The following is a 53,223-nucleotide window of genomic DNA, read 5'->3' as shown; positions in this document are numbered from 1 at the left end:
CACTTTACAAACTTTTTCCACTTTGCACACTATCTCAGGGAGGAATTCAAGATGAACACACAAGCAGGATGCGAACAGGGCAATGGGCTGACATTATTAAAGATTGTAAGAAAAGATGAGAAATGCTTGATTTATAAATATATTTTCAAAAGAAAAGAGGGAATCTATGGAAAACAAGGATAAGTATTCTGCGCAAATTAAATGGCAGAAAAAAGTAGGTCTTAAATCGTATGCATTTAAAACATACGACACAATAATAGCAGCTTTTCGAGAAGCCTGCGAAATTAATGGCGTATCGCAAGCAAGCGTTCTTTCTGCTTATATGGTGGAATATGCAAAACAAGCAGGTATAGAACCAAAGAAAAAGGAGTGATTTTTTAAGCCAACATTGCATTGTTATAGGAAAGACTATGTTTGGACATCTAGTCAGTTTTAACGGACTCCTTCCTGCGTAAAATACATTTTAGAGTAAGCAAAGCATAAATACCCATTGCTGAAATAGAAAGGATGGTATTTACCATGGAAGAAATGTATTTTACAACTACGGGATGCAATCATTATTTTGGTACGGAGTTTTTGAAGGAGGGCATGAAGCTAAAGCTGGAGAAGGAACCGGAGAATAAATTCGATTCCGAGGCTATTTTGGTGAAGATAAAAGGCCTTGGAAAGATTGGCTATGTGGCGAACAGTCCTTATACGGTGAAGGGAGAGTCCATGAGTGCCGGAAGATTGTATGACAAGATTGGAGATAAGGCGAAAGCCAGAGTTGTCTTTCTGCTTCGGGATGGAGCCCTTTGCAAAGTTACAGATTGTGGACTGGAGGAAAAGTTAGCATTATAGGAGGTTTCCTATGTCAAAATTTGCTTCTAAATTTCAGAAGGTACTGATGTCATTTTCCTATCGGGGAAAGGAAATTTTCAAGCCCTTAAACACCGGGCGTATTGATGAAAGAGTAAGTGCGGTCCGAGAATGGGTGGCAAATGTCTTTTTCTATACGAAAAATGGCAAGACCATCATGATTGATGCGGGCTATAACTATGAGCGGCTGGCGGAGAAGATGAGTTGGCTGGACATAGAGGCTGCTTCCATTCAGCATATTCTGCTGACCCATTTGGATACGGATCATGTGGGAGCGGTGGAAAGGGATAGTGCAGGGCTTTTTCGGAATGCCAAGCTCTACCTTGGAGAGACGGAAAATAAATATTTGACCGGAGAGGCTCGTCGAAGAGTCTTATTTGGGCATTATAAGCTTCCTATGGTGAAGACGGACAATGAGAAAAGACTCCTGAAAGACGGGGAAGTTTTCTATATTGATGATATCAAAGTGGAGGCTATTCTGGTGCCGGGACATACCTTCGGCCATCTGGTGTATCTCATTGATGATGCCTATCTTTTCACGGGAGATACCATTTGGTTTGGGCCGGATGGAGGCTATAGCTTTTTAAATTCATTGGCCGAGGACAATGAACTGGCGAAAAAGTCCCTTGTAAAGCTGGAAAAGCTCTTGAAGGAGAGAGGGCTTTCTCCGAAAATCATTAGCGGACATACCGGCTGGACAGATGATTTGGACTTTGCTTTTCGGCATAAGGATCAGATTTGTAACTCCTTAAAGAAGCAAAAGCCTCATGACCCTATGGCACCCTATGATGCCTATGATGAACGGGAGGATATCGAGGAAAAAGCAAGGGGAGATTTGCTTCCAAAGGCCAGAGAAATAATGGAATAGAAATATAAGCATAAGGAGCGACAGCATGGTAGTTGTTTTTGAATTTCTTAGCCGGGAGCCTATTGAAAATGTCATTACCGCAATGAATTTTCAGGTGGATAAGCTGGTGTTTTTCGGAAATCATGAGGACATTATTTCTCAGAAGGAAAAGACGGAGAATTTTCTGAGAAAATACTGTGCTGTGGAAAGTATTGTCTTCCTGCCCTTATCTAGAAGCAATTTGCAGTCGGTTTTGGAAACTATGCGAAAGGAAATCGAGCTGGAGCTTAGCAAAAAAGCCAAGCTCTTTTTCGACATTACCGGGGGAGAAAGCCTGATGCTTGTGGCCTTTGGGATGCTGTCCCGGGAATATGAAACACCTATGCACATGTACGACATTTTCAAAGGAAAGCTTTATGAATTGAATGCGGAATCATTGCATTGCAACGAGGCGAAGGAAGAGCATTTCAACAGAGATAAACAGAATGATGAGGGAAATGCTTATGAGCCCAATCTTGAGTTCCTAAATGATAAACAACATAAAGGCATCAGTGGCATAGCGACCAAACGACCTGTTCCTATGACTCTGGACAAGCTGATTGAGATGCATGGCGGTGTCATTAACTATAAATTACAAAAGGATATTAAAGATGTTCCGGACGAGGAGAGTAGGGAAGACATTTTAAAAATCCGAAAGGTAATGAAGCTTCATTCGGAGCATTGGAATCCCTTTTCCGAGTTTTTAAGAGAAAACATGAGTCCTGATGAAGAAGGGCGAGTGTATCGAAAGGAAAGTACGGTACTGAAGGCATTGGCGGATTCTTCCAATAAGCTAAAGTCTGCCCATAAGTTTTATCAAATCATGGAGGATTTGGCTCGGGCAGGAGCGATTCTTGATTTAAAACATTCCGAGGGAAAATACCAATTTCGCTTTAAGAACAAGGCGATTAAGGGATATCTTTGGGATGGAGGCAGCATTTTAGAGCTCTATACCTATTTGCAGGAAAAGGGGCATAGCGATGAGTGTCGGGTAGGAGTGCATTTGGATTGGGATGGGGTGCTGGAAGGCCCTGCCGGAATTGATGTGTTAAATGAAATCGATGTCCTGTCTCTTCAGGGCTATATCCCCAGCTTTATTTCCTGTAAGAGCGGAAAGCTTTCTCCCCAGCAGTGCCTGCATGCCCTTTATGAACTGGACACGGTGGCACATCGTTTTGGCGGAAAATATGCCAAGAAGCGACTGGTGGTAACGTCAGAAATAAACGAAGTTTATCAGGAGCGTGCCTTGGAAATGGGAATAGAGCTGAAATTGGAATAAGGTATTTGCTTATGGAATGGGATGATTTTTATGAAAGGGCTGAAAACTGGAGTAAATCCACTTTGAGCCAAAGAATTTCCTCTTTGAAGACGATTGGAGAGGCTTGGGAGATTTCTGATATTGCCGAACTTATAAAGGATCAGGAATTAAATGCAAAGCTGATTAAAAAAGCGATGTCTTTAGGAGCGAAATTTCCCTTTGAGGATATTGTGAGCTTTGAAGGCCTGGTATCCAAGGAAACAATTTGTCAAATGATAGACTATGCCCTAAATCATGGAGAAAGCATAAGTACAGATGAAATCTTGGGGTTTGAAGGAATCGTGGATCAGGACACCTTGGATATGCTCCTTCATTCCATGGTGAATCGAAAGATTTCTCTTAACGCGGATGATTTACTTGACTTGGATGGCGTGGTATCCAAGTCGGTGATAGATCGGGCTGCTTTGGCTTCGACACTGCAATTTTCCGGAGATGACATGGCGTATTTAGAGGATGTGCTGAGCCCGCGAGTGCACCGAGCTCTTTGTGAGAAAAACGGTCTCTATGAAATGGATGGAGAATATAGAAAGCTTGCGAAGTCTCCTGCAAAGAAAAACAATAAAGCTTCGGAAGCTAAGAGCAAAGGCCTTTATGAAGCTGCCCAAACAGACAGCAGTATAGATAGCAGTACAGATAGCAATACAGAGGGAGAAGTCCCGGGAATTTCTTTGTGGACATTACTTGTTGCTCTGATTAGCTTTCCTTTTACCCTGCTTTTTAAGATTATTCGGATTTTTGCTTTTCTCAGTTTGTTTAGCGGAAAGAAGACGGAAGAATTTCGTGTCGGCGATCCGGTTCTGGTACGATATAGCCAGACGGAAGGTCGCATTATCGATATAAACGGAAGCCTTATTATGGTATCCATGTATGACGGAGGCAAGGTGGATTCCTATCAGGCTTATGAACTTGAGAGAATATAATAAAGAAAAAATAGCTTCGTTTTGGGGGAAAAATATCCCAAAGCGGAGCTATTTTCTATATTTTTTAGAGAAAAGAATTTGAAAAAAGCTTTAAAAAAATTAAAAAACAAGCTTCGAATCAAAATTTTGCAAAACAAATTTTAAGTCAAAAGTTATTTATACTTATAAAATCCTTCCCCTGCATTTACACCGATTTTACCCTCTGCCACATACTTTTCTAAAATAGCCTTAATCTTTCCGGGAATGCTGTCCGGATCCTGAGACTGGGGATTGTTGGATACGATATTTAAGGCAGTATTTAAGCCAACGATATCCAAAATCTGGAAAGGCCCGAGGGGAGAACCCGTACCCAGCCTCCAGGTCAGGTCAATGGTGGCAGGGTCTGCCACTTCCTTGGCCAATAGCATTTCTCCGGCACTTAAGAAGGGAATCAGCATGGAATTAAGGATGTAACCGGGCTGTTCCTTATGTAAACGGAGGGGAATCATTTTAATTTCAGAGGCAAAGTTCGCCACTGCTTCATAGGCTTCTTTGGAAGTGCCATCATGACCCATGATTTCAGCGGTATTGCTCTTCCAGATGTTATTGGCAAAATGGATAGCCAGATAGTTTTCGGGTCTGGAGAGACAGTCTCTAAACTGGCTGGGCACCATGCTGGAAGAGTTTGTGGCAACAATGGTATTTTCCGAAAGGAAGGGATCGATAGCCTTATAGAATTCCCTCTTTGCCTCAGGATTCTCCGCCATACTTTCAATAATTAAATCTGCATCCTTGCAGGCTTCGGAAAGGTCGGTAGTAAGCAGAATATCCTTATGGGCTCTTTCTACATTTTCCAAAAGCTTGTCGATATCCGCCTCTGTAACAGAGGAAGAGTCAGGAATCAATCCTCTGGAGAAGCTCAGTCCCTTTCCCAGGTTCTTTTTTGCTTCTGTCAGCTCATTCTTATAAATCGTATAAAGTCTTTCCAGCTTCGGCCTGGTTCTCTGGATAGAGTCCTCACTTCTTAGCCAAATCTTTACGGAAAATCCGGAAAATGCAGTCTGAAAAGCAATTTGAGAACCCAAAACTCCACCGCCTGCTACTGTAATATTTTTAAAACTCATAACGACCTCCATTTCTATCTTAAAAGATATTTTGAAATTAAATTGTGTAAAATATATTATAGCAGGAAGATAATGAAAGGAAAGAGACTTTATAATTATTTCATTTTCTACGAGTCAATATATATTTGTTTTAACAAAGACGCTAAGGTGTTACGTAACTCTAACAATAATGTGGAGCCTAAAAAAATCAAACGAATTCTTGGAACTTTGCGGCAAGAGCTTTTTGTTTCCTTGATTCCGGGATAGAAACTTAGATTCTTTATAAATCCTATGCCGAAGCCGATAAAGTAGGTAAGCAAAATTGGTAAATAAAACAAGTAGGTATATCTAAGAAGAGATGCAACGGAGAGGCATAAAAGATTACCTGCTAAAGTATGGAGTGGTTTTTATGAAAATGAATTTAAAATGGAGTTTTTTCTTTCTATGGTCTTGCCTGTTTACCCTAAGGTTTTTTATGAAAAGCTTGCTTATTAATAATGGAGAGGCATTTATCCTAAGATTTCTGGGCCTTTTAGCTCTGGCATTATTGTACGGACTTTTTGTCCGTTTTACAGTGCCTTTCAAAAAAGAACAAATCAAAATTTTCAGAGGAATTTTTGTCCTGCTTTCAGTTTCTACGTACTTGGAATATTATATTTTTTATTTACCCAACGGCTTTATGACAGAAGGAATTCTTAACATTGTCATCGATGCACTGCCTATGGTATTACTCTGCGGCATGGCATGGGAAATTGAATACATGCTTTCTATAGTCCTGCAAAATATTTATAGAAAACAGAAGAGTATCTATACGCTATGGAATAAACAGCTTATTCACTTAACAGAAGATAGTGAGAGGAAAAAGGAGACAGTCTTTCCTGCTTTTTCTATTCTTAGTATTGTATTTTCTCTTGTACTCTTATACTTCTTAATGGAGAATAATTTTGCTTTATGGCTTGCATCCTTTTCCGCTGTCCTATCTGTTTATTTTCCCCAATGTATGAGAGATAAAAAAATCAATTGGAAACAGGGACTGGCTTTTGCCTGTCTTGCTCCTAGCTGTTTAAGTGTATTTTTTTATCTCTACCAAATGCAGGAAGATCAAATTTCTCTATCCTTTTTTCTGAAGTTTCTGATTGAACAAGTTATAGGAATCATTGAAGCTATAGTAGTTCTTGTTCTATTACAAAAAAACGAAACACTCTCTACAAAAGAGGAAGATAGTTTTATCAATGAACAGATTGCTACCAAAAGCCTTTAGGATAAAGTATTCAAAATAAAGAGCTCGGTATAAAGTAAATAGTATCTAGTGAAGAAGAGGTCTAATCACTAGCTTCAAGCATAAAAGAGTTGGTAACAGTTAGATATAGGAGATAGAATTTACGCAGATAGGTCTGAAAGAGGGGGAATCTGAGCTCGTCGGTACTTATCGAAAGCAAAATAGTCAAGATAAGTGAAGGACTATAATAATCCATAAGTTTAAGCGACTGATGCAGCATATCCCTGCAAAAGGAGCAATCTGAGCCCGTCGGTACTTATCGAAAGCGAAAGAGTCAAGATAAGTGAAGGACTATAATAATCCATAAGTTTCAGCGACTGATGCAGCATATCCCTGTAAAAGGGGCAATCTGAGCCCGTCGGTACTTGCGAAAAACACAGAAACTGTGTTTTTCGCTTAGTATCCGCTACGAGGCGAGGTTAGCGAGAGCGTGCCCCACTTACAGGGATATGCTGCATCGGAGCGTACATTCTTAATTATTTACAGTTCGTCGTTACGAGGCGAAGTTAGCGTGCCCTGTTTTCAGACCTATCCTGGTAAATGCTTTTTTTATATTCTTTTTACAACCCCTTTTATGCAATACTCCTTGCAAGTTCTTGTAAAAATTGCGATAATAACCCTTAAAAAAAGCTAACAAATTTTATTTTATAAGGATGGAACTATGCAGGAAAATAGAACTTACTATAAAAAGAAAATCGTACTGGCGTTGTTTGTTATTACCGTGATTTTCGGACTTCAAACCCTTTATACCTATTACAGTGCCAAGATTTCGGATCCTTTGCAGCTTCTTTCTGCGGTTTTATACGGCACAATCAAGCTGTTCTTATTCGTTTCTCCCATTTCTGCGGAGGAAAAATCCAGCATTTTTTATGAGTTTGCCAAGTGGATGGCGCCAATTTTAACTTCCGCCTTCATCTTTACCCAGATTTCCAACATTTTACTCCATGTGAAAAATATGCTTCTGAACAGAACCAGTATGCATCATGTACTGATTTTTGAAAACACGGAGATGGGGGAGACTTTGATTGGCAATCTGATGAAGGAAAGTACGCCCTATAAGATTTCTTTAATTACCAAGAATTTTTTGGATGACCGTTTGAAAAACAAATATGAGAAGAAGGGGATTGCCACCTATCAGATTGATTTTGAGCATTGCGATGAAAATGAAGTCAGGGAGCTTTTTTCAGCTTTGCATATTCATCATGCCAAGTATATCTTTTTCTGCTCTGACAATGATTTGGAAAATTATGCCCTCTATGCCAATGTGATTAAACGCATTAAACCGAGACGACCCATTACTTGCTATGCGAACTGTAGTTCCAATACGGTGGTGGGCTATATGGAAGAGTTGCTTTCCGAGGAAAGAAAGGGGGAAGAGCTTCTCAAGAAGATAGACACGGTGCACTTTAACCAAAAGGACCTGACCGTACGGATGCTTTTGGCTGAGCCCGCTGTGAAGCATAGCATCTTAAAAAGTCTTGAGGGAATTTCAGAGGATAGCCATATAGCGGATTCCACAGAGAACAGTCATCATTCGACGGATTCTACAGAGAACTGTCATCATACAGTGGACTCCATAGAGAACAGCATCAAGCCTCTCCATGTATTGCTTTTTTCCGTAAATGATTTGACCCTGCCGTTACTGAAGCAGCTGGCCAACGATGCCACCACTTCCTTAACAAGAAATCCGAAAATCAGCATTTTAGAGGAAAATGCTTCCCAAAGAATGCAGGAGCTTTTGGATTTAAACGCTCCGGAAAGGGAAGGCTTGCTAAGAGCTCTGGAGATAGAATGCATAGATTTAGGCCATGAACAAAGGAATTTACAAAATTATCTTAAGGGACTGGGAAAGGAAGAAAGTCCAAGTCTTATTTTCCTGATGCAGGAGGATGTGGTGAAGAGCCTAAAGGCGCTTAAGCTGATGAATCGGTACTTCGGGCAGGTTCCAAAGGTTCTTCGGAATATTTCCAATGTAGATTTGACCCATGTGCTTCCCAAAAGCAAGGAGCAGATCAAGGTTTTCGGAGATCTTTCGGAGATTATGACCGGGGAGATATTGATTCGGGAAGCTCTGGACAATCGGGCTAAGCAGTTTAATGAGGCTTACAATAAGGCCTCGGGGGCAGCAGGAATGGGAGAAGGGACAGCTTGGAATGAGTTGTCTTATGTAAAGAAGAACTCTTCCAGACAGTCTGCCACTCACGCCGGTATCAAAGAAGAGATTATTCGAAGAGTACTTTCCGGGAAATCGGAACAGGAGATTTCTGCCTATTTATCGGAAAAGCTGGAAGAGTTTAAAAAGCTTCAGGAAGCCCAAAAGCTTGGGGGAGAAAATAGAAAAGAAGAGTTTCAACATAACTTTAGACGATACCTTTCCGAAAACCCATTATTGGATTTTCTTTCCAGACTGGAGCATAAGAGATGGTGTAACAGCTACTATGCCATGAACTTCCGCTACGGAGAAAAGAAGGATGAAAATCTAAAAACCCACCCCTGCTTAATTGAAGAGTGGGGAGAGGTTATCGGGGAGAAGTTCGACATTTGTCACCCGGAATATGACTTGCTCTCTGTCTTTACCCTCTTTCGAGAAGAGGAATAAGAGGACGAGACCTCTGGGGTACTATCAGAATTAAATAAACCATACAGAAAAGAGGGGTAAGAATGGAAAAAGAATTGGAACAAAATGCTCCAATCGTTGAGGAAGAAAAGCTGCAAAACTACAGAAAAGATGATGATGCAGAGGAAATGGAGAAGGCGGCGAAGGAGTTTAAGGAAAAGGAATATAAGTTTGATGCCTTTATCAGTTACCGTCATGTGGAGCCGGATCAGAGTATTGCGAAGCAGCTGCACCAGATGATTGAAAGTTTTAAGCCTCCCAAGGAATTCAATAAGGAGGGGAAGAAAACCACCTTCCGAGTCTTCCGTGACAGAGAGGAGCTTGCGGCAAGAGACCTAAGCAGCTCCATTGAAGAGGCCTTGGCGGAAAGTCGCTATCTGATTGTGCTTTGTTCCAAGAGAACGCCCCTGTCCGAGTGGTGTGAGAAGGAAATTCGTACCTTCAGACAGCTTCACGGAGATGAGCGCATTATTCCGGTGCTGATTGAAGGAGAGCCGGATGAAGCTTTTCCTGCACCCTTGAAACAATTAAAAAGAGGGGCGGATCAGAGTCTTGCAGATGTATTGGCGGCAGACATCCGTCCGGATGAAGTTTTACATAAGAATTTTCCCGGCTATGAGGAAGTTCAGAAGAAGGACAGCGCTAAGCTGCAAAACCTGACAAAGCAGGCCCTTCATTTGCTGAAAACCGAAAAGTACCGTATTATGGCAACCATCTTAGGTTGTACCTTTGGAGACCTTAAGCAGAGGGATAAGGAAAGAAAGAATCGGCTTATTCTGACCATATCCTCTCTTTCCGGCGCAATTTTCCTGCTCTTTGGTATCTTTATGTTTAATGCCTACCAAAAGGCAGAGCAGGCCAGACAGGAGGCGGTGCAGTCCAATGCCGGTATTTTAATGAAAAGCTCCCAGGATATGGCCAAGGAAGGGGATTACTTAAAGGCCGCTTTAGTGGCGAAGGAAGCGATGAAGCCTATTGGAAAAGGCATGAAAGCGTATCCGCAGCTCCAATCTGAGAAGATGAGCATTTTCAATGATGTGATTTATCACAGCGGTGCTTCTACCTTGACTTCCATTTCTACAAAAAACAAGTTGACCTTTATGGCTCTAAGCAATGATGAAAAGCTGGTGGCCTTCGGTTTGGGAAATGATGAAACCGCTATTGCCAAGGTGGAAAATGGAGAAATTATCAAGAGATTACCGGGACATAGCCAACAGGTAAAGCTTTTAACATTTTCCAAGGATGATAAGCTTTTGGTTTCCGCTGCTTTTGATAACAGCTTTATTGTCTATGATATGGAGACCGGAGAGGAAAAGGCCAAGCTGGAGATTCCGGGAGTCCCTATGCTGGGGCGTTTTTCCGGGGATAATTCACAGTTTTTCTATGTAAGCTTTACCAATACTTCTGCGAACTTTTACGTTTTTGATGCCAATACCTGGCAACAGCTTAGTACATTTTCCATCCAGGAAACGGTAAAGTATGCGGATATTAAGAGCGATGGTTCAGAGGTGCTTATCACTTTAGGCAACAATGATGAAAATCAGCTGACAAGGAGAAGCCTTAAGGATGGCAGTGTTATTTCTACTATTGATCGGATAGGAAGAACTTCTTTAGATGGATCCAATTTTATGATTCCTTACAAATCCGCCTTTTATTCCAATGACGGGAAGTCTATCATTTTGTTAACGGATGACGAGCTTCAAAAAATTTCTTTGGAGGATAATCAAGTTCTCTTCAGTGAGAAGATCATCACTGCAAATACCTTGAATAAGCCCTTAGTGGAAAGTGAGAATGGGGAAAAAATTGCTATAAACAGCTATGGCAAGATCCTGATTCTCAATGGAGAAACCGGAGAAAGCATAGATGAAGTATCTTTTGGTGACTTGGATTTAAAATATTTTGCGTATAATACAGAACAAAACATGGTTGCAGGCTTTGGAGAAGCAGGGATTTACTCCATTTGGAAGGATAAGGTGATTACGGATGACAGGCTGTATCTGGGGGGGATAGCACCTTCTGAAATCTACTTCTTAAAGGATGGCAGCAAGATTTTGACCAATTCCCATGAAGGCCAAAGCATTAAGATTATTGATACCAAGTCCAGAATTTCTTCGGAGCCGGTGCAGGGCAGAATTATTGCATCCTCCAATGATTCCTCCAAGCTTCTTCTCTTTAACGGGACGGATTTCCTGCTCTCCACGAATAATGGGAAGACCGGGAAAACCATCACCAATGAGAACACGGTGATTTACGGCTTGATGACCAGTACAAAAAAAAACGTCCTGTCCAACGACGGAAAATACTATGCTTATGTTGGGCAAATGGATAGCGGAAATCCCGGACTGGTGCTTTACAATGTGGAAAGTCGGGAATCCAAAACCGTGGAAATCCCTTCTGCTTATCCGGCTCTACGCTTTTCCGATGATGGAAAGAAAATCTATTTGCAGGATAAGAAGGAAGGCTTAAAGATCTATGGCGTTGAGGATTTAAGCTTGCTGGATACTATCCCGGAAATTACGGATTCTTCCTTGAATATCTTGGTTTCCGAAGACGATAAGATACTTCTTGTCAATCGATTTTCAGGAACGGCCTCTCTGTATGATTTGGAAACGAAGCAGCATTTAGAGGATATTCCGGGGGAGGTGCTAAACCTTAAGCATCAAGAGGAGGAAATCATCCTAAAGGGCATACAGAACAATACGGCCTTTACTTGGAGCAGTAAGACCGGTCTTAAGAGTCTGGACATGGATGAAGCGCTCACCCAGACGCCGGTAAGCTTCGATGATGTAAATCTGTATAATGAAAAGGAAAATCTGCTTCTTCTGATTCGGAATAACGATACGGAACGAAAGGCTTATGTGGTGGATTTTGCCACGGGACACCTGATGATGAGCTTCACTCCTTCTGTAAAGCGCTATCTTGTCAATGGGCATATCTCGCCGGAGGGAAATGTGATTATGGTGGATCAGAGCTTTAATACCATTACCGCAACGGACAACTCCGGAGTTCAGGATTATATGACCGCGGCAGTGTACAACATCCTTAGTGATGAGGAGGTTTCTGCAGAGGTGGATAAGATTCTTGCAGGAAGAACATTGACACAGGATGAGAAGGTACAGATCGGTATCAGTACGGAATAAGTCGATTTTGATTTTATATTGAGAGCTAAATAATCAGTTCTGGATCATCATTTAATATCAGGGGAGACCAACAAATATGAAAATCAATATGAATACTACTTATTGTATAATTGTAGATCAAGAGAATCCAGACCAAAAGAAACATAAAATAATAAGTGAAAATGAAAAATTTTGTTTTACAGGGGCAGAATTGACGAATGCCATTATAACTGCTGGAATGCCAGATGTATATCTGAGAAAAGAAAATAGTGTAAGCCGAAAAAATCAAATAAAATTCAAAACATATTTGATTGAAACATTTCTAAAAGAAGTTGAAATTGATTCAGAACACTATCTTGCTTTCAATCATTCGCAAAAAATATTTTTAGATAGTACTGAAGTAGGGGCAATAAATTATTGGATCGGTATGGTATTTATAACTTTAAGAGCGAAAAAAAAGTATAAATACGATTACTTAGTACATTTATCTATGATTAAGGAATTTTCTCATACAATAAAACTTAATTCAAAAGTGTATATAACACCAAAAGGTAGAGAGTCATCTCTGTCTCCGGATTTAGTAGCAGTTAAGGCGATTGATAAAAATGATTTTAAGTATGGTATTTTTGAATCGAAAGGATATTATGAATACAGTAGTGTTGCAATGGAGCATGGTTGGGAGCAAGCCAAGTCAGTAAAATATATTAATAGCAAAGAGCCATCGCATACTTTTGTGGCAATGACTGAAACGGGTGGAAATTGTATCAGAATGATTGAAAAAGATCCCGTAAGTGAAGATGGAGAAATAGATATTAATATAAAGCTTATCTTCTTGTACCATTTTATACCAATTGTGGAGCTTGTTAGAGAATTGCAGGCAGATGAAGTAGCCTTATTAAAAACACATCAAAACATAGGCGTACAAACTATAAGTAGAGACGTAGATGGAAAGGAATCTATAGAGGTACAATTTAATCAGAATATTGACAGAACTAATATATTGGACCAAAAACAACCAAGTAATGTAAAAATTAATTTGACGTCAGGGATATTTCGTAATGGTCAAGATAGCTATGAAATAAGTATTCCTTCTGATATTTATAATTACATAATCGCGTTACTGAATAAAATAGATACAATAGATAGAAACGAGGAATTTGAAAAATTCATAGAAAAGCAAATATCATCGGAAGAAATATCAAATTTAGTAAGTTATAACTATATGAAGCAGGGGATGAAAGTCAATCATGTTGATTTAAAGCTCGATAATCATTTTATGTAAACAATAAAATAATGGAAATTAAATATATGTTTCTGATTTAATATTAGGAGTTATTTCATCTTATAAATACATTATACTGTAATTGCATACAAAGCAAAGTGACAAGCATCTTAGTACTTGTCTCTTTGCTTTATTATCGGCTAAAATAGAACAAGAATAAAAAGTAGCCGAATATATCGAGGCAAGAAATCAAGATAATATTTTTATTGAGCAAAACTATACCTGTTATGGAATAGGAGGAGAGTATGCCTTATATCACAAGAAGCCTGGAAAAAGTCGTTCTGCAAGTCAGCAAGGAGTATCCGGTTGTTTTAATATCCGGTCCTAGACAGGTTGGGAAAACTACCATGTTAAAAAAACTAATGGAAGGTACAGATAGAAACTATGTGTCTTTAGATGACTTACAGGAAAGAGCACTGGCTAAGAATGATCCGGAGATGTTTTTACAGTTGCATAAGCCGCCTGTCCTTATTGATGAAGTGCAATATGCTCCTGAATTATTCAGTATGATTAAGCTGATTGTGGATAAAGAGCATAGAAAGGGGGATTTTTGGCTTACAGGCTCCCAAATTTTTGACTTAATGAAGGGAGTGCAAGAATCTTTAGCAGGAAGAGTTGCAGTGCTATCTCTTTCTTCTTTATCTCAGACGGAGATCTATGGGGGCGAAGATAGTCCTTTTCAGCTGGATCTAAAGCATTTAACGGAGCGAAAGGAAGGAAGAACAAGCGCAGATTTGCAAGAGATTTTTCGCAGAATATTTCAGGGTTCAATGCCTGCTATTGTGAGTAATGAAGTAAGTAACAACAGTATTTTTTATGGTAGCTATCTAAGTACCTATATCGAAAGAGATGTACGAAATCTTTCCGATTCTATTGATTCTCTAAAGTTTTTACGCTTTCTAACCGCTGTGGCTGCCAGATGCAGTCAAATGTTGAATGTCAACGAAATAGCCAGAGATGCGGATATTAATTTAAAGCAGGCGAAGGACTGGATGGGGATTTTGGAAACCTTGGGGATCATATTTTATCTTCATCCCTTCTCCAACAATATGCTAAAGCGACTTGTGAAAACTCCTAAATACTATTTTTATGATACTGGCTTAGTTGCCTATCTGACAAAATGGAGCAGTCCGGAAACTTTGGAAAATGGTGCCATGAACGGGGCAATTTTAGAAAACTATGTGGTATCTGAAATTAGGAAAAGTTATCTAAATAGTGGAAAAGCACCCTTTATGTATTATTACAGAGATAAGGATGCCAGAGAAATAGATATTATATTGGAACAAAACGGAGAACTGAATCCCATTGAAATCAAAAAGTCTGCAAATCCTGCTCCGGAAATTCTGAGAAGTTTTTCTGTTCTGGAAAAGACCGGCTTGAATAGAGGAAAAGGCGCCGTTATCTGTATGAAAATGGAGTTATCAGCCTTTAATCAGGAAAACTTTATTGTTCCGGTATGGTTATTATAAGTACTGGAATAATGTTTATATGCAAAAGGGACTGTAAAATAATAAATAGATTTTCGGCAATATAGGTCTAAATAAGGGGTAGTCTGAGCCCGTCGGTACTTGCGAAAAACAAGAGAATCGCAGTTTTTCGCTTAGTATCCGATACGTGGCGAAGCTAGCGAGAGCGTGCCCCAAATTTAGACCTATATTGCTTAGAAAATTATATTGATTTTTGAAGTCCCTTTCTGGAAACATTTATTCCTAGGATGTTTAATATCCAAACAAGACTACCCAGTAATCGTTTCCTTTTTCGTCCAGATAATAGCCTGCTCCGAAGTGCTGAAATTCTCCCTTACTCATAATGCGATTGTGGCCTGCACTGGAAATCCAAGCATTTACGGTTCTGTCGGGAGTTTCGTTGTTGTGGGCAAGAATTTCTCCGTACACATCCGCTTCATCCAAAACGGAGCCCCCCTGGGGTCTTGTATGGGAAAAGCTTGCAGCACATTCCTTGGCTCTGATATCTGCAATAGAGCTTAAGCGTTCACTTTCTTCTAAGGCGTGTAAGTTTTGCCCTGCTCTGAATTGGTTGATTCTATCCAATGTTTCTTGCTTGTAGGAGGAACTGTCTTGAACGGAAGTAGTATCGTCCTCTTCCGTATATTCTTTCTGCACATCCCTTGTTTGCACAACGGAATCTACAGTCCAAGCGCCATTCTCATCTACGGTATAGCCGTCGGGAGTGGTGGTATTGGTATACATCCAACCATTGGCATCAAAGTAATAGCACTCAGCAACGCCGTCATTGTCGGTATCAATCCATTGCCATGTAGAGCGTAAATAATTTTCATTTCCTAAATCGTACCACCAGGCATCCCTGGAAGTTCCTTTGGTAAAGCCTACGGAAAATGTTGGAATAGCGGAAAGCAGGAAGGCAACAGAAATGGCCATGAGAAACTTGGCCATGAATTTATGCCTGGAACTTACCGGAGTTTGAAATGGGTTTTCTGAAACGGCTTCTGTTTTTGAAATGTCTTCTGTTTCTGAAATCCGATTTGTAAGTTCTATAGTTTGATCTATTTCGACGGAGGAATTCTCCGAAATTGTATTTTTAAACTGGAAAAATTTTTTGTTTTGACATCCTATCATTGGTATATGGACTCCTTTCCGTGTATGCATATTAATGCATAAATAAAGGCAAATCAATAGGCTTTCGCAGATGTCAAGAAACCGTAAAATAAAAGTGTAAATCTATGAAGACAAACCTAATATTTTGGTAAGGATAAGGCATTTTTGATTACAATATTTAGTCGCATTTCTTAATTTTTTGAACTAAAATAAATCTTAAGAATGGTGATAATAATGAATACTTTAAGTGCTTGTTTTTTATAGAATTTGGAGTAAACTGCGAAAAAAAGAATACTCTTGTCAGAAAATTCATCCTTCAGTAGAATAAAGCGAAAAGCATAAGGAATAAGACATGCAGTGCTAAAAGGATGAAAGGGAAAATGATGGAAGAGCGAATCGGTATTTTGGTTTTTGGCGCGGTTTTTGTGGACATAAAGGGTTATCCTTTTTCTTTGTATCGGCCGGATGGAAGAAACGCCGGAAAGGTGGTCAAGGTTCATGGAGGTGTGAGCCGAAATATTGTGGAGGATATTGCCAATGTGGAGCTTCGACCTACCTTTATTTCTGTAGTGGATAAGGATGCTATTGGAGAAGAGGTAGTACAGAAATTAAAGCGGCATAAGGTAAATACCAATTATATCCGGCGAATTGAAGGGGGCTTAGGAACCTGGCTGGCTATCTTTGATACGGAAGGGGAGCTTAGGGGCTCTATTTCCCAAAGGCCGGACCTTTCTAAGCTGGAGGAGGTACTTTCGGAGCAGGGAGACTCTTTGTTCTCTCGCTGTGATAGTGTTATTGTGGAAATTGATATGGATTCCAAGCTTTTAAAGCAGATTTTTCAATTGGCTGAGAAATACAATAAAAAGATATATGCAGCTGTTTCCAATATGTCCATTGCCTTAGAAAGAAGAGACCTTTTAAAGACCACTGCCTGTATTGTTTGTAATCAGCAGGAGGCAGGGATGCTCTTTTCCGAGGACTTTGAGGAAATGAATTTGGAGGAGATGGCAAGCTCTCTTTCCTCCTATGTGGTAAAGGCGCAGTTCCCACAGATGATTATGACTTTAGGCAGTCAGGGAGCCATTTATGCGGAGCAAAATGGGCATTTCGGACATTGTAAGGCAAAGAAAGTCCATGTAATCGATACCGCAGGAGCAGGAGACGCCTTTTTTGCGGGAGTGGCTATGGGACTGACGTATGGTAAGAATCTGATGGAGGCCTGTGAAATCGGTACCAAACTGGCGGCTTCCGTCCTTGGCACCTCGGAAAATGTAAATCCTCGTTTCCTTCCGGAAGAATTGGGGCTTAAGAGCCTGGAAGCCTAAGAGGAGTGTTTCAAAATGATTTCTATCATTGTTGCTGTGGCTAAAGGCGGTGCCATCGGAAAAGAGGGAAAGATGCCCTGGAAGATCCCCGGAGAGCAAAGGCAGTTTAAGGATCTAACCACAGGCCATGTGGTAATTATGGGGAGAACATCCTATGAGGAAATTGGCCATCCTCTTCCCGAGAGAACAAATATCGTTGTATCCAAAACAAAGGTCTTCTCCGGAGAAAATTTATATACTGTAAAATCTTTACAGGAAGCAATAGAAAGAGCGGGGCAAGAAGAAATCTTTATTGCAGGAGGGGCAGAAATATTTCAGAAAGCACTTCCCCTTGCAGATAAAATCTATATGACTTATGTGGATATGGAAGTCCCGGATGCTGACCGGTTTTTTCCTGATTTCCCGAAGGAAGAGTACAAAAGGGAAGAAATAGAAAAGGTAGGAGGGGAGACCTCCTACCTAAGAGTATTGTATACGAAAAAAGGGGATTAGGAAAGAAGTATCACAAAGAGGAGTATTTTTCGTAGAGGGATTTTTTGGGGAGATTTTCATGAATATTCAGATTTTTGGAACAAAGAAGAGCCAGGATACAAAGAAGGCGGAACGCTATTTTAAGGAAAGAGGGATTAAATTTCAGGCTGTGGATTTGAAAGAAAAGGGAATCAGCAAGGGAGAATTTCAATCCGTTCTTTCTGTTGTGGGGGATTTGGAAGAGATGCTGGATGAAAAAACAAAGGAGCGGGAAGCATATCAACTGATTCGATATCTTGCGAAGGAAGACAAAATTGCGAAAGTCTTAGAGTATCCTATGGTATTAAAGCAACCCATCGTGAGAAATGGGAAGCAGGCTACGGTAGGGTATTGTCCGGATATTTGGAAGACTTGGGAATAGAGATTCTTTCTTGCCATATTTCACGGATTCAGATATACTAAATTAATAAAATTGCAAACAATATAATTGAATGAAATTAATAATGCGAAATAAAGAGTATGAAAGATAAATAAAGAGTAGTAAAAGGAGTTTCTATGAATATGGTAGTTTTTTGGGGTATATTGATTCCCTTTATTGGAACAAGCTTGGGAGCGGCCTGTGTTTTCATTATGAAACGGGATTTTCATCCCAATGTGCAGAAGGGGCTAACAGGATTTGCTGCAGGAGTTATGGTAGCAGCTTCTATTTGGAGCTTGCTGATACCTGCTATGGAAGAGAGTGCTCATTTGGGAAAGCTGGCCTTTCTTCCCGCCTTTGTGGGATTTTGGCTGGGAACCTTGTTTTTATTGGCATTGGATAAGATTATCCCCCATTTGCATCAGAATACAGATCAGGCTGAAGGAATGCCCAGTTCTTTTCAAAGGACTACGATGATGCTTCTTGCGGTAACCCTTCATAATATTCCGGAAGGTATGGCTGTGGGGGTAGTGTTTGCTGGACTTTTGACAGGAGAAGTTAATATTACTGCCGGAGCTGCCCTGGCTTTAGCCTTGGGAATTGCCTTACAAAACTTCCCGGAGGGAGCTATTATTTCCCTGCCACTTCATAGCAAAGGGCAAAGCAAGGGGAAAGCCTTTTTGAATGGTGTATTATCCGGCGCAGTAGAACCCCTTGGAGCCCTACTGATGATTTTCTTTGCACCGATATTTGCTCCTTATATGCCAATCTTCCTATCTTTTGCGGCGGGAGCTATGCTCTATGTAGTAGTGGAAGAGTTGATTCCGGAAATGTCGGAGGGGGAGCACAGTAATGTGGGTGTTTTACTTTTTGCCCTGGGCTTTACCGTCATGATGGCATTGGATGTGGCTTTGTCCTAGTTCTTGTGGGAATGATAATTTTGAATGTGACTTTGTCCTAGTTCTTAAATGATAGAACTTAAGCCGGCATTGTCATGGGATTTTGTACGGAGAAATTGACAGAGGAGTTTTCGGGAAAATAAGAGGAAGTATGCAGTATCAAAATATTGTTGAGGGAAAGTTTTTGGAACGTCCAAATCGTTTTATTGCCCATGTGGAGATAGAGGGTAAGGTGGAAACGGTACATGTGAAAAATACCGGGCGCTGTAAGGAACTCTTGCTACCGGGCGTGAAGGTCTATTTGGAGAAAAGCGGAAATCCCAATCGTAAAACCGCCTATGATTTGGTGGCGGTGGAGAAGGCGGGGTTGGGGCTGGTAAACATCGACAGTCAGGCTCCGAATCAGGTGGTAGCGGAATGGCTTAGAGGTTTTGCCTTCGAAAAGCTAAAGCCGGAGTATGTTTTTCGTGATTCCAGAGTGGATTTTTATATGGAACGGGATATGGCGCTTCCGGAAGCCTTTTGGGAATATGGGGAAAGGGAAGAAATAAATGGAAAGGAGCAGCGGGCCGAGAATATAAGAATGCAGAGTCAGGAGCTTCTCAATGTATCAGGGAATATCCGTAAATATCTCTTAGAAGTAAAGGGATGTACCTTGGAAAGGGACGGCATCGGTTATTTCCCGGATGCCCCGACGGAACGTGGAGTAAAGCATTTAAGGGAACTTACGAAGGCTATACAGGAGGGCTATATCGCTATTTTGGCTTTTGTGATTGCCATGCCGAAGGTTTCTATGGTATATCCGAATGTGGAGACCCATAAGGCCTTTGGAGACGCATTGGAAGAAGCCCGGCAGACCGGGGTGAAGATTCTGTATTTACCCTGTACCGTGACAATGGAAGGTATGTGGATTTCTTCTTAGCTTTTGGCTTGTTTTAAAAGGATGATTTTTTAATTCGAGAATAGTTAGCTTGGTTTTTAGAGGAAAGGTATTTTATGAAAATTATAATTTCTCCTGCGAAAAAAATGAAAACATCTGAATTGGATATCCCTCACCAAGGCTATCCTCTTTTTGTAGAATCAGGAGCAGAGGAAAATAGTACATTTTTGAAAGGCGGATTGAATCTGTCGGGAAAGACGGAACGCCTTTTACAATATTTAAAATCTCTTTCTTTTTTAGAGTTAAAAGAGCTTTGGGCCTGTAATGAGGATTTGGCCAGGGAAAATAGTGATAGAGTAGCTAAGATGGATTTGAGAAGAAATTGTAGTCCTGCCATTTTATCCTACGAAGGGATTCAGTATCAGTATATGGCTCCCTCTGTTATGGAGGCCTCTCAACTTGCGTATTTACAGAGTCATCTTAGGATTCTTTCCGGCTTTTATGGCGTGGTAAAGCCCCTAGATGGGGTGGTTCCCTATCGTTTGGAAATGCAGGCAAAGGCGAAGATTGGTACTTCTAAAAATCTGTATGACTTTTGGGGTGAGGATATCTGGACTGCATTGCTTTTGGAAGAGATAGAAGAGCGTTTGCAAAAAGAGGGAGAAAAGTCGTTGGAAAATGAAAATCCTATGCTAATCCTCAATCTCGCCTCCAAAGAATATGCCAAATGTATAGAGAAATATCTTCCCAAGGATAGAATCCTGAGGAAAAAAATCATGTGGAAAGATGAGCCGAAAGAATTATCATTTCCCATTCACTACATTAGCTGCGGTTTTTATGAGAAGTCAGGAGAAAAGCTTGTGCAAAAGGGCGTCTATGCCAAGATGGCAAGAGGAGAAATGGTGCGTTTTTTGGCAGAAAATAAGATAGAAAACGCAGAAGAAATCAAGGGCTTTAAGGGGCTGGATTTTAACTTTGAGGATAAACTTTCCACGGAAAATCAATATATTTTCCTTCGAAAATAAAGAAATAGAAATTGACAGAAATAGAAAAGCAAAAGAGTTTTCGTCGTATTAAGCTCTTTTCCTTCCGAAAGGAATGGGAAGGGCTTTTTTTAGAATAATTATATGTACTGAAAATTATAAATGTTTGGAAATCGTTTGGGATTGATTGGAGAGAATAATGGAATTAATAGAATACATAAGACTAAGAAATAAAATGACACAGAGTGAATGGGCAGAATCTGATGAAGAAGCTGCTTTAATTACAGAAGAAAGCTTTGCAAAGAGAATTAGCTTAAGCTTAATATGGGTGACATCGGGAGGTTCATTTACAGCTTATCTTGATGATGATGACCTTTTCTTTGGACACAGCATAGCAGTTAATGGAAGCCCTAAGAAGGGGCTATTGTCGGCTGATATTGAGGGATAAAACATATACTGATATTTTTGGTAGTGAAAGGAGAAAAATGGAAAAACAAGCACTTATAAATCAATGGTTACTTGAGCAGGAAATAGCGCATATTAAGGGTTGGGATTTCTCACATATTAGAGGAAGATATAAAGAAGAGGATGATCTCCCTTGGGATTTTGAAAACATTATAAAATCCTATTTGAATGATACAGATTATTTATTGGACATGGAAACAGGAGGTGGCGAATTTCTTTTGTCTTTTATGGCAAATGCTAAATATACTGCTGCGATTGAAGGGTATGAACCAAACATCAAAATATGTGAGGACAGACTTCTTCCTTTAGGAATAGATTTTAAAGCATGTGACGGAGGAGATATTCTTCCTTTTGAAGATAACTACTTTGACATTATTACTAACAGGCATGGTCAATATAACATAAACGAAATTAAAAGAACTCTTAAAAGCGGAGGAATATTTCTTACGCAACAAGTCGGTGCAGAAAATGACAGAGAACTTGTAGAACTTTTGATAGGTGATGTTGAAATACCTTTTCCGGAAGCATATTTAAGTATTGCAAGACAGAAATTTACTGATAACGGATTTGACATTGTGGAAGCAGATGAAGTCTACAGACCGATAGAGTTTTATGATGTAGGTGCACTGGTTTGGTTTGCCAGAATTATTGATTGGGAATTTCTGGATTTTGAAGTGGAGAAATATCAGGATAACCTTTTTAAAGCACAGGAAATTCTTGATAAAGAAGGTGTAATTAAGGGGAAAATTCATAGATATTATTTTGTGGCTAAAAAGAAATAATAAATTTTAGTTTGTTTTTTGAGTAAAATAGTAAGCCGTAGGAGGACGCAATGGAAGAATTTATAGTAGCTGAGGAGGGCATTCCTTACAATATAAGCTGTGAAGGGGCAACGATAGCATATTATGGAAGTGAGATAGAATTTCACTTTGAAACAGTGCCGCCGCATGGAGATGAAATTTTCTCTGCAAAATTGCCACTGCTCAATGTTAATCTTCCATTTTGGATGTATGGGAGAAATCTTATATTTTTAGACGCCTATTATATGCTCGCAGAAACTGTAGAGAAGGGTACTTGGGATCCTATAACGAGCAGGCTCATCAATATACATACGGGAGAATACGCAAGCCTTGGCGGTTGGTATAATAATGTAAAAGTTAAAGAAAATGAAGTTGAATTAAAAAATGATTATGACGGAAAATCTATGGTTTTAAGGGATGTTAAGGGACTTGATTGGATTTATATAACCAAGGAGAAGAATAATGGCTAAGAAAAGAGTTACCCTGCCAAAAGACTTTGATGAATTGCTTAAAGTGGGAGATATTGAAGCACTTAAAGCTGTCTATGATAAATGTGAGCTTACTGCCTATGATGGAAAATTCGGTCTTCATACTGCACTTCATTACAAGGGTGTACCTGACGAGCTTGTTATCTGGCTCGTTAAGCAGGGCCTTGATGTAAATATACCTGACTATTATGGCGGCACACCTTTGTACAGTCAGGCAACCTTTGGCATGGATACAGTAAAACTGCTTTATGAGCTGGGAGGAGATATACAAAAGCCAAATAGATATGGAAATACGCCACTTCATATGGCAGCAGAGTATTTCCGCCCTAATATAGTACGCTTTTTGATTGAAAAGGGTGCAGACGTCAATGCTAAAAATGAAAGAGGTGAAACTCCGCTATCAGCGGCTCTTACAGTGTGCGGAGGACTCAGGGTAGTGCCTTTGGTTGAAATAGCAGAAATGTTAATAAAGGCAGGTGTAGAAATTACGCCTAAGATGGCAGAAAAAGTAGAAATAATCGGTAAGGATTTTGAATTCCACAGGGAAGATTTTAGCAAAGAGTCGCTTGAAGAGGCTGATGCAGCCCTGTCAAAGCTCTACAATATCTTTGGTGCAAAGCCTGTGGCAAAAAGAATAATACATGACGGCGTTTCTCCTATTCTTATAAAGGGGAGCACTTGGAAAGAGCAGTATAATGAGCTTTGGGATTTACTAATTCCATCTACAGGAGCCGCAAAAACGGTGCAGGGAGAGGTTATCCGCATAACAGGCAGGGTGGACGATGAAATTAACAGAAACGGTGGAATAAACTGGGATAGGAGTTATAGAAATATGCTAAATTCGCTGTCGGTTCATTTTGCAGAAGGAAATGCGCTGTCAGAGAAGGAGATAGAAGAGAGTAAGGTGCTTATTTCAAAGATAGATGGAAAAGGTTTGGCTGAGGATGGTGTAATTACAAGATTATGCGAGCTTGCAGTTAGTTGGGTAATCTTAAACCCTAACCCAATTCCGCTAGGCGAAATAAATTATAACAGATAATAATCACAGGAGATTGCAGATGATTACAATAAAAGACATAGGAGATTTTGAATCTGTTCCCGGGATTGTAAGTGATATTATAAACGGAGATACATTGGCTTTAGATAAGCATTTATCGGAGGGCTTCGATATAGAAGAGGGATATCTCGATGATTACGAAGAAATCCTTGGAGCTACAGAGAAAGTACGTTATTCTCCTTACCCTTAACAAGTGTCAATTGTGTAGCGTTCTGTATTTCGTTTATAAATACTCTCTATAAGACAACGGAGCTATCCAGAAAGACAATTAGACAAGTAGTCCATAAAAATATACAATAAACGAGGCTATTTAATTTATGTAATTGTATGTTTTTAAGTACGGGGTGAGGCATGAACGGCATTTCCAAGGATTATGGGGCAGTTAGCAGTGTAGAGGAGCTGTTGGAACAGGAAGAAAAAGGGAAAACAAAGCGGGAGAAAAATCTCGATCTTTTGATTCAATTGAGTCCCTTTTTGATGGGAGTTCTGGCACTTTTAGAATACTTCTATGTTCCTAACCATCACGGGTTTGAGGCAAGTTACGTTTATGCCTTTTTTTTATTGCTTTTATTATTGGGAAATGGAATTTCTTTTCTGCTTTCCTTTCGGGGAAAAAGGCAAAGGAAGAATTATCTTTACCATGCTCCTTTTCGTGCTTTTGTGTTTTTTTTGTTCATGCTCTATGATTCCCTGACTCTAAAAAGCAATATTTTGATTACTCCATATTTTCCCAGTATTGACAAGGTGCTTTCTTCTATGATGCAGGATAGAGCGTATCTGTGGGAATGTACCATGAGCTCTTTGTTTTTATTATTTTGCGGTTATTTTTCCGGACTGATTGTGGGGCTTTTTACAGGAATTGCCTGTGGCTATAACAAAAAAATAAATTACTGGATTGAACCTTTTATGAAACTCCTGGGCTCCATTCCCAGTACCACATGGATTCCGATCGTCATGGTTTTAGCGACTTCTTTGTTCCGGGGAAGTGTCTTCATCATTGCGCTGGGCGTTTGGTTTTCCATTACCTTAGCAACAATTACCGGCATTCGGAACATGGACAAGTCTTATTATGAGGCGGCAAGAACCCTGGGGGCAAAGGAGAAGGATTTGATCCTTGAAATTGCTATACCCTCGGCCTTACCCAGCATTTTCCAAGGGATGGTTCAGGCCATGAGTTCAGCTTGTATGGCTTTGATGGTTGCGGAAATGATTGGTGTGGAATCCGGTCTTGGCTGGTATATCACCTGGCAAAAGAGCTGGGCAGAATACGGAAAGATGTACGGTGCCATAATTTTAATTTGCTGTATCTTTGTTACCGTGAATTTTCTTTTGAACAGCATAAAAAAACGGGTACTTCGTTGGCAGGAAGGTATGCTGAAGGATTGATAAGAAAAGGATTAGAAGAATGAGAACTGACAGTTGGCTGAAAGAAAGAACCTGTCCGGAAAGGAGTAGCTCTTGGGATTAGTAATAGAAAATGTTTCAAAAAGTTTTGCCCGTAAGGAAAAGGAAATTACCTTCGCTCTTTCTCCTGTGAATTTGCAGGTGGAGGAAGGAGAATTTCTTTCGATTGTAGGCCCCAGCGGATGTGGTAAATCTACTTTGCTTCGTTTGGTGGCCGGATTAATTCCTCCCACTTCGGGAAGACTAATGCTGGATGGGCAGGAAATAGAAGGAACGGATGCCAAAAGAGGCATGGCCTTCCAAAAGCCCACTCTTTTTCCATGGCTTACGGTTGAGGAAAATATTGCGTTCGGCCCCAGAATGCAGGGAAAGAAAAAACCGGAAGAGATAGAGAGAATGTTGGAGTTGACACATTTGACTAAATTCCGAAAGGCTTATCCTCACGAATTATCCGGGGGAATGGCACAAAGAGCAGCTTTGGTAAGAACCATGATTAATGAGCCGGAGGTCTTTTTACTGGATGAACCCCTGGGAGCATTGGACGCCTTTACCAGAATGCAAATGCAGGATGAGCTACTCCTTTTATGGAAGGAAAAGAAAAATATGATGCTGATGGTGACCCATGATGTGGATGAGGCCATTTATATGGGCACCAGAGTCATTGTTATGGCTAAGGCGGGAGGCAGTATTTTAAGGGATATTTCTATTGATTTGGATTATCCCAGAAAAAGGTTGGATCCGAAGTTTTTAGCCTATAGAGAGGAAATTATGCGTCTTCTCGGGGTGGATCAGGAAAAAGAGTCAGATTAAGGAGTTTCTTAAAACTCATACAAAACGTAATGGAAGTCTTAGGGAAGCCTTATAGAAGTAGTCTTATGGAGGCCAATGGGAATATTGGAACATGGCGTTTTGCGATGGGTTTTTAGATAGATAGGAACAAGAAATGTACAGGCAAGAAGAGGAGTGTATGATGAAAAAGACATTGAGACAACTGGGAATGGCAGTAGCTTTAGCTTCCGTATTTTCTATGACGGCGTGCAGCAGTCAAGTAGGTAAGCAGGCGGAAACAACAAAGGCAGAAAACGGAATGCAGGCCGAGAGTCAGGAAAAAACTGAGGTCGAGAAGGACAGTACAGCTCAAGAGGCAAAGCAGGGGGATGGAGAACATCAAACCGAAGAAATCAAGGGGGGATTTTCCGACCGCCCGGAGGCAAAGGATATTGTGTATCATCCCTTAAAGCTTACTCCGGAAGAGGAAGAAGCTTGGAAAAAAGAGCCTGCTTATGGCAAGGATATCCAAATTGGTTATAATGGAGGACTTTGTACAGGAACCTTCGGTACTGCTCAGGAAGAGGGATTTTATAAGGCGGAGGGCTTAAGTACAGCTATCAGCCAGATGACCGAAGCTAAGGATGCAGTAGCTACAGGAAAGGTGGATATTGCAGCAGACCATTTGGCTTCTGTTTTTGTTCCTGCTGTAAATGGCTTGAATCTGGTATTTACAAAAGGTGCTCATAGCGGCTGTAAGACTTTATATGTATTAAAGGATTCCGAGATTCAAAGTACCGCAGATTTAAAAGGAAAGACGGTTTCTTTAAGTGACGGTATCGGAAATTCCGACCATAATATTGCTCTTCGTTTCTTTAGTAACGACGGCATTAAGCCTGAGGAAGTGAAGTACAAGGTGGTTGCCAATGATGCAGTGATTATGGCTTTACAGAATGGAGAAGTGCAGGGAGCCATGATGTCCGATATGTTTGCACGGAAATTTGTAGATGAGGGTATTATTCGTCCAATTCGTTCCCTTACTACTGATCCTGACTTCAAGATTGAACCTTGCTGTGTACAGATTATGAATGCGGATTTTGCTAAGGAAAATCCTATTACAGCCAAGAAATTAGAGAACGCCAGCATCTATTGCAGCCAGTGGATTGAGGACAATAAGGAGACCTTCGTAGATCTTCTTTTGGAAAAGAACTGGGCAAGTGGTGATAGACAGAAGGTCTTGGATTTTGCCAATTCTCTGAATTTTGTTCTTAGTGATGAGCAGACGGAAACGGCTATGAGAAAGGTTATCAAAGATTATCAGTCCTTTGGACTATTGGATAAGAATCTGAAGGAAGAAGAAATTGTGGATAAATTCTGGAAGCCTATGGATTGATATTTTTATCTAGTGCATTTAGCTATAAGTATGGATAGTTTGTAAAAAAAACCTTTTACTTTCTTTTCACTGTGCTAAAATAGATATAGTTCAAAAAATGAAGAAGAAGTACGTTTAGTGCTTCTTCTTTTGTTCGTAACGAGTTCTTGGGATAGAAGGAGCGGGAAAAATGGAAGCAGAACAGGAGCATAAGCTACAGAAAAGGATTTTAAACTATTTGCAGATTATTGTAGGTTGTTTTATAACGGCTTTTTCCGTAAACTGCATTTTGGTGCCGAATAAGCTGTCTACCAGCGGAGTGACGGGATTGTCCCAGATGGCGGAGCGCTTTATCGGGATTCGCTACACCTATATTTATTACTTTTTCAGTATTACCATACTGATTCTGGCTTTCTGTTTCCTGAAACGAGAAGAGTTTATGAAGATTATCTTCGTTTCTTTTCTCTATCCTACCTTACTGGTTTTTACGGGTATGTTTGACTTTGTCTTTGTACAAGGGGAAATGTTTTTGGTGTGCATTTATTTCTCTTTGTTTTATGGCGTTGGCTCCGGATTGGTTCTTCGGGCGGGGGTGACCTTCGGCGGAACGGACACTGTTGCCAGAATATTGAACCGGAAGATTTTTAAAGGTGTTCCCTTAAGTAAAGTCATGCTTTTCCTGGACGGTTCCATTCTGATTTCTCTGGGCTTCGTTTTTGGAAAAGATATTGCCCTTTATGCTTTGGTCAACCATGTGATTTGTATTTATATTATGGACTATATGCTTTTCGGTTTCCGCCAAAAGCTTTATAAGGTTAACATTATTCCATTTATCAAAGATGATACCGAAGATATCACCAAGTATATTCTGGGGCTTGGTCGTGGCGTAACGCAAACAAGAGTTGTGGGAGCCTATACCAAGGAAGAAAAGATATTGCTTTCCTCCATTTGTTCCCCCAGACAGTCGGCCATGATTCGTAAGTATCTTGCGGAGCATTTTCCCAGAGCCTTTATGGAGGTGGCACCAATTGTGACTGTATACGGCATAGGAGAACGCTTTGTGCGAATTAAAGGAGAAGATTAAAAGATAATAATAAAAAAGGATTTTCTGAGCAATATAGGTCTGAATTGGGGCATGCTCTCGCTAGCCTCGCCTTGCGCAGTGAAGGACTGCACTCGCTATAAGAAGACGCTCTGATACAGTGTGGGACTATAATTAGGGCACGCTCCCGCTAACTTCGCCTTCGCAGCGGTACTAACTTCAAGCTTCGCTTTAGCTCGCTTTCAGTAAGTACCGGCGGGCTCAGATTGCCCTTATTATAGCTCCACACTGTATCATTCGCTTCAATTATTGACTTTACAGTCCTTCTTTTCGCCGGTCTTTCACAAGTATCAGGCTCAGACTACCCTATATTCAGACCTATATTGCAGAAAATCTCCTTACTATTTTGATTTTCACAGCGCCTTCTTGTGTTGAGTGTACTTTTGATGTTCTCTTAATACGAAGGCAAGCCAGGGGAAGAGTATATAACCGAAAACCATAGCAAAGATGGCATAGAAGTTCGGCTCTAAAAAGCCATCTTTTTTACTGCTGAATTGTGCCACCCAGTTGAACTGACTGAGCAGGAAGAGGGTCAGACAAATAGCCAGGATGGATAAGGGCACATCCAGGATAAAGCTTTTAATGGGCTTTTCAATGATTTCTCCCTTTTGTTTACCGTAGTAAAAGCAGAGTACAGCCAAAGGTACCAAAAGGAATTGTACGAATCGAGCAATAGAGCTGATAATCATAATGCCTTTCATGTCATAGTGGAAGGCCATAGGAATCATAATTGCCCATAAGATGCTGAATAAAAATGCGTCATAGGGGAAGCCTCCCGCAGTTCTCTTAGTGAAAACACGATTTACCTGCCCGTCCTTAGCCATCGCCTCCAAAAGTCTTGGAGTATGGAAGGAAGCGGCAATATTAATACCGAACATGGAAACAAAGGCACCTAAAACGATGGCGTTTTGTAATACGGGATTTTTAAAAATGTCGGCTAAAACTACAACATTGCTTGAGCTTAGCAGGGCTATAGGGTTAAGTCTCATGGATACAAAAATGATTCCCAAATAAATAGCGGCAATCATGAAAATGGATAAGGGCAATGCTTTTGGAAGATTTTTCTCCGGACTTTCCATATCGGAGGAACCACTGGCTACTCCCTCAAAGCCTGTAAAGGCGTAAAAGGCTGCTACGATGGCAGTGACAAAGGATTTACTGCTTAAAGCAGGAACGGTGTTGCTGCTGTTTCCGGGCACCAGCAGGGACAGGTCTGCAGTTTGTTTATGCTGTAATACGAAGAAAATTCCTGCCAGAATCGTCAGAGATAAGGCCAATACCTTTCCTAATGTAGATATGTTGGAAACAAATTCCAGCACCTTAAGTCCGAACAAATTAATGATAAATAGGACCAGCATCAAAAGAATAAAGCCTACTGTTACCAAAGCAAAGCTATTGGTGTCCATACCGAAAATCTGCAGGACGGTTTTTACTACGCCGGTGGCCATCACACCCCAGGCAATACTGGCGGAAACGAATCGGGTGATTCCGATATAAAGTCCGGCATTTTCGCCGAAGGCTGCTTCTACGTAAGCATAGGCTGCTCCGCTCTTCACCACATAGCGGGAGGCGGAAGCGAAGCTTAAGGCTAAAATTACGGCGAAGCCTGCGGCGCAGAGATAAGCAAGTGGCGCATAGGAGCCTACCTGTTTTACAACAGAACCGGGTGATAGAAAAATTCCGGTTCCAATAATGGAATTAATCGTTAATAATACGATGGACCAAAAGCCCAACTTTTGCGATTTACTCATTTGAACTCCTTTAATTAGAGAACCCGAAATATTTCGGGTCGACTTTTCCCGGGATTTGACAGATAAATTCTAAGCTTTTCCATTCAAATTGTGATATTCCTTACAGGCTTCCACCAGGGCAAGGAATATTTTTTGAATATCTTTGTACTTTGCCTGTAACATTTCCGGATGGAACTGGACTCCGATACCGAAGGGATAGTCCTTTAATTCTATTGCTTCAATAACATCATCCAAGGCTCTTCCGGAAACGCTTAAACTTGCAGGAACCTCCTTAATCGCCTGATGGTGAAAGCTGTTGATATGAAGCTCTTCCCTGCCTAGAATCTTAGCCAGTCGGCTGCCTGCTTCTATTTTCATACTATGGGTAGGAATAGAAGGGCCATGTCCCTGAGAATGCTTAAAGCTTTCTGTAGTCTTTAAGGAAAGATCCTGGTAAAGACTTCCCCCCTCTGCCACATTCATTAACTGATATCCGCGGCAGATTCCCAAAATGGGAAGTTTTTTCTCTTTCGCCAGACGATAGAGTAGAAAGTCAAATTCATCTCTTTCGGGACAGATTCCCTGTAGCTTTACATGGGGCTCCTCTCCGTAACGGTGGGGAGCAATATCCTGTCCCCCTGAAAAAATGATACCGTCAACAAGCTCTAAGCTAGCTCGCAGATTTTCCTCGCAATCCTCCATGGGAATCATAAGTGGTACTGCTCCTGCATCAATTACGGCAGAAACATAGTCCTTATTCACATAAATTCTTTCATAACCGGGGAATTCACCCCCCTGATCCACAAGCACACTGGTGGAAATACCGATTACTGGTTTTTTCATAATACATCCTTTCATACTATTTTATCGCTATGCTATTATGCCATAAATGTATTTTATGGGAAATTGGATTTTGGGAAAAATGAGACACTTTTATGGGGAAATATAGAAAAAAGAAGAAAAAAGACATAAAAAAGACAATTTATGGAAGTGCTTTTCTTTTTTCTTATAAGGAAATAGTGTATGATGAAGCTGTTTGGAAAAGGAGTAGAGAATGAAGATTATCGGAATAGTTCCCCCCTCTCGCCTTCGCGAGACGGAAAACCCCTATGAAGACAATGCTATTTTTCATGAGCTTTATACCAAAAGAGTGGAAGAAGCAGGCGGTATTCCTATCGGAATTATCGGCGTGGACGGTACAGTAAAGGAAGAGGCTTTAGCTCTTTGCGATGCTTTTTTACTTTGTGGAGGAAAACGTATTTTTCCCTATCACTTTCAAGTTATTGCCCATGCCTTGAAAACCGGAAAAAAGCTCTTGGGCGTTTGTCTTGGCATGCAGGCTATACACAGTTATTTTATTGCCAAGGAAGAGCAGAGGAATCGTCCCGGTAAGAGTATTTTGGAAGTCTATGAGGAAATGAAGAAGGAACGGTATTTCTTTGTGGAACCGGTGGAGGGGCACTGGAAATGCAATCCCAACCGGGGAGAAGAGCATTTGGTAAAGCAGGAGATTCGGATTATAGAGGATTCCGCTCTAAGAAAGCATTTTCCCGGGGATAGAATTCAAGGGGCCAGTATGCACCGTTATCGGATTACTAAGCCGGCAGAGGATATTCGAGCTGTGGCTTTTGCGGAGGATGGCGGAATTGAGGGCATTGAATACGGAGAGAAAATGCTGGGGATTCAGTTCCATCCGGAGATAGACCAAAGCTTCCCCGGGATTTTCCGATTTTTGACAAACTAAAGATGAGGTACAGGAGATGAAAAGCAAATCTATTGCAGGAAACTATCGTTTTTTATTGATTTTGATTTCAGCCATGGTATTGGGCTCTATAACAGGCTATGCGGCACCGGATTTTGCCCACGGCATTAAATTTTTGGGAGACTTGTTTATCCGCATGATGTTCTGTGTGGTGGTGCCTATGGTCTTTGCCTCTATTGCAGGGGCGGTTGCCAATATGAAGAGCCGGAAGAGAGCCGGAAAGATTATGGGGGTTACGGTGCTCAGCTTCGTGATTACCGGTGCCTTCGCAGCCATTGTCTTTTTTGTACTTTGCCAGATTTTTCCACCGGTTTTACAGTCTTGGAAGAGCCTTAGTGCAGAGGAGGTGGGAGAGCACGCCAGTCTTACGGAAATGGTGCTAAACTTTTTTACCGTGGAGGATTTTGTGGGACTTCTCTCCAGAAGAGCCATGCTTCCTTTAATCGTTTTTTCCGTACTTTTTGGTTTTTCCGTGAATTTAGCAGGAGAGTCCGGTAAGAAGGTAGCGGAGTTTTTGGATAGCCTGACAGCGGTCATGATGAAGTTTGTGCAAATCGTAACCTATTATGCGCCCATTGCCTTCTTTGCGATATTTGCAGATTTGGTTGCAAGCTATGGCCCTCAGATTACGGAGAGCTATGCAAGAGCACTGGTTTTATATTATCCGGTTTGCTTTATTTATATTTTCACGGCATTCCCTTTGATGGCTTATATCGGTGCAGGAATGGATGGAGTGAAAATGATGATGTCCCATATTTTAAAGCCGGCGATTGTGGCATTGGGAACCTGTTCTTCAGTGGCTACCATTCCTACCAATATGGAGGTGGCGGAGGAAAGTGGAATTTCCAAGGATGTGTCCGACATTGTGCTTCCTTTGGGAGCGACCATGCACATGGACGGTTCCTGCTTCTCCTGTGTACTAAAGATTTGCTTTGTAATGGGAGCTTTGGGAACTCCTGTGAGCTTTGCCCAGCTTCCGGTCATTGTACTGGTTGCGGTATTTTCTTCTGTGGGAATGAGCGGTGTGCCCGGCGGCGGATATATCGGAGAGTATATTATTGCCAGCATTTTCTTCCCTAATCAAATGGAGGTGGCCTTCCCTATTCTGGTTGCTATCGGCAATCTGGTGGATCCACCGGCAACCATGATTAACTCAGCAGGTGATTATGTGGTTTCCTTTATCGTTTCCCGTTTTGTAGATGGTAAGGACTGGATGAAGAATGCTTTAGCAAAGAAAGCTAAGGCATAGATAAAAACGCTTTAGCAAAGAAAGCTAAGGTATAGAGAAGAACGCCTTAGCAAAGAAAGCTAAGGCATAGAGAAAAACGCTTTAGCAAAGAAAGTTAAGAAATAGAGAAAAATGGTATTCGGCCTTTATAAAGGGAAGATCGAAAATGGAACGGAAGAATTCTTTGAACAATAAGAGAAGGTAAGGAAGATAAAATGGACTGTGCTTTTGGAAACGAAATTGGCTTAGAGGAAGAAGCGCTTTGCCTCCGAAAGGCGGAGCCTTCAGATTTGGATGCGGTAGCCGGGCTGGAAGCGGAATGTTTTCCCCGGGCTGAGGCGGCTACGAAGGAGCAATTTCAAGAACGCCTGAAAGCCTACGGCAACCATTTCCTTCTTCTTTTTTATGAAGGAAGGCTGATTTCCTTTATCAACGGTTTTGTCAGTAATCAAAAAGATTTGTTCGATGAAATGTATGAAAATGTCAGTCTCCATGATGAAGACGGAGACTGGCAGATGATTTTTGGGGTCAATACCCACCCTGAGTTTCAAAAAAGAGGCATTGCCACAAAGATGATGCAGGTCTTTTTGGAAGAGGCTAAGAAAGAGGGAAGAAAAGGTGCTGTTCTTACCTGTAAAGAAGAAAAAATTCCCTTCTACAGCCGCTGTGGCTTTGTCTTAGAAGGGAAGTCGGCTTCTGTTCACGGTGATGCGGAATGGTATCAGATGCGGCGGTGCTTCTAAAGATAAGGAATTGTGCAATACCACAATAATGCTTATATATTCTTAAGGTCACAATTCGATAATCTTTAGAAGCACCTTAGATCCATGCCCCGTCGAAAGGAATCACCTGGGCTGTAAGGTAGAGCGGAGCGTTGGAAAGAAGGTAGAGAAAGTCTGCGGCTTCTTCTACGGTAGCCATTCTGCCGTAGGGAATTTCCTCTTCTAAGCTTTGCTTTTCTTCAGCGCTAAGCCAGGAATTCATATCCGTGTCAACAGCGCCGAAAGCTACGGCATTAACGGAGATGTGAGAAGGGGCGAGCTCTTTTCCCAGAGCTTTCGCAAAGGTGGAGATTCCTCCTTTTGTCAAAGAATAGAGGCTTTCCATGGACGCCCCTACAGTTCCCCAGACAGAGGAACTGAAAAGAATTCTCCCTTCCTTCGCTTTTAAAAGATAGGGCAGGAGGTTTTGACAAAGAATAAAGGGCTGTAAAAGATTAGTTTCCAAAAGCGTCCTTGTCTCTTCTTCGCTATAGTCTTGTAACAATTTAATGGCATCCTTACCGCTGTTGGCGATAAGAATCAGCTTAGATAGGCTTTTTCCTTCAAAAATACGGGAAAGGCCTTCTTTTGTGCCCAAATCTTTACAAAGAAAAATTTCCGGACAGTTTTCCGGCAAGTCTGACTGAATTTCCTTTTTCAATTCTTCCAAAAGCGTCCAGTTTTTTTCGCAATTTAATAAGAGGCTGTAGCCTTCTCTTGCAAAACGCCTGGCCGCGGCTTTGCCGATTCCTCGGGATGCACCGGTAATAATAGCAATGTTCATAGCTTCTTTCTCCATTAAAACAAACTGCTTGTAGAAAAACGAGATGCCATAGGGGACATCTCGTTTAATAAAATCTATTTCCTAATGACAGTTCAGTGCCTTCCTGATAAAAGTAAAGCTCTTCAGCGCACAAATACCTTATTAGTTAAAGCCGTAGAACTTCTGGGTGAGCTTATAGGCTAAAATCGTGAGCTTGTTTCCAATTTTTCCCGGAAGGTTTACGCCTTGTCCAAGGAAGCCGGAACGCATCCTCCACCATAGGGGGAAGTGCTTCTCTCGAAGCTCTGCCCAAAGCTCTTTCTTTCTTTGCAGGTTCTCCTCTGTACCGGACTTAATGGCCAGAACAGAAGATACGGTGGTAATGATTTCCAAATACAAAATCATATATTTCCGAAGCTTTTTGGGTTGTACCTTAAGGACATCACAGCAATCAATCATCAGACGGTTTACCCTATACTGCTGGTCCAGACGGGAAATCATAACGGTTTCATTTACGGACTGATCCTCTCTACCGATGTAGTAGTGATAAAGATTTTGATTTAGGTAGTAAATCTTCTTAACATGGGGAAGAGGTTCGTAAACAAAAAGATTATCCACATAGAAGGTGTGCTTGGGGAGTTGCAAGCCGCAATCCTTTAGCATTTTGGTCCGGTAAATAACGGAATGCATTAAAATGTACTGTCCCAGGTGAAAGTTCTTCATTTCAGCCCAGCCAAAAACCTTATCTTCGGGGAAAGCATTGGCATAGGACATGACCTTTTTATTCTCCTGTCCCACCTTATCATAGATGAAGTTGGCTACCAGCATATCAATGGATTCTCCGGAAAGAGTTAAATTCCGGATTCTTTCCAAAACCTCTAAAAGCACCTTGGAATCTAACCAGTCATCGGAATCCACTACCTTAAAATAAAGTCCGCTGGCATTTCTAAGGCCTGTGTTCACCGCTTCACCGTGACCGCCGTTTTCCTGATGAACAGCCTTGCAAATGCCGGGATATTTCTCTTCGTATTCCTTGGCGATTTCCAGGGTATTGTCTTTTTTGGAACCATCGTCAACAATGATGATTTCTACTTCTTCCCCGCCGGGAAGAATGCTTTCAATGCAGTTCCGCATATAAGCGGCAGAATTATAACAGGGGATTGCAAAACTAATTAATTTCATAAACCTCACCATAGCGGAAAAGGAGAGGGAAGGATCATAGACAGATTGTACTATGCTTTCTTTAGCTCTCTTTTTCTCGTATCTTTCTCTTAAAATGATGTTTTTTTAATCTTGATTACTATAGCATAAAGAGAAGAAGAAACAAAGAAGAATCCATGGAGAAAGAAAAGGAAGGTTACTGTCAAGTAATCGTTGGCAACTCCTTCATACAGACTAATGAATGTCTTGCTTCGGGTTAGGCTCTGCCTCAAAGACACACTACGTTTCCTACTCGCTGCACTCACTTTTGCACTCAGGCTCCTGCGCAAACTCGCCCTTCGGGCTCAAACATGCGCCCGCCTTCGTTGCTAGAGTGCAGCTCGTTGCGGAAGCATCGCAACCGTCTTTTTCGTGCATAGCCTAAGCCCTCGCAAAGATTCTTTAATACCCCGCCATAGAAAGCAACTTCCTGCGATCCCCTCTTATTTCCGTATCAAGCCCCAACATGCGGCCTATGACCGGATACCGGTATCCTTTTCCAATCTTTTCTCTACCCATCCGTCATAAGCGATTGCCGCCTTCATTTCCGCCTTGGGATAGTTTCTTCTTGCACGATCTTTTCCCTGTAGATTCAGCCAAACGCCATCCGCTTCTTCAAATAATACAGGAACTTCCCGGCTCCCCCTTAAATCTTCCTTCTTCCCTGTTTCTACCAGTTCCTTCTCATCATGTACCAGCTTATCTCCAAGAGCATGAATCACATTCCAGACTGCAGCATGGCTAATAGATAGTCCTGTTGTTTGGCTCAGTTTTTCTGCACAGTTACGATAAGACATTTCTTTCCTCATGTAACTTGCCATCATATCTTTCCAAGATTTCTTGCTCAATCTTCTTGAAACATATGCCTTTTTCCTCTAACATAGAATTCACCATACAGCTCCTGACCTTAATATTTTTTGCCAACTATATAATAGGTTATTTCTGTATGATGAGGAAGAGGCTTCGGCCTCTTCCTATTTTTTTGCCAACTAAAATTTTACTCTAAGTCTCTTAACTGTAAATTCTCGCTACTTATGTTAGTGTTGATTTTTTATATTGTTAAACATACCTATTACATTGTTGACTTCTTCATTTTTATATTGATAAATTGCACAAAAAGTAATACTATAATTACAGGTAGAGCTATCATTGTTCATATAAAATGCTACCAATATTAAGTTGACAATAGTATCAAAATCTGCCAAATTCATTTAAGTCAATGGTCACATTTGAATAGGAGATAATCGTGAGCTCTTTATTTTATGCTAAAGTATCAAAGAGGTATCCTGCTTTTGAACTACAGCCATTTGACTTCTATCTCAATGAGTGTGATATAGTTGGGCTAATTGGCGCTAACGGTGCCGGAAAAACTACTTTTTTGAATTTGCTGGAAGGCAGGTGCCTTCCGTCATCCGGCGAGGTTTATTACAAAGGCAGGGTTATGAAGCCTATTTCATGGAAAAAAAATCCTGTTGTTTCATTCTATGATGGCATTTGTCCATTTTGCGAGAAGTTTAATCCCAAAGACATTTGCACAGTCATGGCTGATTGGTATCCTAAATGGAGTTCAGAGCAATATTTTGATTATCTGAATTTCCTAAACGTACAGATTATTGCTATAAAGCAAATGTCTCTTGGGACAAAAAATAAATTAATGTTGGCCACCATGCTGGCTCAAAACCCTGAAATATTGTTTTGTGATGAATTAACTACCGGACTGGATCCTGTTGCAAGAGAAAAAGTTTTGCATTTATTGAAAGAATATATTAATAAGACACATTCAGCCGTTATCTTCTCCACTCACATTATTAGCGACTTAGAAAAATTTGCTTCCAGAATCATCTTACTCGATAACGGTAAGGTTATTTTGAATACTGATATTTCTTGCATTTTGGAAGGAAATAAAATTTCTTTAGAAAATGTAGTATATGACCATCTAAGTAAATCCACTTTAGCGAAAGGAAATGATAATTTAATTTTGTAATTATCAAATGAATAATATATGAAAGGGTTGCTTTATAAAGATTTTAAGTCCATTTTGAAGTTAATATCCCCTGTATATTTAATGTCTCTTATTCCAATTATTGTCTATGTTGGAAAAGATATGTTTCTGTTTATGTTCTCCATAATTATTGGGATCTTATTCGGAATGCAAGTATCAATAACTATTTCCGTAGATGAAAAAACAAAACTTGTTAATTATTATCGTATACTACCACTTTCCTATCATGTCATTGCTATGGAGAAATATATTTTCACGCTCATCATTTCTCTCCTTACAGGTATCATAATCTTCCTTGTTACTTTCAGTTATTCTGGACAGCTTAGCCTTTTGTATCCATTCATTGGTTTCTACGTTGCGCTAATTTATAACATGATAGTAATTCCCGCATCATTTTATTTTGGTGTAGAAAAAGGAAGATATATCCTCATAGGATTTACCATTCTTCCTATTATCATTACAAAATTTAATAATGTTTTATTAAAACTATATTCTATTCTTCAGACCAACTTGATTGCATTAGCAGTGATTTTACATTTGATTATTTTTGTCATCTCATACGTAATTTCAGTAAAAAGCATTGAAAAATATCGCATATAATTTCGATTTATAAAACATCAGACAGGCATAGTTCTTGCCGCCTCGGTTGGTTTTATGTGGTAACTTAATTTTACCGACGGCAATAGACTATGTCTGATAACATTGTACAGCTCAATGAGGATATTATAAAGAGCAAGTCAAGGATCTGGTACGCGGTAGATGCAAAAATGGGGATAATCGAAGAAATATTTAAAAAGAGACATGGATCAATATTATAGAAGAAAAAATGCTGTGAAAAGTGAAGAAAAACAAAGAAAAGGCTTGTTTTTTCAATTCTTTCGTGTTAGTGTGTAACAGTATTTGTAACGTAGGAAGGGGCAAGCACTGGCTTGTCCCTTTTGCTTGAATGGAGCGTTGGCATGGAAATTGAGAGAACAAAGGCGTATTTGGAAGAAATTCTTCCGGGAATGGGCTATGTATTGGATAGTGTCACCTTTACAAAAGAGGCGGGAACCTACTATCTAAGGGCATTCATTTTTAGAAAAGATGAGCAGGACATGACAGTAAATGACTGTGCCATGGTTTCCAGACGGCTGTCCAAGTGGTTGGATAAGGAAGACTTTATCGAAGAAGAATATATTTTGGAAGTATGTTCTTTAGGCTTTAAGGATAATCCGGGGGGAGAGGAGCTTTCCGAAGTGGAAGAAGAACTGCTTTCCGAGGGAGAGGAAGCTACTGAAGAGTAAATTGTAAAGCACAAACAGGTGAAAGTATAGTACAGGCGAAATAAAAGGCAGTAAGGATAGAAAACGCCTGATGATAAAAATAAAGAGGAGTAAAAACGATGAACGAGGAATTACGCTTAGCGCTAGACATGTTAGAGAAGGAAAAGAAAATTTCCAAGCAGGCTTTAATTGAGGCTATCGAGCTTTCATTACAAACCGCTTGCAAGAATCACTTCGGTTCCGCAGACAATGTGCACGTAAGCATGAATCCGGACACTGCAGTGTTTTCCGTATTGGCAGATAAGACAGTTGTTGAGAAGGTGGGAGACAAGTCCACAGAAATCAGCTTGGAAGAAGCCCATGAAATGGATCCTTCCTATACCTTGGGAGATGTGGTGCAGGTACCCATTGATTCCAAGTCCTTCAGCAGAATTGCAGCGCAGAATGCCAAGGGCGTGATTGTGCAGAAGATTCGCGAGGAAGAGAGAAAGAACCTCTTTGAAGAATATTATGCTATGAGCAAAAAGATTTTCACAGCCCTTGTGGAAAAGAATACCGGAAGAGCTCTGATTATGAATTTGGGCAAGGTAGATGGTTACCTTGCGGAAGCGGAGCAGATTCCGGGAGAGAATTTGACTCCCGGACAAAGAGCCAAGGTCTATGTGGTGGAAGTGAAGGACAGCCCCAAGGGACCAAAGCTAATGCTTTCCCGTACCCACCCGGAGTTGGTTCGTAAGCTGTTCTTTGAGGAGGTTTCCGAGCTTAGAGAAGGCATTGTGGAAATTAAGTCCATTGCCAGAGAGGCAGGTTCCCGTACCAAGATGGCAGTCATTTCCAATGAAGAGGATGTGGATGCAGTGGGTGCCTGCGTAGGTCTTAACGGAAACCGTGTAAATACCATCGTGGAAGAGCTTCGGGGAGAGAAGATTGATATTATCAACTATGATGAGAACCCGGCATACCTGATTGAGAATTCCTTATCTCCTGCCAAGGTCATTGCAGTTATTGCGGATCCGGACAATAAGGAAGCTTTGGTCATCGTACCGGACAACCAGTTGTCTCTGGCCATCGGTAAGGAAGGACAGAACGCAAGACTTGCGGCAAAGCTGACCAATTATAAAATTGATATAAAGTCCGAGTCTCAGGCTCAGGAACAGGGAATCTTCGATGAAATGGGAATTGATTACCATGGAGAAAGCCTGGAGGAAGAGGATTTAGGCTATGATGAGGACTATGAGGATGCTTCCTATGAAGAAGAGGAAGCGGAAGCTTACGAGGAAGAATAAATAAAAGAGAGACTTGGTTTTCGAAAAAAGGATTGGTCTTTTTCGAAAAGCATTTTCATAGAACCGATAGAACCATAGGGATGTTTTCCGGGAGGGAAAATGAAGGTAGAGCCACAACGAAGCTGCATAGGCTGCGGAGAAAAAAAGGACAAAAAGGACTTGCTTCGGATTGTCCGTTCTCCGGAGGGGGAATATGCCGTGGATTTGCAAGGAAGAAAAAATGGAAGAGGCGCTTATCTTTGCAAGAATCTTTCTTGCCTGGAGAAGGCTGAGAAGAAAAAGGCTTTTTTCCGTTCCTTCAAGGAAGCAATCCCCAAGGAAGACCTGGATAGACTGAGGGAGGAAATCAAAGAAATTGCAAAATAAGATATTGGGACTCTTGGGTTTGTCCATGAAGGCCGGAAAGGTCAAGGCGGGAGAGTTTTCCGTAGAAAAGTCCATTAAAGCCCATAAGGCCAAATTGGTGCTGGTGGCTGCCGATGCTTCGGAAAATACGGAAAAAAAATTCCGACAAAGTTGTTTTTATTATCAGATTCCCATATTTTCCTTCGGAACGAAGGAGGAGCTGGGGAGAGGGATTGGAAAGGAAATGCGTTCTTCTCTGTGCATAGAGGATGAAGGCTTTGCGAAACGGATGATTGAGATTTTAGATGGAGGGAATGCGGATGTTAGAAGATAATAAGAAAGAAAATATTGAACAAAAAAGTGAGGAAGCTCCCGTTAAAAAGAAAAAGTTAGCGGTGGTTTTCCATTCCCAAAACTCGGTGAACCATAAAAATCATCCTCTGGGAAGAACACAGTTTTCCGATAAGGCAAAGGCCAAGGTAAAGAAGGAAGCAGGGAAAGAGGAGGGAGGAAAGAAATCTCCCAATGGAAGACCCCTGCCTCCCGGAACTGCAAGGGTTACTCCTTTGAAGGCTTTGAATGCTATCCAGAAAAAGCAGGAGGAAGAGGAGAAGAAGCTGGCAGAGGAGAGAATCCTTTTAGAAAAGCAGGAAGCGGAAAGAAAAGCTAGGGAAGAAGCGGCAAAGGCCAAGGAAGAAGCGGAAAAGAAGGCTTTGGCGGAAAAGGAGAGTCAGGAAAAGGCAAAGAGACCTACCATCTCCGGAATCAAACCGACTATTTCCGGAATTGCGGCTAAGCTGAACCCTGCTAAGCCCCAGAGTAAAGAGCCTGTCGGAGAGCGTAAGAGCAGCAGCTTCGGCGCCGGAAAGCCTGCAGAGAAGCGGTTTGCACCGGGAGGAAGAAGTGACAGCAGAGGAGAGGGAAGAAAGGATGGAGATTCCACCGGAAGACCCCGTTTCGGTGCGGCTGCGAAGAAGCCTGCTCCAAGCCTTGCTCCGGAGATTGTGGAAAAGCAAAGCAGAACCAAGCATGACGCCACAAAGCCTCAGAAGAAGGTTTACGGAAACAAGAGCTTTGAAAATGAAAAGGCCAACATTTCCCAGAAGAATCGTGCTGCCAGAAAGCAGAATAAGTACGGCGCTACCCAGTCCTACGAGAGAGATGAGCAGGTAAAGGTAAAGAAGACCGGAAAGGGTGCATTTATTAAGCCGGAAGTGGTGAAGGTTGCGGAAGAAACCATTAAGTCCATTACCTTACCGGAGGTAATTACCATTAAGGAATTGGCGGATAAGATGAAGCAGAAGTCTGCGGACCTTATCAAGAAGCTTTTCTTAAAGGGACAGATGGTTACCCTGAATACGGAATTAACGTATGAAGAGGCGGAAAATATTGCGGTTGAGTACGACATCCTTTGTGAAATGGAAGAGAAGGTAGATGTTATCGCTGAGCTGGTACAGGATTCCGAAGTGGATGAAGAGAAGGATTTACAGCCCCGTCCTCCTGTAGTAGCGGTTATGGGACACGTTGACCACGGTAAAACCTCTATTCTGGATGCGATTCGAAATACCAATGTGACCAGTAAGGAGCATGGCGGAATTACCCAGTCTATCGGTGCTTATCAGGTAACGGTAAAGGTTAACGACGAAGACAGAGTTATAACCTTCTTGGATACTCCCGGACATGAAGCCTTCACTGCTATGCGTATGCGTGGAGCCCAGTCCACCGATATTGCTATCCTGGTTGTTGCTGCAGATGACGGCATTAAGCCCCAGACCATTGAGGCGATTAACCATGCCAAGGCGGCCAATACAGAGATTATTGTAGCCATCAATAAGATTGATAAGCCTGCGGCAAATATTGACAAGGTAAAGCAGGAATTAATGGCCTATGATCTGGTGGCGGAGGATTACGGCGGAACCACCATTTGCTGTCCTGTTTCCGCAAAGACTGGAGAAGGACTGGAAAGTCTTTTGGAAAATATTGCTTTACAGGCGGATGTGCTGGAATTAAAGGCGAATCCAAACCGTAAGGCCTACGGTGTTGTTATCGAGGCGGAGCTGGATAAGGGAAGAGGTTCCGTAGCCCGTCTTTTGGTACAAAAGGGTACTCTCCATATCGGAGATGTGGTGGCTGTAGGATCTGCCTTCGGTAAGGTTCGTGCCATGATTGACGACAAAGGAAAGAGAATCAAGAAGGCAACACCTTCCATGCCGGTTGAGATTTTGGGATTAAACTCCGTGCCTAATGCAGGAGAAATTTTCCAGGTGAAGGACAACGAGAAGGAAGCCAAGGCTTATGCGGATACCTTTGTTAGCGAAGGAAAGCAGAAGATGGTGGAGGATTCCCGTAAAAAGGTTAGCTTAGATGCCCTCTTTGACCAGATTAAGGCAGGAGAGCTGAAGGATCTTCCGATTGTCATCAAGGCGGATGTACAGGGATCTGTGGAAGCGGTTCGTGATTCCTTGCAGAAGATTGAAAATGCGGAAGTTCAGGTGAAGGTGATTCATGCCGGCGTTGGTGCCATCAATGAGTCCGATATTAACCTGGCCATTGCTTCCAATGCTATCGTTATCGGATTTGACGTTAAGCCGGATCCAACCGCAAGAGATATTGCCGAGCGGGAAAATGTAGACGTAAGACTTTACAATGTCATCTATAAGGCTATTGAAGATATTGAGCTTGCCATGAAGGGTATGCTGGCTCCTGTTTATGAGGAAAAGGTTATCGGTCATGCGGAGGTTCGTATGATCTTTAAGTCCTCCGGAGTTGGTATCATTGCCGGTTCCTTCGTTCTGGACGGAAAGGTACAAAGAGGTGCCAAGGTTCGTCTGACCAGAGGCGGAGAGCAGTTATATGACGGAACCATTGCTTCCGTAAGACATTTTAAGGATGACGTAAAGGAAGTGGGAACCAAGCAGGAATGCGGTATTGTATTAGAAGACTTTACCGATATTCAGGAATTGGATCAGTTGGAAGTTTACGTTATGGAAGAAGTGAAACAGAGATAAGAGGGAGGGGAGCCGAAGGCTCCCCTGTTCCTACTTTTTTAGGAAAGTATAAAGAGGTAAAAGGTGAAAAAACTGAGCTTTAAGAACCAAAGAAGAAATGAAGATGTGAGAAGATGTCTTTCTCTTTTGATTCGGGAAGAGGTAAAGGATAGCAGGGTTTCGCCCTTCTGTGACGTTACCGGTGTGGATCTCACCCCGGATTTACAGTATTGTAAGGTTTTTGTTTCCTGCCTTGGCAGTGAAGAGGAGTTGGGGAAAACTATTCAGGGCTTAAAGGCTGCCGGGGGATTTTTACGAAGAGAGCTGGCAAGAAGCTTAAACCTTAGACATACCCCGGAGCTGCAATTTATCGCGGATCATTCCGTGGAATACGGCTCCAGAATGGACGCTTTAATTAATCAGGTCAGCAAGGAAGACAGGGAAAGAGTAGTCGGGGAAGTGGTAAATCAGGATAACGTTTATAGAGAGGAGGAAGAATGAGAGACAAGCTGGAGGAATTATTAGCTTCTTCCCAACGGATTTGCCTTTTAGGACATACCAGACCTGATGGGGACTGTCTGGGTTCTACTTTGGGATGGAAAAATTACTTGAACAATCGCTATCCGGAAAAAGAAGTACAGGTGTATCTGATGGAGGCCCATGAGAAATTTTCTTATCTTCCCGGCTTTTCCACCATTCGCCATGATGTACCGAAGGAAAGCTATGACCTGGCCCTGATTTGTGATTGCGGAGCCTATGAAAGATTGGGAGAGTTCGGTTCCTTGGCAAAGTCTGCAAAAAACTGTTATGTTGTGGACCATCATGTAACCAGCAATGGGGAGGATTTTCCTTTTCATACGATTCTTCCCGATGCCTCCAGTACCTGCGAGGTGAGCTTTGACCTGATGGATGAAACGTTTTTCGATGAGGCTGTAGCGACCTGCATTTATACCGGCTTGATTCATGATACCGGGGTTTTTAAGTATAACTGTACTTCTCAGCATACCATGGAGATTGCAGGAAAATGTATGGCAAAGGGAATTCCTTTTTCCTATATCATTGATGACAGCTTCTATATGAAGTCGGTGGATCAGCAGAAAATGACGGGGAAGGTCTTGCAGGATGCCAGGCTTTACTGTGAGGACAGAATCCTGGCTTCGTTCCTAAGTCTAAAGGATATGCGTTCCTTTAATCTGGAGCAAAAAGACCTGGATATGGTGGTCAGCGTGCTTCGGGAAACCAGAGATGTGGATGGGGTGATTTTCCTCTACGAGGTGGGAAATCAGGTGTACAAGGCCAGCCTTCGTTCCAACAACAATGCCTTTGATGTGTCCCAAGTTGCCGCCTTTTTTTCCGGCGGTGGACATAAGATGGCAGCAGGCTGTAGCCTGAAGGGAAGTCCGGAGCAGATTTTGGAGAAGCTTTTCGGGGAAATGAGAAAGCAGCTGGATGCGGAGGATTTCCAAAGCAATAAAAGATGTAGAGAGTAAGCATGGATGGAATTATTAATGTAAATAAAGAAAAGGGGATGACCAGCTTTGATGTTCTTCGGGCTCTTAGAAGGATTCTAAGGGAGAAAAAGATGGGGCATACCGGCACCCTGGACCCCATGGCGGAAGGTGTGCTTTTGGTCTGTGTGGGCAAGGCTACCAAATATGTGGATGCTTTGATGGCGAAGGAAAAGGTCTATCAGGCGGAATTGACCTTAGGAATGGAAACGGATACGGAGGACAGTACCGGAAAGATACTTTTTGAAGAAGAGGTTTCCATCTCGAGGGAGGAGATTGAAAGGGTTCTTCCTCGTTTTCTGGGGAAGCAGGAGCAGATTCCTCCTATGTACAGTGCCAAAAAACTGGAAGGAAAAAAGCTTTATGAGCTGGCAAGGGAAGGGAAAACGGTAGAACGAAAGCCAAGCCAAATTGAGATTTTTGGGTTGGAAATTCTTTCCTATGAATGCCCCAGGCTCCGTTTTCGAATTCATTGCTCCAAGGGAACCTATATTCGCACCCTTTGCAAGGATATCGGAGAAGCCTTAGGAACAAAGGCTTGTATGTCTGCACTTTTACGAGAGAAAGTGGGAGAGTTTTCTTTGCAGGATAGCTTCAGACTTTCGGAAATTGAAAAGCTGGAAGGAGAGGGAAAAAGAGATACTTACTTACTGCCTCCGCTATATAGTCAAAAGGACAGCATTTTAACCTTCGGGAAGTTTGACGGCCTTCATCTTGGGCATCAAAAGATTTTTGAGGATGTATTTCTAGAGGGAAGGTTAGAGAATCTGGTACCCTCCGTTTTGTCCTTTACCATGCATCCCTCTGCTCTATTTTCAGGAGAGAGGCAAGACCTTCTTTGCACGGAGGATGAGCATTATACCCGTCTGCAAAATGCGGGATTTTCCCAGATTTTTCTCTTTCCCCTAACCTTGGAAACCGCCAAGATGCCTCCGGAGAAATTCTTGGAGGAAATTCTGGTAAAAGCCTTAAAGGTAAAGCACCTTGTGGTGGGGACGGATTGCAGTTTCGGCTATAAGGGAAAAGGGGATGTGGCTCTGCTTCAAGAAAAGGCTAAGGATTTCGGCTATAAGCTGACCGTGGTGGAAAAGGCTTTAACCAAGGATTCCGCCGGGAATACCGTGGAAATTTCCAGTACCTATATTCGGAAATGCTTGGAGGAGGGGGCTGTAGAAGAGGCGGCAAGGCTCTTGGGACGGTACTATACCCTGTCCGGCACCGTGGTGCACGGAAAGAAAATCGGACGAAGCATCAATTTCCCTACGGCCAACATTCTCCCGAAGGAAGGAAAGCTTTGCCCCATGGAAGGGGTGTATCATACTCGCGTTCTTTTGGGGAAGGACTATTATGAGGGGATGACCAGCATAGGGAAGAATCCCAGTGTGGCGGAGAACAACCCTCTGACCATAGAGACGCATATTTTGGGCTTTCAGGGAGATATCTACGGAGAGAAGCTTAGGTTAGAGTTTATCAGCTTTATTCGGGAGCAAAGACATTTTAAGGATATCGAAGAGTTGAAGAGTCAGCTGGAGAAGGATTTGGCCTTTGTGAAGGAAGAGAGCAAAAAACAGGAATCATAAAATCGTCTTTGTCCGGCCTTGTGAAGCTTAGGGTTTTCATCAAACAAAGGGCGAAAATCCTTGACGAAAGCCGAAAATTCGCGTATTATAATCTGGCATTTATGGACTGATTTTGGAGAAGAAGAAAAGTTATCATAAAATGCACAAAACTTCGCGTTAGGCATAGGAAGGCGATTTCCTAACGCCTTCCTCAGTCTAACGTGTGTTAACGCAAGAAATTGCCAAAAAAAGGAGAATCAAATGATTACAAGAGAGAAAAAAGCAGAGTTGGTAGCAAAGTACGGAAGAAAGCCCGGAGATACCGGATCTCCTGAAGTACAGGTAGCGATTCTTACAGAGAGAATCGTTGAGCTTACCGAGCATTTAAAGAGCAATCCTAAGGATCACCACAGCAGAAGAGGACTTCTGATGATGGTAGGTCAGAGAAGAGGCCTTTTGGACTACTTAAAGAAGACCGACTTAGAGGGTTACAGAAGCTTAATCGAGAAGTTAGGCATCAGAAAGTAAGAAGAATCAGGGTGGAAAAGCATGGCTTTTCTACCCTTTTTTACTGTTCATTTTCTCATTTTCCTGTATAATAGGAATCTATGACAAAAGCTATCCGGAAGGTAGTCCGAGATCACTGAAGAGGCGGTGAACCTCACAGTTTCTTCAGTGGCTTTGGATCTTCCGGATTAAACAAAGGAGGATTTATGTATAAGAGTTATTCAATGGAACTTGCCGGAAGAACCCTGACGGTGGATGTGGATAGGGTTTGCGCGCAAAGTAACGGTGCCGCATTGATGCACTATGGAGATACTACGGTGTTGTCCACCTGTACCGCTTCCGCAAAGCCGAGAGACGGTATTGATTTCTTCCCCCTTTCCGTAGAATACGAAGAGAAGATGTATTCTGTAGGAAAGTTTCCGGGAGGATTTAAGAAGAGAGAGGGAAGAGCCAGTGACAATGCGATTTTAACTGCAAGAGTTATTGACCGTCCTATGCGTCCTCTCTTCCCTAAGGACTATAGAAATGACGTTTTATTAAACAACCTGGTATTATCCGTGGATCAGGATGCTTCTCCGGAACTACTGGCTATGCTTGGCTCTTCCCTGTCCACCTGTCTTTCCGATGTTCCCTTTGACGGTCCCTGTGCAACCACCCAGATCGGAATGGTCGGGGGAGAATTTGTGGTAAATCCCGGAAACGGAGAGAAGGCGGTTTCCGACCTTTTATTGACTGTAGCTTCCACAAAAGAGAAGGTTATCATGATCGAAGCCGGAGCTAACGAGCTTCCAGAGGACAAGATGATTGAGGCAATTTATCTTGCCCATGATGTAAACCAGCAGATTATCGGTTTCTTTGAGAGCATTATCGAAGAATGCGGAAAAGAAAAGCACAGCTATGTTTCCAGCGCCATTCCTGAAGAATTATTTGCGAAGATGAAGGAAGTGGTAAAACCGGAGGAGATGGAGAAGGCTGTATTTACCGATGATAAGGCGGAAAGAGATGCCAATGTTTCCCTTCTTAGTGAAAGACTGGTAGAAGCTTTCCAGGATGATGAGGAAGCTTTGGCCATCTTACCGGATGCCATTTATCAGTATGAGAAGAAGACCGTTCGTAAGATGATTTTAAAGGATCATAAGAGACCGGACGGAAGAGCCATCGATGAGATTCGTAAGTTAGAGGCTGAGGTAGATCTTCTCCCCAGAGTACATGGTTCTGCCATGTTTAAGAGAGGACAGACCCAGATTATGAATATTACTACCCTGGCACCTCTTTCCGAGGTTCAGAAGGTAGAAGGGCTAAATGAATTTGAAACGGAAAAGCGTTATCTGCACCAGTATAATTTCCCCGGCTATTCCGTAGGAGAGGCTAAGGCTTCCAGAGGTCCCGGAAGAAGAGAAATCGGACACGGTGCTTTGGCAGAGAAGGCTTTGATTCCTGTACTGCCTTCCGTGGAAGAATTCCCCTATGCGATTCGTTCCGTTTCCGAGACTATGGAGTCCAACGGTTCTACTTCCATGGCTTCCACCTGTGCTTCCTGCATGTCCTTAATGGCTGCCGGCGTTCCCATTAAGAAGCCTGTTGCCGGAATTTCCTGCGGTCTTGTAACCGGAGACAGCGATGATGAGTATTTGGTACTTACTGACATTCAGGGCTTGGAAGACTTCTTCGGGGATATGGACTTTAAGGTAACCGGAACAGAGGAGGGAATCACTGCTATCCAGATGGATATTAAGATTCACGGCCTGACTCGTCCTATCGTGGAAGAGGCTATTCGCAGAGCAAGAGAAGCAAGACTCTTTATTATGAACGGTGTTATGAAAGAAGCGATTGCAGAGCCTAGAGCGGAGCTTTCTCCCTATGCACCGAAGATTTTGACCATGTCTATCAATCCGGAGAAGATTGGAGATGTTATCGGAAAGCAGGGTAAGACCATTAACGGTATCATCGAAGAAACCGGCGTGAAGATCGATATTGATGATAACGGAACTGTTTCCATTTCCGGAACAAACCTGCCTGATTTGGAAAGAGCGAAGAAAATTATTGAGTCTATTGTAAACGATATTGAGCCGGGACAGATTTTTGAAGGAACCGTAGTCAGAATGATGGATTTTGGTGCCTTTGTACAGTTAAGCCCCAACAAGGACGGCATGATTCACATTTCCAAGCTATCTGACCAGAGAGTGAATAAGGTAGAGGATGTGGTTCATATCGGCGATAAAGTTCGTGTAAAGGTTCTGGAAGTGGATAAGATGGGAAGAATCAACCTTTCTATGCGCCCACAGGATTTGGTAGAAAAGCAGGAAGCGTAAGCACAGCTTAAGGGGGAAAAATATGAAGATTAGAACGAGATATGCACCTTCCCCTACCGGAAGGATGCATGTGGGGAATTTGCGAACCGGCATGTACGCCTATCTGATTGCCAAGCATGAGGGAGGTGACTTCCTCCTCCGTATCGAGGATACCGACCAGGAAAGAGAAGTGGAAGGAGCGGTGGATATTATCCGCAGAACCCTGGAAGCCACCGGACTTTTCTGGGACGAGGGTCCGGACAATCCCGGAGACTGCGGCCCCTACGTGCAGTCGGAACGGGTAAAGACCGGCGTTTACATGGACTATGCCAAAAAGCTGGTGGATAAGGGAGAGGCTTACTACTGCTTCTGCGACGAAGATCGTTTAAAGAGCCTGCAAACCGAGGTAAACGGAGAGACCCTTTTTCATTATGACAAGCACTGCCTTTCTCTTTCCAAGGAAGAGGTGGAAGAGAAGTTAAAGCAGGGCCTGCCCTTTGTTATTCGTCAGAATAATCCGACAGAAGGAAGCACCACCTTCCATGATGAACTTTACGGGGATGTTACCGTGGAGAACAGCGAACTGGATGACATGGTGCTGATTAAGTCCGACGGCTATCCTACCTATAACTTTGCCAATGTTATAGATGACCATTTGATGGGGATTACCCATGTGGTTCGTGGAAACGAATATCTCTCCTCCAGCCCTAAGTACCAAAGACTCTATGATGCCTTCGGTTGGGAGTCTCCGAAGCTGATTCATTGTCCTTTGATTACGGATGAGAATCATAAGAAGTTATCCAAGAGATCCGGACACTCCTCCTTTGAGGATCTGATTGATCAGGGCTTTGTGGCTGAGGCAGTGGTAAACTTTGTGGCTCTTTTAGGCTGGAGCCCTGAGGAAAATGAAGAGATTCTTTCCTTGGAGGATTTGGTTCGTTTATTTGATTACCATAGAATTTCCAAGAGCCCTGCTGTTTTCGATATGGGCAAGCTTCGTTGGATGAACGGAGAGTACATCAAGAAAATGGACTTCGACAAGTTCTATGAGAGAGCTCTCCCCTTCCTGAAAGAAGCTGTAGGTGAGGGATTGGATCATAAGAAGATTGCAGAGATGGTAAAGAGCAGAATCGAAATCTTCCCGGACATTCCCGAGCAGGTTTCCTTCTTTAAGGAAGTACCGGAATATGAGCTTTCTCTTTATGAAAACAAAAAGGCAAAGTGTAATTTAGAGAATTCTTTGAGTCTTCTGGAAGAGGTTCTTCCTTTATTACAGGAGGAAAATGACTACAGTAACGATCATTTGTATGAGAAATTACAGGCCTTCGGTCAGGAAAAGGGCTATAAGACAGGCTTTATGATGTGGCCCATCCGCATTGCCCTTTCCGGAAAGCAAATGACTCCTGCAGGAGCTACCGAGATTCTTTCCGTACTGGGTAAGGAAGAGTCCTTAAAGAGAATTGAAAAAGCAATAGAGAGATTAAAAGAAAAGAGGTAATGGCATTGGATAAGCAGGAATTTTTAGAGAGATACAGACATTCTCTTGCACATATTTTAGCAAAAGCCATGGTAGAGCTGTATGGTCCTGAGGTACAGTATGCGATTGGACCCCAGATTGAAGATGGCTGTTATTATGACTTTGCTCTGCCCAAGTCCTTGTCCGAGGAGGATTTTAAGACTATTGAGGACAAGATGAGAGAAATTATCAAAAGAAGAGAGAACTGGACCAGAGAGGAGCTGTCCCGTGAGGCGGCCTTGGCTCTCTTTGATAAGCAAAAGTTCAAAAAGGAGCTGATTCAGGATCTTCCTGCCGATGAAGTCATCAGTATTTATCGTACCGGTGATGATTTCGTGGATCTTTGCCGGGGACCTCATGTGGAGAATTCTCAGGAACTCATGAATGTGGCCTTCCAGATTAAATCCATTTCCGGAGCTTACTGGCGTGGAGATGAGCACAGAGATCAGTTACAGCGTGTTTATCTTTTTGCCTTCCCGGATAAGAATGCCTTAAAGGAGCATTTGAAGTGGTTACAGGAAGCCCAGGAGAGAGACCATAAGAAGCTGGGTAGCCAGCTTGACCTCTTCATGTTTGATGAGACTGCTCCCGGAATGCCATATTGGCTTCCCAGAGGTTGGAAGATGTATCAGGCGCTTTTAGCCTATTCCAGAAGTGTGCAGGCAAAGCACGGTTACACGGAGATTTCCGCACCCCTTATCAACAATAAGAAATTATGGTTGATTTCCGGACACTGGGCACATTACATTAACAATATGTTTATGGTTCCCGGTATTTCCGGCTGGTTAAAGGCCGATGCTGACCTTTCCGGCGTACTGGAGCATCCTACCGATGCCAGCCTTGGAGAGAAGATTGTAAAGATTCAGGCAGGCTCTGTAATTTATAATCGTGAGAATATTGATACCATGGCGGCAAAGCCCATGAACTGCCCTAACGCCATGATTACCTACAAGAGAAGAAATCGTTCCTATAAGGAGCTTCCAATTCGTTATTCCGAGTATGATGTACTCCATAGAAAGGAAAAATCCGGACAAATGAACGGACTTTTCCGTGTACAGGAGTTCCGTCAGGATGATGACCATACCTTCGTAATGGAATCCCAGATTGAGGCGGAAATTGCGGACATCATCTCCATTGCGGATGAAGTATACAAGACCTTCGGTGTTACTTATCGTGCAGAGCTCTCCACAAGACCTGATGATTTCATGGGAGATATCGAGGTTTGGGATAGAGCGGAGGCTGCTTTAAAGAAGATTCTCACCGACAAGTACGGAGAGGGCGGTTTTGAAATCAATGAAGGAGACGGTGCCTTCTACGGACCAAAGATTGACTTACAAATTAAGGATGCTTTGGGAAGAGAGTGGCAGTGTGGAACTATCCAGCTGGACTTCCAGCTTCCTCACAACTTTGGCTTAACTTACCAGACTGCTGAAGGAAGCACCGCTATGCCGGTGGTAATCCATAGAGCAATTTACGGATCCTTGGAGCGCTTTATCGGTATTATTATCGAGAACTTTAAGGGAAGCTTCCCCTTCTGGTTAAGCCCCGAGCAGGTAGGCATCGTACCGATTCGAGAAGAGCATAACGACTACGGAAAAGAAGTTTATGACGCTCTGACGGAAATCGGAATTCGAGCTGAAGCTGACTACAGTGACAAGAACATGAAGGAGAAGATTAAGGGCTATAAGAACTATAAGAATCCTTATATTCTTGTGCTGGGAGACAGAGAAAAAGAAGAAAGAACCGTATCTATCAATATGCGCGGTTCCAATAAGCAGATCAATAACGTTCCATTGGATGCCTTCCTTAAGGCCTGTGAAAAGATGCAGAAGGAACACAGCTTAGAGCTGATGGATGAGTTTTAATGAACTTGTTCTAAATACAATAGAAAAATAGAGACAGAGATAGAAGAATGATTTATCGCTTTTTGCAGTATAGCTTGGAACAGGGGCACGCTCTCGCTAACTTCGCCTCGTAGCGGTTCTAAGCTTTTATAAGACAAAAGCTAAGAACCGACGGGCTCAGATTGCCCCTTATTCTCAAGCTATACTGCGAAAAAGCTCAGATAATTCTTTTTGCTTCTGTCTCTTTTTAGCTGAAACAAAGTATAAATTTCTAATTATCTTTTTATATTTTCTTAAATG

At 41.9% G+C, this 53,223-nt stretch carries 49 protein-coding genes and 1 pseudogene; 43 read left to right on the top strand and 7 right to left on the bottom strand.

Annotated features, from left to right (window positions below; genetic code table 11):
- The 6 genes from RYL27_RS01730 to RYL27_RS01705 all read left to right on the top strand — a co-directional run.
- On the top strand, positions 1-183 hold a 183-nt coding region (locus RYL27_RS01730; RefSeq protein WP_314964810.1), incomplete at its 5' end, for a hypothetical protein.
- Positions 167-373, top strand: a complete 207-nt coding sequence (locus RYL27_RS01725) for a hypothetical protein (RefSeq protein WP_314964808.1) — start codon at positions 167-169, stop codon at positions 371-373. The genes RYL27_RS01730 and RYL27_RS01725, both read left to right, overlap by 17 nt.
- A gap of 146 nt (positions 374-519) precedes the next feature.
- Positions 520-840: an HIRAN domain-containing protein gene (locus RYL27_RS01720; protein ID WP_314964807.1), complete on the top strand. Its 321-nt coding sequence runs from the start codon at positions 520-522 to the stop codon at positions 838-840.
- Positions 841-850: 10 nt separating this feature from the next.
- Positions 851-1,726, top strand: coding sequence for an MBL fold metallo-hydrolase (locus RYL27_RS01715; protein ID WP_314964805.1), 876 nt, complete (start codon positions 851-853; stop codon positions 1,724-1,726).
- 25 nt (positions 1,727-1,751) lie between these two features.
- Positions 1,752-3,023, top strand: a complete 1,272-nt coding sequence (locus RYL27_RS01710) for a hypothetical protein (protein ID WP_314964804.1) — start codon at positions 1,752-1,754, stop codon at positions 3,021-3,023.
- A gap of 11 nt (positions 3,024-3,034) precedes the next feature.
- Positions 3,035-3,982: a hypothetical protein gene (locus tag RYL27_RS01705; protein ID WP_314964802.1), complete on the top strand. Its 948-nt coding sequence runs from the start codon at positions 3,035-3,037 to the stop codon at positions 3,980-3,982.
- Positions 3,983-4,134: 152 nt separating this feature from the next.
- Here RYL27_RS01705 and RYL27_RS01700 read toward each other — a convergent pair whose 3' ends face one another.
- Positions 4,135-5,085 (bottom strand): 3-hydroxyacyl-CoA dehydrogenase, encoded by a 951-nt coding sequence (locus tag RYL27_RS01700; RefSeq protein WP_314964800.1) that lies wholly within the window; start codon positions 5,083-5,085, stop codon positions 4,135-4,137.
- A gap of 388 nt (positions 5,086-5,473) precedes the next feature.
- Between RYL27_RS01700 and RYL27_RS01695 the strand changes: the two genes are divergently transcribed.
- The 5 genes from RYL27_RS01695 (at position 5,474) to RYL27_RS01675 (ending at position 14,830) form a co-directional block, all read left to right on the top strand.
- Positions 5,474-6,325, top strand: a complete 852-nt coding sequence (locus RYL27_RS01695; protein WP_314964798.1) for a hypothetical protein — start codon at positions 5,474-5,476, stop codon at positions 6,323-6,325.
- A gap of 679 nt (positions 6,326-7,004) precedes the next feature.
- Positions 7,005-8,942 carry a hypothetical protein gene (locus RYL27_RS01690; protein ID WP_314964796.1) on the top strand — a complete coding sequence of 646 codons (1,938 nt, stop codon included), beginning with the start codon at positions 7,005-7,007 and terminating at the stop codon, positions 8,940-8,942.
- Positions 8,943-9,004: 62 nt separating this feature from the next.
- On the top strand, positions 9,005-12,100 hold the full coding sequence (locus RYL27_RS01685; RefSeq protein ID WP_314964794.1) for a toll/interleukin-1 receptor domain-containing protein: 3,096 nt from the start codon (positions 9,005-9,007) through the stop codon (positions 12,098-12,100).
- A gap of 76 nt (positions 12,101-12,176) precedes the next feature.
- Positions 12,177-13,361: a hypothetical protein gene (locus RYL27_RS01680; protein WP_314964793.1), complete on the top strand. Its 1,185-nt coding sequence runs from the start codon at positions 12,177-12,179 to the stop codon at positions 13,359-13,361.
- 245 nt (positions 13,362-13,606) lie between these two features.
- Positions 13,607-14,830 carry an ATP-binding protein gene (locus RYL27_RS01675; protein ID WP_314964792.1) on the top strand — a complete coding sequence of 408 codons (1,224 nt, stop codon included), beginning with the start codon at positions 13,607-13,609 and terminating at the stop codon, positions 14,828-14,830.
- Between the two features lie 249 nt (positions 14,831-15,079).
- Here RYL27_RS01675 and RYL27_RS01670 read toward each other — a convergent pair whose 3' ends face one another.
- Positions 15,080-15,775 (bottom strand): CAP domain-containing protein, encoded by a 696-nt coding sequence (locus tag RYL27_RS01670; RefSeq protein WP_314964790.1) that lies wholly within the window; start codon positions 15,773-15,775, stop codon positions 15,080-15,082.
- Positions 15,776-16,317: 542 nt separating this feature from the next.
- On the opposite strand from RYL27_RS01670, the gene RYL27_RS01665 reads away from it, so the two are divergent.
- The 15 genes from RYL27_RS01665 (at position 16,318) to RYL27_RS01595 (ending at position 28,351) form a co-directional block, all read left to right on the top strand.
- Positions 16,318-17,262, top strand: coding sequence for a carbohydrate kinase family protein (locus tag RYL27_RS01665; RefSeq protein WP_331667022.1), 945 nt, complete (start codon positions 16,318-16,320; stop codon positions 17,260-17,262).
- A gap of 15 nt (positions 17,263-17,277) precedes the next feature.
- Entirely contained in the window at positions 17,278-17,754 is a 477-nt protein-coding gene (locus RYL27_RS01660; RefSeq protein WP_314964788.1) for a dihydrofolate reductase, read from the top strand.
- 58 nt (positions 17,755-17,812) lie between these two features.
- Positions 17,813-18,154, top strand: a complete 342-nt coding sequence (locus RYL27_RS01655; protein ID WP_314964786.1) for an arsenate reductase family protein — start codon at positions 17,813-17,815, stop codon at positions 18,152-18,154.
- A gap of 134 nt (positions 18,155-18,288) precedes the next feature.
- Positions 18,289-19,071, top strand: coding sequence for a ZIP family metal transporter (locus tag RYL27_RS01650; RefSeq protein WP_314964784.1), 783 nt, complete (start codon positions 18,289-18,291; stop codon positions 19,069-19,071).
- 130 nt (positions 19,072-19,201) lie between these two features.
- Positions 19,202-19,972, top strand: coding sequence for a DNA/RNA nuclease SfsA (locus RYL27_RS01645; RefSeq protein WP_314964782.1), 771 nt, complete (start codon positions 19,202-19,204; stop codon positions 19,970-19,972).
- Between the two features lie 74 nt (positions 19,973-20,046).
- Positions 20,047-20,955, top strand: coding sequence for a peroxide stress protein YaaA (gene yaaA, locus RYL27_RS01640; RefSeq protein WP_314964780.1), 909 nt, complete (start codon positions 20,047-20,049; stop codon positions 20,953-20,955).
- A gap of 157 nt (positions 20,956-21,112) precedes the next feature.
- On the top strand, positions 21,113-21,361 hold the full coding sequence (locus RYL27_RS01635) for a DUF2262 domain-containing protein (protein ID WP_330700323.1): 249 nt from the start codon (positions 21,113-21,115) through the stop codon (positions 21,359-21,361).
- Between the two features lie 37 nt (positions 21,362-21,398).
- Positions 21,399-22,160: a class I SAM-dependent methyltransferase gene (locus RYL27_RS01630; RefSeq protein WP_314964779.1), complete on the top strand. Its 762-nt coding sequence runs from the start codon at positions 21,399-21,401 to the stop codon at positions 22,158-22,160.
- A gap of 50 nt (positions 22,161-22,210) precedes the next feature.
- The gene (locus RYL27_RS01625; protein ID WP_314964777.1) at positions 22,211-22,648 is read left to right on the top strand and encodes a hypothetical protein; all 438 of its coding nucleotides are present in this window, start codon (positions 22,211-22,213) and stop codon (positions 22,646-22,648) included.
- Positions 22,641-23,705, top strand: a complete 1,065-nt coding sequence (locus RYL27_RS01620; RefSeq protein WP_314964776.1) for an ankyrin repeat domain-containing protein — start codon at positions 22,641-22,643, stop codon at positions 23,703-23,705. Before RYL27_RS01625 ends, RYL27_RS01620 begins: the two co-directional genes overlap by 8 nt.
- A 19-nt stretch (positions 23,706-23,724) precedes the next feature.
- On the top strand, positions 23,725-23,913 hold the full coding sequence (locus RYL27_RS01615; RefSeq protein ID WP_314964775.1) for a hypothetical protein: 189 nt from the start codon (positions 23,725-23,727) through the stop codon (positions 23,911-23,913).
- 161 nt (positions 23,914-24,074) lie between these two features.
- The gene (locus RYL27_RS01610) at positions 24,075-25,109 is read left to right on the top strand and encodes an ABC transporter permease (RefSeq protein WP_314964774.1); all 1,035 of its coding nucleotides are present in this window, start codon (positions 24,075-24,077) and stop codon (positions 25,107-25,109) included.
- A gap of 72 nt (positions 25,110-25,181) precedes the next feature.
- Positions 25,182-25,937: an ABC transporter ATP-binding protein gene (locus RYL27_RS01605; protein ID WP_314964773.1), complete on the top strand. Its 756-nt coding sequence runs from the start codon at positions 25,182-25,184 to the stop codon at positions 25,935-25,937.
- Positions 25,938-26,097: 160 nt separating this feature from the next.
- Positions 26,098-27,288: an ABC transporter substrate-binding protein gene (locus RYL27_RS01600; RefSeq protein WP_314964771.1), complete on the top strand. Its 1,191-nt coding sequence runs from the start codon at positions 26,098-26,100 to the stop codon at positions 27,286-27,288.
- Between the two features lie 169 nt (positions 27,289-27,457).
- Positions 27,458-28,351, top strand: coding sequence for a YitT family protein (locus RYL27_RS01595; protein WP_314964769.1), 894 nt, complete (start codon positions 27,458-27,460; stop codon positions 28,349-28,351).
- 371 nt (positions 28,352-28,722) lie between these two features.
- Here the strand turns inward: RYL27_RS01595 and RYL27_RS01590 are convergent, their stop codons facing one another.
- Positions 28,723-30,120, bottom strand: a complete 1,398-nt coding sequence (locus tag RYL27_RS01590; protein WP_314964767.1) for an APC family permease — start codon at positions 30,118-30,120, stop codon at positions 28,723-28,725.
- Between the two features lie 69 nt (positions 30,121-30,189).
- Complete coding sequence (locus RYL27_RS01585; protein ID WP_314964765.1) at positions 30,190-30,942, bottom strand: gamma-glutamyl-gamma-aminobutyrate hydrolase family protein; 753 nt, start codon at positions 30,940-30,942, stop codon at positions 30,190-30,192.
- A gap of 211 nt (positions 30,943-31,153) precedes the next feature.
- Here RYL27_RS01585 and RYL27_RS01580 point away from each other — a divergent pair, with 211 nt between their 5' ends.
- From RYL27_RS01580 to RYL27_RS01570, 3 genes are all read left to right on the top strand, one after another.
- A complete protein-coding gene (locus RYL27_RS01580) occupies positions 31,154-31,843 on the top strand; it encodes a gamma-glutamyl-gamma-aminobutyrate hydrolase family protein (RefSeq protein WP_183681687.1) in 690 nt (229 codons plus the stop codon).
- Positions 31,844-31,859: 16 nt separating this feature from the next.
- Positions 31,860-33,110 (top strand): dicarboxylate/amino acid:cation symporter, encoded by a 1,251-nt coding sequence (locus RYL27_RS01575; protein WP_314964763.1) that lies wholly within the window; start codon positions 31,860-31,862, stop codon positions 33,108-33,110.
- A 194-nt stretch (positions 33,111-33,304) separates the two neighbouring features.
- Positions 33,305-33,832 (top strand): GNAT family N-acetyltransferase, encoded by a 528-nt coding sequence (locus RYL27_RS01570; RefSeq protein ID WP_314964761.1) that lies wholly within the window; start codon positions 33,305-33,307, stop codon positions 33,830-33,832.
- A gap of 76 nt (positions 33,833-33,908) precedes the next feature.
- Here the strand turns inward: RYL27_RS01570 and RYL27_RS01565 are convergent, their stop codons facing one another.
- From RYL27_RS01565 to RYL27_RS01555, 3 genes and pseudogenes are all read right to left on the bottom strand, one after another.
- Entirely contained in the window at positions 33,909-34,634 is a 726-nt protein-coding gene (locus tag RYL27_RS01565) for an SDR family NAD(P)-dependent oxidoreductase (RefSeq protein ID WP_314964759.1), read from the bottom strand.
- A gap of 141 nt (positions 34,635-34,775) precedes the next feature.
- Entirely contained in the window at positions 34,776-35,795 is a 1,020-nt protein-coding gene (locus RYL27_RS01560; RefSeq protein WP_314345757.1) for a glycosyltransferase family 2 protein, read from the bottom strand.
- 533 nt (positions 35,796-36,328) lie between these two features.
- Positions 36,329-36,613 (bottom strand): annotated as a pseudogene (locus RYL27_RS01555) (UPF0236 family transposase-like protein); the annotation flags it as partial.
- Between the two features lie 446 nt (positions 36,614-37,059).
- Here RYL27_RS01555 and RYL27_RS01550 point away from each other — a divergent pair.
- The 14 genes from RYL27_RS01550 to RYL27_RS01490 all read left to right on the top strand — a co-directional run bounded on the left by RYL27_RS01550 (position 37,060) and on the right by RYL27_RS01490 (position 52,944).
- Positions 37,060-37,797, top strand: coding sequence for an ATP-binding cassette domain-containing protein (locus RYL27_RS01550; RefSeq protein WP_314964756.1), 738 nt, complete (start codon positions 37,060-37,062; stop codon positions 37,795-37,797).
- Between the two features lie 18 nt (positions 37,798-37,815).
- Entirely contained in the window at positions 37,816-38,415 is a 600-nt protein-coding gene (locus tag RYL27_RS11515) for an ABC-2 transporter permease (protein ID WP_442945742.1), read from the top strand.
- Positions 38,416-38,774: 359 nt separating this feature from the next.
- Positions 38,775-39,101 carry a ribosome maturation factor RimP gene (rimP, locus tag RYL27_RS01545; RefSeq protein ID WP_314964755.1) on the top strand — a complete coding sequence of 109 codons (327 nt, stop codon included), beginning with the start codon at positions 38,775-38,777 and terminating at the stop codon, positions 39,099-39,101.
- 98 nt (positions 39,102-39,199) lie between these two features.
- Positions 39,200-40,366, top strand: a complete 1,167-nt coding sequence (gene nusA / locus RYL27_RS01540; protein ID WP_314964753.1) for a transcription termination factor NusA — start codon at positions 39,200-39,202, stop codon at positions 40,364-40,366.
- Between the two features lie 99 nt (positions 40,367-40,465).
- Entirely contained in the window at positions 40,466-40,732 is a 267-nt protein-coding gene (rnpM, locus tag RYL27_RS01535; protein ID WP_007155791.1) for an RNase P modulator RnpM, read from the top strand.
- Positions 40,722-41,045 (top strand): L7Ae/L30e/S12e/Gadd45 family ribosomal protein, encoded by a 324-nt coding sequence (locus RYL27_RS01530; protein ID WP_314328833.1) that lies wholly within the window; start codon positions 40,722-40,724, stop codon positions 41,043-41,045. The genes rnpM and RYL27_RS01530 overlap by 11 nt, the downstream gene beginning before the upstream one ends.
- A complete protein-coding gene (infB, locus tag RYL27_RS01525) occupies positions 41,032-43,719 on the top strand; it encodes a translation initiation factor IF-2 (RefSeq protein ID WP_314964752.1) in 2,688 nt (895 codons plus the stop codon). The genes RYL27_RS01530 and infB overlap by 14 nt, the downstream gene beginning before the upstream one ends.
- Before the next feature lie 63 nt (positions 43,720-43,782).
- A complete protein-coding gene (gene rbfA / locus RYL27_RS01520; protein WP_314964750.1) occupies positions 43,783-44,199 on the top strand; it encodes a 30S ribosome-binding factor RbfA in 417 nt (138 codons plus the stop codon).
- On the top strand, positions 44,196-45,188 hold the full coding sequence (locus tag RYL27_RS01515; protein WP_314964748.1) for a DHH family phosphoesterase: 993 nt from the start codon (positions 44,196-44,198) through the stop codon (positions 45,186-45,188). Before rbfA ends, RYL27_RS01515 begins: the two co-directional genes overlap by 4 nt.
- 2 nt (positions 45,189-45,190) lie before the next feature.
- Positions 45,191-46,786 (top strand): tRNA pseudouridine(55) synthase TruB, encoded by a 1,596-nt coding sequence (gene truB / locus RYL27_RS01510; protein WP_314964746.1) that lies wholly within the window; start codon positions 45,191-45,193, stop codon positions 46,784-46,786.
- Positions 46,787-47,026: 240 nt separating this feature from the next.
- Positions 47,027-47,293: a 30S ribosomal protein S15 gene (gene rpsO / locus RYL27_RS01505; RefSeq protein WP_007155797.1), complete on the top strand. Its 267-nt coding sequence runs from the start codon at positions 47,027-47,029 to the stop codon at positions 47,291-47,293.
- Between the two features lie 185 nt (positions 47,294-47,478).
- On the top strand, positions 47,479-49,584 hold the full coding sequence (locus RYL27_RS01500; RefSeq protein WP_314964744.1) for a polyribonucleotide nucleotidyltransferase: 2,106 nt from the start codon (positions 47,479-47,481) through the stop codon (positions 49,582-49,584).
- Between the two features lie 22 nt (positions 49,585-49,606).
- Entirely contained in the window at positions 49,607-51,061 is a 1,455-nt protein-coding gene (gene gltX, locus RYL27_RS01495; protein ID WP_314964742.1) for a glutamate--tRNA ligase, read from the top strand.
- Complete coding sequence (locus tag RYL27_RS01490) at positions 51,061-52,944, top strand: aminoacyl--tRNA ligase-related protein (protein WP_331648419.1); 1,884 nt, start codon at positions 51,061-51,063, stop codon at positions 52,942-52,944. Before gltX ends, RYL27_RS01490 begins: the two co-directional genes overlap by 1 nt.
- Positions 52,945-53,223: the final 279 nt, after the last annotated feature.

The organism is Oribacterium sinus, from assembly GCF_963537195.1.
Taxonomy (GTDB): domain Bacteria; phylum Bacillota; class Clostridia; order Lachnospirales; family Lachnospiraceae; genus Oribacterium; species Oribacterium sinus_A.
Note: the sequence above shows the minus strand (reverse complement) of the source record. Positions and strands in the feature narration are given on the sequence as shown.

Excerpts from the sequence above, each read along its gene's own strand:
- RYL27_RS01725 (WP_314964808.1), top strand. The coding sequence starts at position 167 with ATGGAAAACAAGGATAAGTATTCTGCGCAAATTAAATGGCAGAAAAAA.
- RYL27_RS01720 (WP_314964807.1), top strand. The coding sequence starts at position 520 with ATGGAAGAAATGTATTTTACAACTACGGGATGCAATCATTATTTTGGT.
- RYL27_RS01715 (WP_314964805.1), top strand. The coding sequence starts at position 851 with ATGTCAAAATTTGCTTCTAAATTTCAGAAGGTACTGATGTCATTTTCC.
- RYL27_RS01710 (WP_314964804.1), top strand. The coding sequence starts at position 1,752 with ATGGTAGTTGTTTTTGAATTTCTTAGCCGGGAGCCTATTGAAAATGTC.
- RYL27_RS01705 (WP_314964802.1), top strand. The coding sequence starts at position 3,035 with ATGGAATGGGATGATTTTTATGAAAGGGCTGAAAACTGGAGTAAATCC.
- RYL27_RS01700 (WP_314964800.1), bottom strand. The coding sequence starts at position 5,085 with ATGAGTTTTAAAAATATTACAGTAGCAGGCGGTGGAGTTTTGGGTTCT.
- RYL27_RS01695 (WP_314964798.1), top strand. The coding sequence starts at position 5,474 with ATGAAAATGAATTTAAAATGGAGTTTTTTCTTTCTATGGTCTTGCCTG.
- RYL27_RS01690 (WP_314964796.1), top strand. The coding sequence starts at position 7,005 with ATGCAGGAAAATAGAACTTACTATAAAAAGAAAATCGTACTGGCGTTG.
- RYL27_RS01685 (WP_314964794.1), top strand. The coding sequence starts at position 9,005 with ATGGAAAAAGAATTGGAACAAAATGCTCCAATCGTTGAGGAAGAAAAG.
- RYL27_RS01680 (WP_314964793.1), top strand. The coding sequence starts at position 12,177 with ATGAAAATCAATATGAATACTACTTATTGTATAATTGTAGATCAAGAG.
- RYL27_RS01675 (WP_314964792.1), top strand. The coding sequence starts at position 13,607 with ATGCCTTATATCACAAGAAGCCTGGAAAAAGTCGTTCTGCAAGTCAGC.
- RYL27_RS01670 (WP_314964790.1), bottom strand. The coding sequence starts at position 15,775 with ATGGCCAAGTTTCTCATGGCCATTTCTGTTGCCTTCCTGCTTTCCGCT.
- RYL27_RS01665 (WP_331667022.1), top strand. The coding sequence starts at position 16,318 with ATGATGGAAGAGCGAATCGGTATTTTGGTTTTTGGCGCGGTTTTTGTG.
- RYL27_RS01660 (WP_314964788.1), top strand. The coding sequence starts at position 17,278 with ATGATTTCTATCATTGTTGCTGTGGCTAAAGGCGGTGCCATCGGAAAA.
- RYL27_RS01655 (WP_314964786.1), top strand. The coding sequence starts at position 17,813 with ATGAATATTCAGATTTTTGGAACAAAGAAGAGCCAGGATACAAAGAAG.
- RYL27_RS01650 (WP_314964784.1), top strand. The coding sequence starts at position 18,289 with ATGAATATGGTAGTTTTTTGGGGTATATTGATTCCCTTTATTGGAACA.
- RYL27_RS01645 (WP_314964782.1), top strand. The coding sequence starts at position 19,202 with ATGCAGTATCAAAATATTGTTGAGGGAAAGTTTTTGGAACGTCCAAAT.
- yaaA (WP_314964780.1), top strand. The coding sequence starts at position 20,047 with ATGAAAATTATAATTTCTCCTGCGAAAAAAATGAAAACATCTGAATTG.
- RYL27_RS01635 (WP_330700323.1), top strand. The coding sequence starts at position 21,113 with ATGGAATTAATAGAATACATAAGACTAAGAAATAAAATGACACAGAGT.
- RYL27_RS01630 (WP_314964779.1), top strand. The coding sequence starts at position 21,399 with ATGGAAAAACAAGCACTTATAAATCAATGGTTACTTGAGCAGGAAATA.
- RYL27_RS01625 (WP_314964777.1), top strand. The coding sequence starts at position 22,211 with ATGGAAGAATTTATAGTAGCTGAGGAGGGCATTCCTTACAATATAAGC.
- RYL27_RS01620 (WP_314964776.1), top strand. The coding sequence starts at position 22,641 with ATGGCTAAGAAAAGAGTTACCCTGCCAAAAGACTTTGATGAATTGCTT.
- RYL27_RS01615 (WP_314964775.1), top strand. The coding sequence starts at position 23,725 with ATGATTACAATAAAAGACATAGGAGATTTTGAATCTGTTCCCGGGATT.
- RYL27_RS01610 (WP_314964774.1), top strand. The coding sequence starts at position 24,075 with ATGAACGGCATTTCCAAGGATTATGGGGCAGTTAGCAGTGTAGAGGAG.
- RYL27_RS01600 (WP_314964771.1), top strand. The coding sequence starts at position 26,098 with ATGAAAAAGACATTGAGACAACTGGGAATGGCAGTAGCTTTAGCTTCC.
- RYL27_RS01595 (WP_314964769.1), top strand. The coding sequence starts at position 27,458 with ATGGAAGCAGAACAGGAGCATAAGCTACAGAAAAGGATTTTAAACTAT.
- RYL27_RS01590 (WP_314964767.1), bottom strand. The coding sequence starts at position 30,120 with ATGAGTAAATCGCAAAAGTTGGGCTTTTGGTCCATCGTATTATTAACG.
- RYL27_RS01585 (WP_314964765.1), bottom strand. The coding sequence starts at position 30,942 with ATGAAAAAACCAGTAATCGGTATTTCCACCAGTGTGCTTGTGGATCAG.
- RYL27_RS01580 (WP_183681687.1), top strand. The coding sequence starts at position 31,154 with ATGAAGATTATCGGAATAGTTCCCCCCTCTCGCCTTCGCGAGACGGAA.
- RYL27_RS01575 (WP_314964763.1), top strand. The coding sequence starts at position 31,860 with ATGAAAAGCAAATCTATTGCAGGAAACTATCGTTTTTTATTGATTTTG.
- RYL27_RS01570 (WP_314964761.1), top strand. The coding sequence starts at position 33,305 with ATGGACTGTGCTTTTGGAAACGAAATTGGCTTAGAGGAAGAAGCGCTT.
- RYL27_RS01565 (WP_314964759.1), bottom strand. The coding sequence starts at position 34,634 with ATGAACATTGCTATTATTACCGGTGCATCCCGAGGAATCGGCAAAGCC.
- RYL27_RS01560 (WP_314345757.1), bottom strand. The coding sequence starts at position 35,795 with ATGAAATTAATTAGTTTTGCAATCCCCTGTTATAATTCTGCCGCTTAT.
- RYL27_RS11515 (WP_442945742.1), top strand. The coding sequence starts at position 37,816 with ATGAAAGGGTTGCTTTATAAAGATTTTAAGTCCATTTTGAAGTTAATA.
- rimP (WP_314964755.1), top strand. The coding sequence starts at position 38,775 with ATGGAAATTGAGAGAACAAAGGCGTATTTGGAAGAAATTCTTCCGGGA.
- nusA (WP_314964753.1), top strand. The coding sequence starts at position 39,200 with ATGAACGAGGAATTACGCTTAGCGCTAGACATGTTAGAGAAGGAAAAG.
- rnpM (WP_007155791.1), top strand. The coding sequence starts at position 40,466 with ATGAAGGTAGAGCCACAACGAAGCTGCATAGGCTGCGGAGAAAAAAAG.
- infB (WP_314964752.1), top strand. The coding sequence starts at position 41,032 with ATGTTAGAAGATAATAAGAAAGAAAATATTGAACAAAAAAGTGAGGAA.
- RYL27_RS01515 (WP_314964748.1), top strand. The coding sequence starts at position 44,196 with ATGAGAGACAAGCTGGAGGAATTATTAGCTTCTTCCCAACGGATTTGC.
- truB (WP_314964746.1), top strand. The coding sequence starts at position 45,191 with ATGGATGGAATTATTAATGTAAATAAAGAAAAGGGGATGACCAGCTTT.
- rpsO (WP_007155797.1), top strand. The coding sequence starts at position 47,027 with ATGATTACAAGAGAGAAAAAAGCAGAGTTGGTAGCAAAGTACGGAAGA.
- RYL27_RS01500 (WP_314964744.1), top strand. The coding sequence starts at position 47,479 with ATGTATAAGAGTTATTCAATGGAACTTGCCGGAAGAACCCTGACGGTG.
- gltX (WP_314964742.1), top strand. The coding sequence starts at position 49,607 with ATGAAGATTAGAACGAGATATGCACCTTCCCCTACCGGAAGGATGCAT.
- RYL27_RS01490 (WP_331648419.1), top strand. The coding sequence starts at position 51,061 with ATGGCATTGGATAAGCAGGAATTTTTAGAGAGATACAGACATTCTCTT.